Raw genomic sequence first — 56197 nt, forward strand, 5'->3', positions numbered from 1 at the left:
GGAGTGGTGGGCGGCGGGGTCGTCGGCGGGGGAGTGGTCGGTGGCGGGGTGGTCGACCCACCGCCGAAGTCGACGTCGCTGCACAGGTAGTACGACTGGTCCAGGTGGCTGGCCTGCCAGACGGTGTAGACGATGTGCCGCCCGGTGCGTCCCGACGCGTTGACCGGGATCTGGATGGAGACGCCACCGGTGTCCGGGTTCCACTGCGACGCCGGGGTGTTGCCGATCTGGCCGGCCAACTCCAGGTCGTCCCAGCCGAGCGGCTCGGTGAGCGCGTTGAAGCCCTGCTTGGTCACGTACACCCGGATGTAGTCGGCGCCGTGACTGGCCTGGTCGAAGAAGCGGAGCCGGAAGTTGTTCGACACCGAGGTGGTCTTCCAGGCGCCGATGGTGTCCAGCGAGTTGTAACGAGGGCTCTGGGTGCGCCCGCCGCTGCACAGCTGGCCGTTGGGAACGGCACCCTGGTGGTTGCCGCCCACGCCCTCACGGAACAGGCCGTTCCAGTTCCACATGGCGGCCGGATCGGCCTGCCAGGCCTGCCAGCACATCGGGTCCTCGGTGGCCATGCGAGGGTTCTGGAAGTCGTCACCCCAGCGCTGCCAGCAGCTGTAGTTGCGCGAGGCCGGGTCGACGACCGAGCCGTGCGCGGAGGCGGGCCTGGCCTGGATGGTGGTCAGCGCGGTGGTCAACAGGAGCGCGGCGGCTGTCGCGATGGCGAACAACCAGAACACGCGTCGTGATCGGATGAGAGTGGACATGGAGCCCCCGGGGGGATGAGGTCGGACGACGACACCCGGACCGACGGGAGTTGCCCACTCCCGCGCCTACTCGCTGGCTCCTGCGATGGCTCTACCCGGCACCATGCCAGCTCGATCGTCAGACGTCAATGGCATCGCGTCGCATCGGCGTGTGCGGGATGCCGTCCTCGACGTAATCCGGGCCGCTGACCGCGAAGCCGTGCCGGGTGTAGAAGGCGACCAGGTGCGACTGGGCGTCCAGCACGCAGGGCCGGTTGCCCACCACCTCCAGCGCCGCGGTCATCAGTCGGCCGGCCTGCCCGCCGCCTCGCGCCGCCGGTGCCACCACCACCCGACCGATCCGGGCGGTGCCGTCCGGGTCGGCCAGGATCCGCAGGTACGCCAGCGGCGCGCCGCCGTCGGTCAGCCAGAGATGCCGCGTGCCCGGCTCGACGTCTCGCCCGTCGAGTTCCGGGTACGGGCAGTTCTGCTCCACCACGAACACGTCGATGCGCAGCTTGAGCAGGTCGTGGAAGGTGCGGGTGTTCAGGTCGGCGAAGGAGGCCGTCCGGATCTCGGTGGTCTGCGAGGGCATCCGACGATGGTAGGCCGCCTCACCTGGTGCCCCGTCGAGGTGCCAGGTAGGTGGCGGCCACGGCGGTGAGCAGCAGGACGCCACCGGCGACGACCGGCAGCGGAAGCGGCTCGTGCAGCAGCGCCACCGCCAGCGCCGCGGCGGTGAGCGGTTCGAGCAGGGTCAGCACGGCGGCGACGCTGCCCGGGGTGGTGCGCAGCCCGGCGTAGAACAGCGCGTACGCCACCGCGGTGGTGATCACGCCGAGGTGCAGCAGCAGTGCCACCGTGTCGGGGCGTACCGGCACGCTCACCCCGGCGACCACGGCGAACGGCGCCAGAGTCAGCGCTCCGACAACTGTGGAGATGGTGGTCAGCGTCATCGGTGCGACGCGCTGCGACACCTGTCGGCTGATCAGGGTCGTCACCGCGTACCCGAGGCCGGAGCCGGCAGCCGCGAGCAGGCCGAGCAGCGGCGCGGGCGCCGCGGCGGTCGGGTCCGCCGTCGCCCCGGTGATCAGGGCGAGACCGACCACGGCCGCGACCAGCGTGGCGAGACGCAGCGGGCCGGGGATCCGTCGGGCGCGCGCCGACTCCCAGGCCGCGGCGAGCACCGGGGCCAGGCCCAGGCTGACGACGGTGGCCACGCTGACGCCGGCCCAGGCCACGGCCGCGAAGTAGAGCGCCTGGTAGAGGCCGAGGCCGACGCCGGTGAGCAGCAGGGGTACGGGTGCCGCGCGCAGGGTGGCCAGGATCGCGCCGAGCCGACCGGCGGTGCACGCCAGTAGGACGAGCGCGGCGATCGCGAGGCGGTGGAAGCCGATGCTCACCGGGCTGAGCCCGGTGCTGTCGTGCAGGAGTTGCACCGCCACACCGGTGGTGCCCCACAGCACGCCGGTGACGGTGATCTGGATCAGGCCGGTGCGGGCCTGGTCGACGGCCGGCGCCGAGGCAGCCGGTTGCACCGTACGGGAAACGGACACGGATGCGCTCCGAAGGATGAGCCGTTGACGGGGACGACGTCGACGGAGCGCGTACGGCGGCGAGCCGGGTCGGGTCAGGTCACCCGATCGGCGAGAGGCGCGGCGCTCCGCTCAGGAGCGCGGCGGGGGCAGGACGCCCAGCAGTGGCCGCATGGGGACGACCGTACCGCAGGCGCGGTCAGGCCGGGCGTGCGCCGACGGCGTCGCGGATCTCCGCGCCCACGTCGCCCTCGACGGCACGGGCGCAGTGCCCGCAGCAGAAGAAGCGGCCGTTGACCTCGACGCCGTGCCCGACGATCTTGATCTGACAGTGTTCGCAGATCGGCGCCAACCGGTGGATCGCGCACTCGAACGAGTCGAACGTGTGCACGTCACCGCTGACGGTGCGCACCTCGAACGCCATCCAGTAGTCGTTGCCGCAGACCTCACACGTTGCCACTGAAACCTCCCATATCATGACATGTATCTACAGACTGCTCTCGGCTAGGCGGCTCGCGAGGCGAAATGTCGAGGTGCAGGAGTTGTGGCGGCGTGTCGGCGTCGGCGTGTTGTCCGTTGTGTGGGGTGAACCGCCGCAACCCCGGAGGATCACAGTGATCAAGCGCAACAAGCTCTTCGGCAACCAGACCCGGGTCACCTTCTGCCTCCCCCGGGACGCCCCGCCCGGCCCGGTGAGCGTGGTCGGCTCCTTCAACGGGTGGGAGCCGGGCCGGCACGAGATGGTGACCCGCCGCGACGGCACCCGGACGGTGACCGTGAAGCTTCCCCCGGGTGAATACCGGTTCCGCTACCTCGCCACCGGCGGCGTCTGGCTGGACGACGAGTCAGCCGACCAGGTCGACGACCGGGGGAGCCTGCTCCGGATCTGAGGGAAAACTCGCCACCATCGATGGATTTATCGATGGGAGTCTTTACTGTTAACAAAGTTTAAATTACCTTGAGGGGCACCCACCGTACCTGGAGAAGGAGCTGCCCCGATGCGTCGAAGAATGACCATTCCGCTGGTGGCGGCGGGTGCTGTCGCCGCCACCCTCACCGTCGCCGCCCCCGCGCAGGCGCACGGCTACGTCTCCGCCCCGCCCAGCCGGCAGGCGCTCTGCGCGCAGGGCCGGGTGCCCGACTGCGGGCAGATCAAGTACGAGCCGCAGAGCGTCGAGGGCCCCAAGGGCCTGCGCAGCTGCAACGCCGGAATCGCCCAGTTCGCCGTCCTCAACGACGACAGCCGGGGCTGGCCGGCCACCTCGGTGGGCAGCTCGCTGACCTTCACCTGGGTGAACACCGCCCGGCACGCCACCAACAACTGGGAGTACTGGATCGGCAACACCCGTGTCGGCGTGGTCAACGGCAACAACCAGCAGCCGGGCGCCACCGTCTCGCACAACGTCAACCTCGGCGGCTTCTCCGGCCGGCAGAAGATCCTCGCGGTGTGGAACATCTCCGACACGGCGAACGCCTTCTACTCCTGCATCGACGTGCAGATCGGCGGCGGCGGGTCGAACCCGACCCCGACCCCCACCCCCACCCCTTCACCCACCCCACGGCCCACGCCGACCGCCACGCCGACCACTCCGCCCGCGCCGGGCGGCAGTTGGACGACGGGTCGGGCGTACCAGGTCGGCGACCAGGTCACCTACGGCGGAGCCACCTACCGCTGCCGGCAGGCGCACACCGCGATTCCCGGCTGGGAGCCGCCGAACGTACCGGCGCTCTGGCTCCAGGTCTGACCGCACGGGTGCGGCCCATGGCCGCACCCGTGTTCGCCGCCCTCGCGTGAACGGAGCACCCGGCATGCCTCGCCGTACCCGTCTGGCGTCAGTGATCGCCGCTCTGCTGCTCGCCGGCGGCTGCGCCGGGTCGCCCACGTCGAACCCGTCAGCCCGGCCGCAACCGGCGCCCGCGTCCCCGGCCGGGTCGGCGGCGGCCGGGTCCGCGGATGCCGGTTCCCCGGGCGCCGGAGCCTCAGGCGCCGGTGCCGCCCCGGCCGGGGACACGATCGACGCCGCCACGATGAGCGGGATCGACGTGGTGTTCCTCAGCACGATGGTCGGGCACAGCGAACGCACCCTGCAGATCGTCCGGTTGGCTTCCGACCGGCTGCGCGACGACGCGCTGCGCACCCTGGCCGCCGCCATCGAGGCGACCGAAGCCGACGAGCTGGCCGCGATGCGTGGCTGGTTGCCCACTACCGGGCCCGGCGCCAGCGCGGCCGCCCACCACCACGAAGGGCACGGCGACGACGCCGCGCTCGACCGGCTGCGGACCGCGCCGGGCGCGGACGTCGACCGGGTGCTGCGCGAGGTGCTCGCCGACCACCAGCGGTCGGCCGCCGACCTGGCCCGGGCCCAGGTCGACGTAGGCCGCAACGAGCGGGTCCGCGACCTGGCCCGGCGCATCGAGCAGTCCCGGACCGCCGAGGTCGAGCTGTTGAGGGGTACGCCCTGAGCGTGATCGCGCCCTGAGCGTGATCGCGCCCTGAGCATGGTCACGCCCCGGGCGTGGTTATGCCCGGGGTGCCCTGGTCAGCGGGGTTCCAGCTTGATGGAGACCGAGTTGACGCAGTGCCGGGTGTCCTTCGGGGTGAAGCCCTCGCCGTGGAAGACGTGCCCGAGGTGACTGTCGCAGCGGGCGCAGCGGATCTCCGTACGCGCCATGCCGAGGGTGCGGTCCTCGATTTCCTTCACCCGGCCCGGAATGGCGTCGTCGAAGCTCGGCCAGCCGCAGTGCGAGTCGAACTTCGTGTCACTGGAGAACAGCTCCAACCCGCAGGCGCGGCAGTGGTAGACGCCCTGGGTCTTTGTGTCCACGTACTCGCCGGTCCACGGTCGCTCGGTGCCGGCCTCCCGTAGGACGTGGAACTCCTCGGGGGTCAGTCGGACCCGCCACTCGTCGTCGGTGCGGGGCAGCTCATTGTCGTCAAGACTCACCCGTCAACGGTACGTCGAAGGTCGGGGTCGTGGCATAAGGTCGCGGGATGGCTGGCACCAAGGCAGCGGTCACCGAGGTCGAGGTGGCCGGGCACAGCGTACGGCTGAGCAGTCCGGACCGGGTGATCTTCCCCCAGCGGGGGTTCACCAAGGCGGACGTCTTCCACTACTACCTCGCCGTCGGCGACGGGATCATGCGCGCCCTGCGGGACCGGCCCACAACGCTGCAACGCTTCCCCGAGGGCGTCGAGGGTGAGGCGTTCTTCCAGAAGCGGGTGCCCACCCGAGGGGTGCCGCCCTGGGTGACGACCGCGCAGATCACCTTCCCCAGCGGTCGGAGCGCGGCGGAGCTGTGCCCGGTCGACCTCGCACACGTGGCCTGGGCGGCGCAGATGGGCACCATCGTGTTCCACCCCTGGCCCGTCCGCGCCGCCGACGCCGACCGGCCCGACGAGCTGCGCATCGACCTGGACCCACAGCCCGGCACCGACTTCGCCGACGCGGCCCGGGCCGCCGGGGAGGTTCGTGCGCTCCTCGACGAGCTGGGCGTGGCCGGTTGGCCGAAGACCTCCGGCGGCCGAGGTGTGCACGTCTACCTGCGAATCCAGCCCCGTTGGACGTTCACCGAGGTGCGCCGGGCCACCATCGCGCTCGCCCGGGAGGTGGAACGCCGCCACCCCGACCTGGTCACCACCGCGTGGTGGAAGGAGGAACGCGGCAGCCGCGTCTTCGTCGACTTCAACCAGATGGCGCGTGACCGCACGATCGCCTGCGCGTACTCGCTGCGGGCCAACGCCCGGGCCACCGTCTCGACCCCGGTCACCTGGGACGAGCTGCCCGACGTCGACCCGGACGACTTCGACCTGCGCACCGTCCCGGCCCGGCTCGCTGAGCGCGGCGACCCGCACGCCGGCATCGACGACGCACCGTGGGACATCACCCCGCTGCTGGAGTGGGCCGACCGGGACGCCGCCGCCGGTCAGGGCGACCTGCCGTACCCGCCGGACCACCCGAAGATGCCCGGCGAACCCAAGCGCGTGCAGCCCAGCCGCGCCAAGCGCACCCCCGACGACGACAACGCCTGACCGGCCGGGCCTCGCTTCTCGCGGGGCCGGAACTTGTCGTACACCTGTTCTAGAGTTTGGGTGTGATCGATGAGTTGGCGCGGGCGGAGAGTGCGGTGGCGACCTGCGCCGACGCGGCCGCCTGGCCTCTCACCGAGCACGAGCTGATCGCGGCGCTCGACGCCGCACATCGCCTGGAGCAGCGTCTCGCCGCCGTGAAGCTGGCGTTGGTGCGTGAGGTGGACGGTCGGGGCACTGCGGTCGCGCAGGGCGCGTCCAGCACCGCGGTCTGGTTGCGTGAGCGACTGCGGTTGACCATTCCGGCGGCCCGCCGGTTGGTCGATCTCGCGGCCTGCGTCGACGCAGCCCCGACCGCCGTGCGGGATGCGCTGGCGGCCGGGGCGGTCAGCGTGGAGCAGGTGCGGGTCATCGCCGACACCGTCGCCACCGTGCAGTCGGTCGCTGGGCCGGAGGTGGCCGACAAGGCCGTCGGTGTGCTGGTCGACTGGGCCGGGCAGTTCGATCCCATGCTGCTGCGCAAACTCGGCACCCGCATCCTCGACCACGTCGCACCCGGCATCGCCGACGCCGCCGCCCGCGCCGCACTCGACGCCGAGGCCGCCCGGGCAGCCCGCGACCGGCACCTCACCGTCTCCGAGCAAACCGACGGTCGGCTGCGCCTCACCGGCACCCTCGACGCGGAAGCCGCCGCGCTGCTGCGCGCCGCCATCGACCCCCTCAGCGCACCCGCCGGCCCCGACGACCAGCGCTGCGCCGGCCAGCGCCGCCACGACGCCCTCGCCGACGTGTGCCGCCTCGCCCTGCGCACCGGTGAGCTGCCCGACAGCGGCGGCGACCCCGCCCAGGTCGTCGTCACCACCAGCTACAACGGGCTGACCCGGCAACTGGGCGACGGGGCGCTCGACACCGGCCTGCACCTCACCCCGGAAACCGTGCGCCGGCTCGCCTGCGACGCCGCGATCCTGCCGGCCGTGCTCGGCGGCACCGGTCAGGTTCTCGACGTGGGCCGGCAGCGCCGACTCGTCACCGGCCCGCTGCGCCGCGCCCTCGTGCTGCGTGACGGCGGCTGCGCCTTCCCCGGCTGCGACCGACCACCCCGCTGGTGCGACGCCCACCACATCCACCACTGGGCCGACGGCGGCCCCACCAACCTCAACAACGCCGTCCTACTCTGCGGCCACCACCACCGACACCTCCACCACACCGACTGGACCGTGCGGCTCGGCGACGACAACCACCCCGAATTCATACCGCCGGCCTGGCTCGACCCCGACCAACTCCCCCGCCGCAACCGCTACCACCGACGGACGTAGGCAACCGGTACCGGTCACCGGTGATCTGCGAGAAGTGCGAGGTCGAAACCGAGGTGCGACGCAGCTTCTCTGCGTCGGTTCTCGTGGCTCATCCATGCATCCGAGCGCGTGCCTGCTCGATGTCGGAGGCGTGCGCGACTGCCCATTCGCCGACGGCGATGACCAGTGGCAGAAGTGAGCGGCCCAGGTCGGTGAGCGCATATTCGACACGCTCCGGTGTCTGTTGACGGCTGATCAGCCCGTCGCTCTCCAGGGTGCGCAGTGTGCGGGTGAGGATGCGTCGGCTCAGACCGTGGATGGTGCGGTCGAGTTCGTTGAAGCCGTGGGGGCGTTCGCGGAGCACCGCGAGAACGAGAACGCTCCACTTCTCGCCTACGCGACGCAGCACGTCGGTTGCCGGACACGCCGCGCGGTCGGCCGGGGTCACGGGTAGCTGCAATGCCGGTGACATCGATGTGCCTTCTTTCGAGTGGGCCGACAGAAGCCAACGATGAAGTATGCGCACAGTGGTGATTGCGGGTGGGACACGTGGCATCGGCGGTGCCCTTGCCGACAAACTGCGGCGAGCCGGAGATCGGGTGGTCGCGATCGGCAGTGCCGACGCCGACCTCACCTCGGTCCGGCAGACCTCCGCACTGGCAGACCGGTTACCGGACAAGATCGACGTGTTGGTACTGGCGGCAGGGCGTTTCGACCAGCGGCGGATCGTCACCGATGAGGGCTTCGAGCAGACCTTCGCGATCCACGTCCTCGGTCGCTATCTGCTCGCCGAACGGCTCCGCCCGGCATTGGAACGTGCTCAGACACCGGTCATCCTCAACCTCAGCGGCACCGGCGGAATCCGGGCCGGCCGAATCCACTGGGACGATCTGCAGCTGGCCAGCGGATACACCATGTTGAAGGCGACGATGCAGGGCGCACGCGCCAACGACCTCCTCGGCGCCGGCTTCGCCGCGCACAACCCGAACAGCCCAATCCGATACGTGCTGTACAACCCGCTGTTCGTCGACAGCGGTATGCACCGTCAACTCCGCCAACCGATGCGCGCCCTCGTAGGGGCGTCCGCCGCGCTCTTCGGATCCTCCACCGCTGACGCTGCCACCCTCCTGGCGGCCCTGCTGGCCGAGCCGCCGGCCGCTCGGCTGACGGCGCTGCGGCGCGGCGCGCCGGTCCCTCTCACGCGACCGGAGTTCGACCAGTCGGCGGCTGCCCGGCTCTACACGGTCCTTGCCGAGCTGACCGCTGCCGCGTGAGTCGCCCTCCAACGCCCCGACGGCGCCCCGGTTCGCCGATTGACTTTCGATAGGTAACGAGCGAAACTCGATGCATGGTTACGGAGCATCGAGCGGTAGCCGCTCTCAGAGTCTTTCTCGTGGTGCTGTTCGGGGTGCTGGTCGTGTTCCAGACCCTCTCGCTGCCAGGGCAGTTCGCGTACATGGCCCAGGAGTCGCCGGAGGACGCCTACCTGCGATGGCCGGCGACCATCGTGACGGTGTTCTGGGTGCTGTGCGTGCAGGTGGTCATCGTCGCGACGTGGCAGTTGCTCAGCCTCGTCAAGAACGACCGCATCTTCACCGAAGCGTCCCTGAAATGGGTGGACGCGATCGTGTGGGCCATCGGCGCCGGGTGGGCTGTGCTCGTGGGCGTCTTCCTCTACGTCGGCTTCAACGCGGATGACCCGGGCGTGCCGCTGCTGCTGTTCCTGCTGACGGTGGGCGTCACCGTGCTGGGGCTCCTGATGGTGGTGATGCGTGCGCTGCTGCGGCAGGCGACCACGCTGCGGACCGACATGGAAGCGGTGATCTGATGCCCATCGTCGTCCGCATCGACGTCGAGTTGGCCAAGCGCAAGATGAGCGTCGGCGAGTTCGCCGAACGCGTCGGGCTCACTCCGGCCAACGTGGCGGTGCTGAAGAACGGCCGAGCCAAGGCCGTCCGCTTCAGCACCCTGGAAGCGATGTGCCGGGTGCTCGACTGCCAGCCCGGAGACCTGCTCGAGTGGGTTGAGGAGGAAACCTCATGAGGTACGTCCTGACCGTCGTCGCCGTTCTCGGCGTCGCGCTCGGTGTCGCCGGCATCGTGCACGGGGAGGCTGACGACTCGCCCGGTCTGCAACTCCTCGGCGTCGTGCTCGTGATCGGCGCGTTGGCGTTCGGCATCCGCAACGTCAGGGGGCGGTAGCTGACCGTCCGAGGCGCACGGGCCGGGGTGAGCTGACCCTCTCGTAGTAACGATCATGTAACGGGCGCGAACCTTTCCCGGGGGGTGGCCTGTCTTGATGGTCGTCGGCCCACCGGGGCCAGGGGAGGCGTCGGATGAAGCTGGTGTGGAGGCGGGCCCGCGAGGCGCGAGGGCTGCTGGTTGCCGCGGTGATCGCCGCCCTCGTCGCCGTCGCGTTGGTTACCGGGCTGTCCGACTACAACCGCCGGGCGGTGGACGCCGGGCAGCGTGCCCTGGTCGCCGCCTCGCCGGCCGAGGAACGCGGCCTGTTGGTCAATGGCTCAGGTGGGCGTGACGCGGCCGAGTTCGCCACCCGGGACCAGGCGGTCCGAGCCGAGTTCGCCAACGGGCTCGCCGGTGCCCCGGTCAGCGTCGCCGCCGCCCGCTACGGCACCGGCCGGGAGCTGACCGGCGATCTCGGGCAGGTCACCCGTCCGGACGACGAACCGGTCTTCGCGAACCTGGCCACGCTCGACGACCTCGCCGCCCACGCGGAGCTGACCAGCGGAGCCTGGCCCAGCCCGGGTGCGAACCCCGTGCAGGTGAGCCTGCCGGAGCGGGTCGCCGGCACGCTGGGCCTCAGCGTCGGCGAACGCATCCCGGTGCGTGACCGGGCCACCGAACGACGCGGTGAGCTGGTCCTCGCCGGCACCTGGCGGCCCCGCGACCCGACCGACGCGTACTGGCTGCTGGCCCCAGGGGTGGGGGCGGGCAGTGCCGGTTCCGGCACCTCGTACGGGCCGTTCACCCTCGACCCGGTCGACTTCGTCGCCACCTCGCCGGGGTCGGTGTCGGCGTCGTGGCTGGCCGAACCGGACCTCGCGGGCGTCGACACCGCCGATCTGCCCGCCGTGCGGAAAGCCCTCACCGAGGCGACCTCGGCCGTGCCCGAGGCCGCTCAGCTCGGCAGTTCCGGGCAGACGGTGACCAAGATGGAGACACTGCTGGACCGGATCGCCCGCGCCGACCTGGTGGGTCGTTCCTCGCTGGCCACCCCGCTGTTGCTGATCCTGGTGCTCGGTGGGTACGCGCTGGTGCTGGTCGCCGCGCTCCTGCACGAGGACCGCCGCCCGCAGACCGCGCTGCTGCGAGCCCGCGGCGCCGCCCGTCGTCAACTGGCTGGACTGGCCGCTCGCGAGGCGACCCTGGTGGTCGCCCCGGCCGCCGTGCTCGGTCCGCTGATCGCCGGCGAGGCGCTGCGGTTCGTCCGACCCGGCGGGTCGGCCGACCTCTCCACCGCCGGTGGCAACACCACACTGATCTGGGCGGCCGCGGCGGCCACCGCGGCCGGTTGCCTCGTCGCCATGGTTCTCCCGACGCTGCGCAACGCCGGCACGTACGTGGCCGACATGGCCGCCCGGTCCCGGCCGGACCGGTCGGCGAGCATCCAACGTGCCAGCGTCGACCTGGTCCTCGTGGCGCTCGCCGTGCTCGCCTGGGTGCAGCTACGCCGGTACGCCTCCCCGCTGGCCGGCTCCGGCGGTCGACTCGGGATCGACCCACTGCTGGTCGCCGCCCCGACGCTCGGCGTGCTGGCCGGCGCCGTGCTGGCGCTGCGGGTGCTTCCGCCGCTCACCCGGTTCGCCGAGCGGTTCGTCGACCGGCGGCCCTGGACGGCCACCATGTTCGGTATGTGGCAGGCCGGTCGGCGTCCGCACGCCGGCCCGGTGCTCCTGCTGGCCCTCGCCGTCGGTGGCAGCACCCTGGCCTGGTCCCTGATCAGCACCGGGGAGCGGTCCCAGGTCGAGCAGGCCGGACACACGGTCGGCGCCGACCTGCGGGTCACCGAACGGACCGGCGCCGCTCCGCCGACCCGGGGCGACCAGCTCGCCGCTCTGCCGAGCGTCAAGCGGGTGCTCCCGGCGTGGCGGGACGAGATACGGGTCGGCCGGGAGGACCTCCAGGCGACCGTGATCGGTGTCGACGCGGCCAGCGCCGCCGGGGTCGTCCGTCTCGCCGACCGCCTGAGCGACGGAACCGCGTCGACACAGTTCGAGCGGATGGTCAAGGCACGGGGAGCCTTCGCAGGCGTCGAGCTGCCCGCCGACGCGCGCGCGATCACCGGCACGGTCCGTACCCCGGTGAGCAACGCGAGCCGGCCGGTTCAGGTCGCGGTGACGCTGCTGGTCACCAGCTCCGACGGTCTCGCCCTGCGGCTGCCCGCGGCCAACTCCGCCAGCGACGGCCGGACCACCCGGTTCACCGTGCAGCTGCCCGACGCCCGCGGGGCACGGCTGCGGCTGACCGGATTCGAAGCTGACGGTGGGTTGGCGGCCGGCAACGCCTACCGACTCCAGATCGACGGGCTGACGGTGGTCAACGCCGACGGCACCACAGCGCCCGCCGGTCTGAGCGGTAGGTGGACGATGACGGCCCCCCGCGAGCAGCAGCCCACGCCGGTGCGGACCACTCCCACCGGGTTCGCCGCGGTGCACCCGGTGGACGTGATTCCTGGCGGGCAGTTCCTGTACCAGCCGCCGACCCGGTTCACGATCGTGCCCGGCGGGGAGAGCGAGCCCATCGCGGTCCTGATGACCCCCGGGGTCCGTGAGGCGCTGAGCCTGCGCGTCGGCGACACCGTCGACCTGACGCTTTCCGGGACGACGCTGCCGGTCCAACTGGTGGGCGAGCTGAGTGCGGTGCCGACCACCACCGGGGAAGGCATGCTGCTGGACCTGCCCGCGGCCGTCGACGCGCTGGTCCGGGGCAATGGCACGATGCGACCCGTACCGGAGTGGTGGATCGGCGCCGACGACGCGACGGCCGCCGCCCAGGCGGCCGGCGAACTGTCGGGCGTCACAGTGCTCAACCGGGAAGCGGTGTACGAGTCGGCCGCCGACGACCCGTACTGGCAGGGCTCGCGTACCGGAATGCTCGCCGCCGCGCTCGGCGCGGTGCTGCTCGCCCTCGTCGGCCTGATGGTGGACGTGTGGGCCACCGCGCGACACCGGCTCGGCGAGTTCGCGGTGCTGCACACCCTCGGCGCCACGCCTGGGCTGCTGGCCCGGGCGTTGCTGGCCGAACAGACGTTCCTCGCCGGCATCGGCGTGGGGGTCGGGTTGTTACTCGGTGCCGGAGTCGGCGCCACCATGGCGCCACTGGTCATCCTCACCTCGGCCGCCGATCGGCCGATCCCTCCGGCGACGTTCGCGCTGCCCTGGGTGCCGATCGGCCTGACCGCGGTCGGCCTGCTGCTGGCGGCGCTCGCCTTCAGCGCGTTCATCGCCGCCGGCATCCGTCAGCGGGTGGCGGCGGTGCAGCTGCGAATCGGGGGAGAACGATGAGCGTCGGCGCGGCCGTCCGGCGGGTCCGGGCGTACGGCGGGCAGTTCCTGCTGCTGGCGGTGCTGACCCTGGTGGTCACACTGCTGATCAGTGGGGTGCCCCGGTTGGTCAACCGGCTCGCCGAACAGGGCCTGCGGGCGCAGCTGAGCAGTGAGCCAGCCGCCCGCCGGGACATCTCGTACACCACCGGGGTGGTGGCCGCGACCTCCAGGAACACGGCCATGGGCGGCGCTGCCGAGCGGTTCGACCGCCTGGCCGCGGAGATGCCGCCGCAGGTGCGGTCGGCGGTGACCGAGCGGTGGTACAACGTGGACTCCCCGGCGGCCCGCGTGGTCGGCCCGGATCTCGCGGCTCGCAACCTGCTGGTCGACCTGGGCCTACGCGCTGTGCCGGACATCCAGGACGCGGGCACCCTCGTCGAGGGGGCGTGGCCGAGCGAGACCTACATTCCCGAGCGGCCGATCGAGGTGGCGCTCGACGTCGACGTGGCCGGCAGGCTCAACCTGCGCGCCGGCAGCCAACTGCGCATCGGCAACGCCGATGACAAGGGCAAACTCTCGGACGCTGCCCCGATGGTGGTGTCCGGGCTGTTCCGCCCCGTCGACCCCGCAAACGGCATCTGGGATGGGCTGCCACAGCTGCTGCGGATCATCGAACCGCCCGGTGACGCCCAGGCGTTCGTCATCGTCGGCGTGGTCGCCCAGTCGGCCCTCAACAAGCGGGTCGCGGCGGGCTGGCCGGTCCAGTACAACTGGCGATACCGCCTGGGCGCCGACCGGATCGACGCACGCGAGCTGGACCAGATGATCGACGGTCTGCAGACGATGCAGCGCACCCGGCCCCAGGACCTCACGTTGACCCAGGGCGTCGACGTCCCGTTGCGCGCGTTCGCCGCCCAGGTCGATGCCGCCCGGACCCTGCTCGCGGTGATCGCCGCCGGGGTACTGGCCACTCTGGCCGGGCTCATCGTGCTCGCGGCCAGCCTCGCTACCCGACGGCGCCGCTCGGAGTTCGTGCTGCTGCGGGCCCGTGGAGGCGCGGCCACCGCCGGTGCTCGGCGCAGCCTCGCCGAATCGCTGCTGGTGGTGCCGGTCGCCGCCGCGCTGGGCTGGTGGCTCGGCACCCTGTTCCCGGGCGAGCCGGACCCGACCACGCCGTACGTCATCGCGGCGACCGTCCTGGTCACGCTCGCGCTGCCGTTGGCGACGCTGGCCGTACCGGGCGGTGCGGCAGCCCGCCGTGACCTGATCCGGGTGCGCCCCTCGGCCCGCCGGCTCACCGTCGAGGTCTCCCTGCTGCTGCTGGCCGGGCTCGCCGCGGTGCTGCTGCGCCGACGTGGCCTCACCCTCGGCGAGGTGGACCCGCTGCTCGTGTCGGTGCCGGTGCTGCTCGCGGTCGCGGCGGCGGTGCTCGCGCTGCGGGCGTACCCCTGGCCGTTGTTGCTGGTCAGCCGGCTTGCCGCACGGACCCGGGGCAGCGTGGCCTTCCTCGGCACGGCGCGGGCCGGCCGTTCCGCCGTCGCAACCCCGCTGGTCGTCGTGGTGCTGGCGATCGGCACCGCGGCGTTCTGCGCGGTCGTCGCCGCCGGCGTCGACGCGAGCCGGGAACGGGCCGCCGAGCAGATCGTGCCCGCCGACGCGGTGATCCGCGGGGAGCGGATCGCGCCCGACACCATCGACGAGTTGGGTCGTCTGCCGGGGGTTCGAGCCGTCACGCGGATGCTGTACCAGGCGGACGAGCGGCTGGCGGTCGACGAGATCGGCACCGACGCGTGGGTCGCGCCGACGGACGTGCTCCTGGTCGACGGCTCGGGGCTGGATGCGGTGGCCCGCGAATCCGAGGTCGACCTGTCGGTGCCGCCCGCGCTGCTCGCCGCCCGGCCGGGGGAGGGTCCGCTGCCGGCGATCGTCTCCCCGGCGGTCGCCGCCGACCTGGCCAAGGCCGGGCTGAACGACTCGGCCTTCATCTCGGTGCAGGGCCAGCGGTACGAGTTCCGGGTGGCCGACACCCGGGAGGGTTTCCCGCTGTTGTCGGCGAACACCAGCCGGTTCGTGATCCTGCCCTGGCAGGCGCTGCCGGAACGCACCACCACACCCGTGCCGACCAGCCTGCTGGTCGCCGGGGACCCGCTGGACGCCGAGGCGCTGCGCGTCGCCGGTGACCAGGGGCAGGCACGCTACCAACGCGACGGAGCGGTCACCGGTCGGGACCGCCCACTCGGGGTCACCGTCGACACCCGCGCCGACGTCCGCCGGGAACTCGGCGACGGCGGTGCGAACGGGGTGCTGGCCTTCGGGTTCGTGGCCGGCGCCGTCGGCGGCACCGTGCTCGGGCTGCTGGCCATCGCGTTCACCGTGCTGGCCGGGGCGCGTGCCCGGGGTCAGGTGCTGTCCCGGCTGCGTACCCTCGGCCTGTCCCGCCGGCAGTGGCGAGGGCTGCTGCTGGTCGAGTTGACCCCGCTGGTCGCGGTGTCGGTGCTGACCGGTGCGCTGGTCGGTGCGGTGCTGCCCCTGCTGCTCAACCCGGTGCTCGGCCTGTCCGCGTTCACCAGTGGTGTGCCGGTCCAGGTGGCTTTCGAGCCCAGCCTGGTCGCCGCGGTGCTCGCGCTCGGGGCGGTCGCCCTCGGCTTCGCGGTCGCCGTCGAGGCCCTGAACAACCGCCGGTTGCGCCTCGGTGAGGTGCTTCGGCTCGGAGAGGAGAGCTGAGATGACCGCTACCGCCCAGACTCCACTGGTGCCGGACCTGGCCGCCCTGCAACAGCGGGCAGCGCAACGCGCCGCCGAGCGGGCCGGCGGGCAGGACCGCCTGCGCGGGCACATCGTCTGCGACGGCCTGGTGCGCATCTTCAAGACCGAGGGGGTGGAGGTGGTCGCCCTACAGGGGCTCGACCTGGTCATCGACCGGGGTGAGCTGGTCGCGATCGTCGGCGCCTCCGGGTCGGGCAAGTCGACCCTGCTCAACATCCTCTCCGGCCTGGACACGCCGACCGCCGGCATCGCCCGGGTGGCCGACTACGACCTGCTGTCGCTCTCCGCGAAGCGTCGGCTGAGCTACCGGCGGGAGCTGGTCGGGTTCGTCTGGCAACAGACCGGCCGTAACCTGCTGCCGTATCTGAGCGCGCTGGAGAACGTCGAGTTGCCGATGCAGTTGGCCGGCAAACTCAGCGGCAAGGCCCGTCGGCAGCGAGCCCGGGAACTGCTCGACATGGTCGGCGTGGGCTACTGCGCCGACCGGCGGCCGGGGCAGCTCAGCGGCGGCGAGCAGCAGCGTTGCGCGGTCGCGGTGGCCGTGGCCAACGACCCGGAGGTGCTCTTCGCCGACGAGCCGACCGGCGAACTGGACGAGGCGACCGGCGCGGAGGTCTTCGCGGCGCTGCGCACCATCAACGCCGAGCTGGGCGTGACCATCGTGGTCGTCACCCACGACCACGCCGTGGCCACGCAGGTCCGCCGGACCGTCGCGATCCGCGACGGCCGGACCGCCTCCGAGGTACGCCGCACCGCTCGGGTCGGCGCGGACGGCAACACCGAGCTGGTCAGCGAGGAGTACGCGGTGCTGGACCGGAACGGCCGGATGCAGCTCCCGGCCGCGTTCGTCGACGCGCTCGCGCTGAAGGAGCGGGTCCGGCTCGACCTGGAGCCGGACCATGTGCAGGTACGGCCCGGTGACCGGGCCTCGGACGAGCGGGGGGCACGGGCATGAGCCAGCAGGACATGGTGGTGACCGGCGCGGCCGGGTTCGGCGGTGTGTCCTCGGCGCACCCCGCAGAGGTGGTCCGGGTCAGTGACGTCAGCCGGACCTTCGGCCGGGGCGAGCACGCCGTCCACGCCGTGCAGGGCGTCTCGTTCACGGCCAACCGGGGCGAACTGGTCGCCATCCGGGGCCGGTCCGGAGCCGGTAAGACCACCCTGCTGAACGTGATCGGCGGGCTGGACCGGCCGGACAGTGGTCAGGTGGTGGTGGCCGGGCACGAGGTCACCTCGGCGGGAGAGGCGGAGCTGTTGCGGCTGCGCCGGGGCACCGTCGGGTTCGTGTTCCAGACCTTCGGGCTGGTGCCGATCCTCTCCGCCGCCGAGAACGTCGGAGTGCCGTTGCGGCTGGCGCAGGTGCCGGCGGCGGAACGGGAGCAGCGGGTCGCGGTGCTGCTGGAGCTGGTCGGCCTGGGTGGGCACGCGGCGCAGCGTCCCTACGAGCTCTCCGGTGGGCAGCAGCAGCGGGTCGCGGTGGCGCGCGCGCTGGCCAACGAGCCGGACCTGCTCATCGCCGACGAACCCACCGGTCAGCTCGACTCGGAAACCGGACGCTCCATCATGGACCTGCTGCGCGCGGTGGTGCACGCCCGTGGCATGACGGCCCTGGTGGCGACGCACGATCCGGCCCTGATCGACCTCGCCGACCGGGTGCTCGTGCTGCGCGACGGTCGCCTGGTCGACAGCTGACCGCCGCCGAACGGCTGCCCCGCGACGGTAGGACCAAACCGTCCTCCTACTCCGCCTGGTCGGGCCGGTCGTGCTTGGGCCGGTCGGCGTCCTTGCGGCCGTCGGGCAGGGCACCGGCGAGCGGGATGAGCAGGTAGCCCAGCAGGGCCAGGACGAGACCGACGCCCGGCCCGGTCGACAGAAGTTCGTCCTCGACGTAGGGGTCCTCGGCCTCGAAATACCAGTACGCCCCGGTGAGGCTGCCGCAGGCGAGCACGTTGGAGATGAGCATTCCCAGGCTGGCTTGCCGCCAGACCCAGCGGGCCGGGCCGGTGTTGGCGAGCGACAGCACCGCGATCACGGCGGCTATCACCGCGAACGGTAGCGCCCAGACGAGCATCGTCGAACCCGGAGTGGTCTCCGTCCGAACCAGGTAGACGCTGTGCCACGCGGGCAGCCAGAACGCGACGACGACCAGGAGGACGCCGACCGCCAACAGCGCCGAGCCAGTCCGCCACCATGCCGGGCGCGATGCTGCGGCGCCGGGAATCGTCGGCCTGCTCATGGCAGCGAACGTAACCCGGTCGGGGCGACTCCCACTGCCCCGCCGGGTGAACGCGACGCCGGGTCAGAGCGCGAGCTTCATGCCCTCGTGGCTGGCCACGAAACCGAGGCTCAGATAGAACCGGTGCGCGTCCTCGCGGGTCTTGTCGGTGGTGAGCTGCACCAGCGCGCAACCCCGCTGCCGGGCCTGGCCGACCGCCCAGGTCATCAGCTCTCGGCCCAACCCCTGGCCGCGCCGGTCGGAGCGGACCCGGACCGACTCGATCAGCGACCGTTCGCTGCCGTGCCGCCCGAGACCCGGGATGTAGGTGATCTGCAGGCAGCCGACCAGCTCGGCGTCCTGCTCGGCCACGATTAGCTGGTTGCGCGGGTCCGCGCTGATGTCCGCGAACGCCCTCTCGTACGCCTCGTCGACCTCGGTGAAGTCGCGGGCCTTGCCCAGGACGTCGTCGGCGAGCAGGGCGATGACGGCGGGCAGGTCGGCCCGGACCGCCTCCCGGTAGGTCACGTCGGTCATGCCGATGAGCCTGGCACAGCGACGTCGACGGATGGGTCGGCGGCGGTTGCCACCACGGGGCAGCATGAGCGGCATGGAAGTCTTGCTGCTGCCGTTCCGGTGGATCTACCGGGCGTTGGTGTGGTTCGCGAACTCACCCCGCACGCTGATCACCTCGTACCTGCTGATGATCGTCGTGGCCGGGGTCATCTACGGCGAGGTCGAGCACCGCAGCCCGGCGGACGCCGTCTGGTGGGCGGTGGTCACCGCCTCGACCGTCGGGTACGGCGACATCTCGCCGACGACCTGGGCCGGTCGTACGCTCGCCGCGCTGCTCATCTCGACCATGGTGCTGCTGGTCATCCCGCTGATCACCGCGCACTTCGCGAGCCGGCTCATCGTCGACGACGACGCGTTCGTGCACGAGGAGCAGGAGCAGCTCAAGACCGACGTGCGCCGGATGCGGGCGCTGCTGGAGGAGTTGGCCGCCCGGCAGGGGATCGAGGTGCCACCGCTGCCGCCGGTCCAGCCGGTCAACGGGCAGGGCAGCGCAGGCCCTCGCGGGGGACGGTCAGGTCGATCAGGTACGCGTCGACCGCGTCGGTGATGCAGGACGTCTGCGGGTAGGCGGTGTGCCCCTCACCCTCCCAGGTGAGCACCCGGCCGACGCCCAGCATCGAGGCGAGCCGGGGGGTCTGCTCGTACGGCGTTGCGGGGTCGCCGGTGGTGCCGACCACCACGATCGGCGGGGCGCCGTTGGCTTTCCCGGTCGGGTAGGGGTCACGCCCGCCCGGCCACTCCACGCAGCTCAGCATGCCGACCGCCAGCGCCGGCCCGAACAGCGGGTATTTGCCGCGCCACTCCGACTGCAACTGCCGGATCTGCTCCCGGCTCGGCTTCTCTGTCTCGTCGGCGCAGTTGATGGCCAAGTTGGCGTCGAACAGGTTCGAGTAGTGCCCGTCGTCGGCCCGGCCGGCGTACGCGTCGGCGAGCCGGAACACGTCCTTCGGGTCACCCTCGCCCAACCGGTCGATCGCCTGGGCCAGCTCCTGCCAGCCGGATTCGGTGTAGAGCGACGAGATGACCGCGTAGAACACCCAGCCGGCGGTGGCCTCCCGGCCGTCGGCGCCGCGTACCGGGGAGACCTTGGCCTTGTCGATGGCCGAGGTGACAGCGGCGCGCGCGTCCGGGGCGATCGGGCAGCGGCCGGCGTTCGCCGCGCACCAGCGGGTGAAGTTGGTGAAGGCCCGCTCGAAGCCGCGGGCCTGGCTCTCCGAACCCTCCACCAGCCGCTGCTGCGGGTCGACAGCGCCGTCGAGCACCAGCGCCCGCACCCGCTGCGGGTAGAGCTGGGCGTACGTGGCGCCGAGCAGGGTGCCGTACGAGTAGCCGAGGTAGGTGAGCTTGTCGTCGCCCACCGCGGCGCGTACCGCGTCCATGTCGCGGGCGGCCTGCTCGGTGCCGTACAGCGGCAACTGGTCGCCGTAGCGGTCGCCGCAGCCGCGCCCGATCCGCTGGCTCAGGCCGACGAAGCCGTCGAACGCCGACTGGCTCGTCGGGTCGGGGTCGAAACCGAAGCTGGCGTCCAGGTCGGCGTCGGAGATGCACTTCACCGGGCTGGACCGGGAGACCCCACGCGGGTCGAAGCCGACGATGTCGAAGCGCTCGGTGATCGAGGCGGGCAGCCCGCCGAACTGGGTGCCGAAGGAGAGGTAGACGGCGGTGTCGACGCCGGAGCCGCCCGGACCGCCCGGGTTGACCACCAACGAGCCGACCCGGTCGCGCTGCTTGGTGGACCGGGCGCGCAGCAGGGCGATCTCGAACGTCTCCCCGGCGCCCGGGCCGGTGCTCGCTCCGGCCCCGGTGCCCCAGTCGCGGGGCACCGCGATGCGCGCGCACTCGTACCGCATGTCCGGTGCGCCACGCCCGACCAGCTCGTCGGGCACCTCCGGGCAGGGCCGCCACGTCGGGGCGCTCCCGGTCGGCGCGGCGGCACCCTCCACCTCGGTGCGCGGCGCGAACGCCGGCAGCGTGCAACCGGCGGTGAGCAGCGCGGCCGCCACGAAGGCGGCCAGGTGCCGACGGACCCGGCGAGTGGTCGCCATCCGGGGCTGACGGTCGGTGCGGGTCACGTGGTCCTCCGGGATCGGGTCGACGGCCAGGTTACGCCGGGCCGGTGGCGGCTCGGTCCACGGTGGCCGTCGGGTCGCCGCGCAGCACCTGGTCCACATCGAAGCGGATCGGGCGCTCGAGCTGGTCGTAGCGGCAGGAGCGGGGGTCGCGGTCCGGGCGCCAGCGGACGAACTGGGCGGTGTGCCGGAACCGCTCGCCCTCCATCGCGTCGTAGCCCACCTCGACCACCAGCTCCGGGCGCACCGGCTCCCACTCCAGGTTCTTCGTGCCCGTCCACCGGCTCACCCCGCCGGGGATGCGTTGGCCGCGTTCGTGGTCGCCGTGCACCCACGGGTGCTCGCCTCCGGTGTCCCGGTAGGGCGCCAGCTCGTCGAGCAGCTCGGCGCGGCGGGCCATGCTGAACGACGCGCTCACGCCAACGTGGTGCAGGACCCCGGAGTCGTCGTACAGGCCGAGCAGCAGCGAGCCCACCACCGGGCCGGACTTGTGCCAGCGGAACCCGGCCACCACGGCGTCCGCGGTGCGGGTGTGCTTGACCTTGAACATCAGCCGTTTGCCCGGCTCGTACGGAAGGTCGGAAGGCTTGACGATCAGCCCGTCCAACCCGGCGCCCTCGAACACGTCGAACCAGCGACGGGCAGTGTCCGGATCGGTGGTGACCTGGGTGACGTGCACCGGCGGACGCACCCCGGCCAGCGCCTCGACCAACCGCTCCCGGCGGCGCGGGTAGGGCTGGTCGAGCAGCGCCTCGTCGTCGATCGCCAACAGGTCGAACGCGACGAAGTCGGCCGGAGTGGTCTCGGCCAGCATCTTCACCCGGGACGCGGCCGGGTGGACGCGCTGGGCCAGCAGCTCGAAATCCAGCCGCGGCTGGCCGCTCGGCCCGTCACGCCGGATCACGATCAGCTCGCCGTCGACCGCGCACCGCTCCGGTAGCTGTCGACGGGCCTGCTCGACCACCTCGGGGAAGTAGCGGGTCATCGACTTGCCGCCCCGGCTGGACAGCTCGACCTCGTCGCCGTCGCGGAACACGATGCACCGGAACCCGTCCCACTTGGGCTCGTAGGTGACGCCCGGGGTGGTGGGCAGCTTGGGCACGCTCTTGGCCAGCATCGGCTCGACCGGCGGGTTGATCGGCAGGTCCACGGCGCCAGTCAATCAGACGGTGCCGACAGTCGTGAGGCAGATCACCGTCGGTGCCGGGGCGGCGTGTCCGCCGCTGCGCTGCTCGTCCCGACCGACCGGATCGGATAACCGCAGGTCAGAGCTACTTTCGCGGGATGTCCGAGTGGGTCTGTGACTGCTGTGGGCGGTGGCGGGTCAGCGTCGAGCTGATCCGGGGCCGCTACCGCTACCGGCTGACCCGGCGATACCCGGAGCGGTTCGGTGGCGGTCGCAACGTGCTCGGCGAGGTCGGTTCGGTGCCGGAGCTGGAGGAGCTGTTGCGCCGGCGTACCCCGCTGAGCCTGGCCGACCTGCGCGAAGCGGCCTGATCCCACCGAGCTTGCGCCCGGGTGTCACGATCCACCCGGAGGCCTCGTCTGCACCCTGGCGGTGCCGACCGGCGTCGCCGGGAGGAGACACGATGCGGTTCGAAGCGGATACGGAAATCGCCGCCGACGTCGAGCAGGTCTGGGCGGTGCTTGTCGACGTGCCGCGCTGGCCGGAGTGGACGGCCTCGGTGTCGCGGGCCGAGCGGGGGGAGCCGGGGCCGCTCGCCGTCGGCGCGACGGCCCGGTTGACCCAGCCGAAGCTGCGGCCGGCCGTGTGGCGGGTCACCGACCTGACCGAGGGCCGAGAGTTCACCTGGGCCTCCCAGACCCCCGGTGTACGCACCCGGGGCGAGCATCGTCTGCTGCCGCTGCCCGACGGGCGCACCCGGGTCGAGCTGGCCATCGCCCAGTCCGGGCCGCTGGCCGGCGTGATCGGTTGGCTCTACGGCGACCTGCTCCGGCGCTACCTGCGTCTGGAGGCCGACGGGCTCAAACGTCGGAGTGAGCGGGGCTGACCACCGGCTTCTCCAGCACGGCCAACCGGATGCCGTTCGGGTCCGGCCGGTGCGCCACGATCCGGTAGCCGTGCCGCTCGTACAGCCGCAGGTTGCGCGCGCTGTCCGCTCCGGTGAACAGGGTGAACAGGGCCACCCGGCCGGCGCAGGCCACCTCGATCGCGGTGAGCAGCCGCCCACCGACTCCCCGACCCTGCTGGTCCGGGGCCACCGAGAGTCGCCCGACGTGCGCGGTGTCCCCGGCCAGGTGGGCCCGCACCGAGCCGACCAGTCGGTGCCCCGACCGGGCCGCGAGGACGACGCCCGGGCCGGTCAACACCGCCCGGACCTCGTCCAGCGTCTCGGTCAACGGCGGCAGGAACGGGTCGCCGTAGTGCTGTGCCTCGGTCAGGTACGCGGCCCGTTGCACGGTGAGGATCTCGCCGGCGTCCGCGACACCGGCCGGGACGATGCTCGCCTCGACGCTCATCGGGGCAGCACACCACGACCGCCGATGTCCTCGGCGGGCGGCCCCGCCCGCGCCGGCCGTACGCTGGCCCGTGTCCAGCCGAGAACGAGGGGGAGCGGTGGCCGAGCTGACGTACCCGGAGGTGGGGCGGACCCGGCACGGGGCGCTGCCCGGCGGCTACCACCACCTGCGCCACCGGTATCCGTTGCCGGCGGGCAGCTTCGACACCGCAGCCGAGGCGGTGCTGAGCTGGCGGCTGCACCGCGCCGCCGGGGTCCGGATGCGGACGACCGCCGCACGCGCCACCGAGGGGGTGCTGGTCACCGCCGGCCTGGGCGTCGGCCCGGCCCGCATCTGGGGGCCGTGTCAGGTGATCTGGAGCGAGGAGTCACCCACCCGCGCGGGCTTCGGCTACGGAAGCCTGACCGGGCATCCGGAGCGGGGCGAGGAGGCGTTCGTGGTCGGCCGCAAGGACGACGGCGCGGTCTGGTTCGAGGTACGCGCGTTCAGCCTCCCGGCCCGCTGGTTCACCCGTGCCGGCGGCCCGGCTGTCCGGGCGGTGCAGCACACGTACGCCTGGTGGCTCGGCCGTACCCTGCGGCGGCTCTGTGTGAGCCGCTGAGCGCCGGGCACGATCGCTCCGACGAGGCTCAGTAACCGGCGAACGAGCGGATCGGGGCGCGCGGGCCGTACTTCGGCGCGCGGATGCCGGCGGCCTCCAGGAGCAGGCAGACCCGGCCCCGGTGACCCCGGAACGGCTCCAGCAGGGCCAACATCCGGGCATCGTCGCCCCTCGGCTCGCCGGCGAGCGCCCAGGCGACAGTGTTCGGGATGTGGAAGTCGCCGACGCTGACCGCGTCCGGGTCCCCGTACGCGATCCGGACCACCTCCGCGGCCGTCCACGGCCCGATGCCGGGAATTGCGGTCAGCCGTCGGGTGGCGTCGGCGGCGTCGGTGCTGCGCTCCAGGCGGTCGGCGAGCGCCGCGGCGCGACGGAGTGTGTCGGCCCTGCGCTGTTCCACCCCGAACGGGTGGAACACCCAGTACGGGGCCGCGGCCACGGTGGCTGCCTCGGGCGGCAGGAGCAGCGGCTGCAACGGGCCGGGAGCCGGCTCCCGGAAGTGCCGCACCATCGCCGAGTACGCCCGGTAGGCCTCCTTGCCGGTGACCTTCTGCTCGAAGACCGCGCGCAGGAGTCGGGGGAAGACCTCCCCGGTGGCGGGCATCCGGAGGCCCCGGTGCTCCCGGGCCAGCCGGGCGACCAGCGGGTGCGCCGCTGCCAGTTCGGTGAAGCCGGTCAGGTCGTCGCGCAGCCCGGCGATCGCGTCGGCGCGGGCGAGGACGTGCTCCGCGCCGGGCCCGTACCCCTCGGCGAGCAACTCGCCGCCAGCCGGTCGTAGCGCGAGCGTGGCCGGACCGTCCGGGGTGCGGGTGGCCCACCAGAAGGTGCCGGCAGCCACCCGGGCGCACGGATCGTACGGGCTGAAGGTGAGTGCACGGACCGAGGCGGTCAGCCGGTAGTCGACCGGTGGGTGCAGCACCCTGGTCGCGGCGGGTTCGGTGTCGGTCACGCCGCCAACTCTGCCACGTACGGGCGGGACGTCGGCACCACCGGTGTGCCGACGTCCCGCGTACAACCGGTAGCCGGCCGCGCCCTCCCCGGCGACGACCGACCACCGCGTCCTGGTGGTGTGCCTGGCTCAGTACGAGTAGCCCGAGCCGCCGGCGTCGTTCGAGCCGCTGTCCGCGGGAGGCGCGACCGCCTTCGGCGTGGAGGTGGGCAGGCAGCTGAGGTTCTTCTTGCCGTCCGGCTGGACCACGAACCAGGTGCCACCAACGGCCTGGCCCTTCCACTGGCCGGGCTTCTTGTCGCCGATGTAGCGGTACACGGGCCAGCCGCCGACGGTGAGCTGACGGGTGCCGTCCTGGCGGGTCACGCTGCTGACCTTGTCGTCGGAGACGCCGGTGAGCTGCGGGTTGCCGTCGGTCAGCGCCGGGGGCCACACCTCGGCGCACTTGTCGACGCAGTTCGACGACGGCGGGTCGGCGGTGTCCTTGTCGAAGCGGTACAGGATCCAACCGTCCTGGTCGGTGACCACCTTGCCCATCCGGGCGACGCTCTTGCCGACCAACTTCTCGGTCAGGTCCACGTTCGCGGGCGGCGCGTCGGCGGCGGGCGCCTCCGCGGACGCCGAAGCCTCGGGTACAACCGACGCGGTGGGCTCGGCCGCGGCGACGGCGACCGGCTCGGCCGCGCTCGAGTTCGCCCCGTCGTAACCTGCGGGAGCGCAGGCCGTTAGTGCGACCATCGCGCTCGCGACGATGACGGTCCGCTTCATCTGTGCCACGTGCCCTCCTCATTCTTGGCAGTTCACCCATAGGTACGGGAAGTGGGCTGTCAAGGTTGAAGTAGTAACAGTGGTCAATTTCACGTTCTTTGATTGAACCGATGGGGGCAGCGATACGTACGCCCCCGCAAGGGAAACTCCCCACAACGACAGATCGGCGCCGGCCATTGTGACAATGACCGGCGCCGAAGCGTACGCGAGACTACAGGGGGACCGTCACCAGCGGACTCGCCACACCATTGGCATCGATCGACTGCACCTGGAGCTGTTTGATGTCACTCACCAGCGCGGACGTCGAGGCACTCAACTCAAGACCCTGCGGGCGGGTGTTGGTGCCGTAACCACCCTCCGGCACCGACCAGGTCGAAATCACCTCGGGGTCGGCGTTCTTGCGCACCACCACCAGCCGGCAGACGCGCGGGCCGGGCAGCTTCCGCAGGCTGAAATTGATCCGGGTGCCGTACTCCCGCTTGACCAGGAACACCGTCGTCTGCACGCCCGTGGTCGGGTCGGTCGCGTCGACCTGGTCGCCCTCCTCCTCCGTGCCGCCCACACCAGGGCCGCTCGGCGGAGCAGTCGGCCCGCTGGTCTGCGGGTCGATCGGTGCGTTCGACGTCGGACCGGCCACCGGAGTCGAGCCGCTGTCGGTCACGCTGACGAACCCGTACCCGCTCAGCCCGCCGAAGACCACCACTGCGGCGGCCGTCGCCAACATCTGCCGGAACCGGGTACGCCGACGATCGGCCCGAACCGCGCCCAGCGTCCGGTTCAGCAACGCCGGATCGGTCGCCGTCTGCTCCAGCGCCATCATCGTCTCGCCGTCGATGTCGGAGAGGAGCCCGACCACCGGCACCATCGTCTCCAACTCCGCCGCACACGCCCAGCAGGTCGCGAGATGCTCCTCGAACCGCTCGGTATCCTGCTCGTCGAGCACACCGAGCGCGTACGCCGCGACGTCCATGTGGTCCGGCCGGCTCATTCTGTCACCCCCCGCTCCTGCAGAGCCGTGCGCAGCGCGCGCAGCGCGTAGTAGACCCTCGACTTGGCGGTGCCGAGCGGCAGCCCCAACTCCTCGGCGGCCTCCGGGACCGTCCGCCCCCGGAAGTACGTCGAGATCAGAATTTCCCGGTGCGACTGACTGAGCGTACGCAGCGCGTCCGCCACCGTCATCGTGCGCAACACCCGGTCGGTGCTGTCCGCCTCGGCGAACGCGGTGAGGTCCCGGTCGTACGTCTCCGGTGGCCGGGCCTCCTGGCTGCGGTGCTCGTCGATGGCGATCCGACGGGCCACCGTGACGAGCCACGGCCGCAGCGAGCCCTGCCCCTGCGTGCCGAGGCGGTGCGCGTTGCGCCAGGCCCGCAGCAGCGTCTCCTGGACGATGTCCTCCGCACGCTGCCGATCCCCCCCGGTGAGACGCATCACGAACATCAGCAGCGGACCGGCGTGCTCGGCGTAGAGCTGACGGATCAACTGGTCGGAATGGCTGGCCTCGGTTGTCGTCGCCTGATGGCGCCCGGGCGCCGGTCGCGGCGTCACCGGACCATTCTGGCGAGACGTCGCGTGCGCGTCGACCCCCCGAGCAGGGGGCGTCGGCCGCGACGAGGACCGCGCCGACAACCAGTCCGCGCGTACCGCGTCACCATGCCAACCGGCCGCCACCGCATGCATGCAGACCTCCGGGATGTCCGTCACCAACGCCGGCCCACGAGGTGGGCCGCCCGGTGGTACGCGCCAGCGCCCCGAACGGATCAACAAACCGCGAAAAAAAGTTCTGCGTCGCTGCCGGGTGGGCGGTCAGCGGCGGACCGAGAACAGCCCCGGAGGCGGGGGATCGGAGCCGGTCGCGTCGGCGTCCCGGACGACCTGGGACCCACCGGCGAAGCGGTCCAGGTCGTCGCCGGCCACCACCCGACCCGGAAACCAGTCACCGGCCGCGCGCCGGGTCAGCTCCGGCACCGGCGGTGTGACCCGCCCGGCGACCAGCACCAGATTGCCGTACCGGCGGCCACGCAACACCGCCGCGTCGCCCACCACACAGGCCTGCGGCAGCACCGAGCGGACCGTGGCGACCTGGGCGCGGGCGTGCCGCAGGGGCGGGCCGTCGGCCAGGTTCGCCAGATACCAACCCGCGGGGCGCAGCACCCGGGCCACCTCCGCCGCGTACTCCACGGACGTGAGATGAGCCGGGGTACGGGCACCGGCGAACACGTCGGCGACCACCACGTCGTAGCTGGCGTCGCGGGTGGATGTCAACACCGCCCGCGCGTCCTCCACCCGCACCCGCAGCCGGGTGTCGGACGGCCACGGCAACGCCCGACGGACCAGCTCCACCAACGCGCCGTCCACCTCGGACACCCGCTGGGTAGACCCGGGACGGGTTGCGGAGACGTACCGGGGAAGGGTCAGGGCCCCTCCGCCCAGATGCAGCACCCGCAGCGGCTCACCGGCGGGCGCGATCAGGTCCAGCGCGGCAGCCAGCCGTCGCACGTACTCGAATTCCAGGTGGGTGGGGTCGGTCAGGTCGACATGCGACTGCGGCGCGCCGTCCAGCAGCAGGGTCCACGAGCCCGCCCGGTCCGGATCCGGAACGAGCTCGGCCTGCCCGGTGTCGACCTGCTCGACCACCCGGTCAGCCGCCCGTTTACGTCCCATCGTGATCAGCGCCCGTCTATCGCGCGGCGCGAGCCGCGGCGGTCAACGCGCGGTGCAGCAGTCGGGAGTCGCCGAGCAGGGCACGCAGTCGGCGTTCCAGACCGGCGATCGGGATCAGGTTCTGCGGAGCGCGGGGATCCTTGTACGGGGTGGAGGCGAAACGCGGCAGGGTGACCAGCGACAGGTCGGCCAGCTCGATCGCCGCCTCGACGGGCAGATCAGCCGAGCACTCCACCCGGACGATGCCCGCCCACGGCGCACCGACCGCCACCGGCAACCGCAGATACCACGACCAGCCACCCCAGGCGGTGCCGAGCCGGAACACCGGTGAGCGCTCACCCGACGCCATACCGGTCACCACCGCGGTCAGTCGGGCATCCAGGTACTGGCTGTGCTGCGTCTTGATGTAACCCAGGGTGCGCGGCAACTGCCGGCGGCTCCGCAACGGGCCGTCCACCACCAGCAGGTCACCGTCGACCCGGGCGGCGTCGGACACCGCCACCTCCAGCGCGGTCAGCGGGCCCTGCACCGCGGCCGGCAACTTCGCCAGCTCACCGGTGCCACCCACCCGGTGCACCGGATAGCGGATCGCACCCGCCACCACGTCCTGCGCCGACGGGCTCGCGGTGAACAGACCCCGGCCAACCCGGGTGCCGGCCAACTGCGCCGCACCCCGGCCCAGGTCGCACCGGACCACCCCGGCAGCGTACGAGGCGGCCAACCCGGGAAACGACACGCCGTCGGTCTCGGCCGTCCAGATGCTCGCGTCGATCCGGCGAACCCCGTCGACCAGCAGCACCACGTCGGGCGCCCGCACCCCCGCCCGCACCCCGATCGCCCGCCAGTCGACAGCGGGCACCTCGGCGTCCGCGTCGACCTGCGCGCTGCTCGGCGAGGCCGGCCCGGCAGCGGACGCCTCGAACGACGCCCCGTACGCCGGATCCCACGAGTCGACGAAGAACGCGGCGTCGCTCACCGAGCTGGCCCTTCGTTCGCGACTGCGGGGCTCCGCCGCGCTGCACTCCTCGCGCTCACCGGCCCGTCCGCTCTATGCGCGCCGAACGCGCGTCCTTGCGCACCTCGAACCGGACCGGGATCCGCTCGGCCAGCGCCGGCACGTGGGTGACCACGCCGACCATCCGGTCACCCCGGGCGGCCAGGTTTTCCAGGGTGGCGGCCACCGTGTCCAGGGTGGCCGCGTCGAGCGTGCCGAAGCCCTCGTCCAAGACGATCGACTCCAGGCTGGCCGCCGTGGTCGACATCCCGGCAAGCTGCTCGGAGAGCGCCAGGGCCAGCGCCAACGACGCCTGGAACGTCTCACCCCCGGAGAGGGTGCGAACGCCCCGGCGCAGCCCCGCGTCGTGGTGGTCGACCACCACGAACTCGCCCTTGTCGTGCACCAGCTCGTACTGGCCGGAAGACAGCTCCCGCAGGATCCCCGACGCGCCGTCGACCAGCAGGTCCAACGCCTCCGCTAGCAACCACCGCTCGAAGTTGTTGGCCCGCAGGTGCCCGGCGAGCGCCCGCGCCACCTGCGCCTCCCGCTCGTGCCCGGCACGCTGCTCGCGCAGCGTCCCGGCCTGCTCCCGGCGCTCCCGCAGCCGGCGGAGGTCGGCGTCGGCCCGCTCCACCGCGACGGTCGCGGCGTGCACCGGGTCGTCGCCGACCGGCACGTCGGCGTCAGCGAAGATGCCGGCGATGCGCCGCCGCACCGCGTCAGCCACCGACTCGGCCTCGGCGACGGCGACCGCCCGGCTCGCCCGATCTTCGCGGCGGCGGTCGGCCTCGGTCGTCGCCCAACCGGTCAACGCGGCCCACGCGGCGGCCACATCGTCCCGATCGGTCGCCGGCGGGCCGAACCGCGCCAACCCGTCGCGGGACGTGTCGAAGGCCCGCCATGCCGCCCGCAGCCGCTCCTCGGCGGCATCCACCCCGGCCCGGGCCTGACGTGCGGCCTCGCGGCCCGCCCGCACCGCTGTCGCCGCCTCCTCCAGGGCGCGCCGCAATCGGGCGTGCTCGGCCAACTCCCGGCGCAACACGGCCGGCTCCGCAGCCCCGGTGAGCTGCCCGTCCAGCTCGGCCAGCCGGGAGTCCACCTGCTCCTGGCGGGCCCGCGCCTGCACCAGCAGGCGCTCCAGGTCACGCGCCGCCTCGTCCCGCTGCCGCACCGCGGTCTGCGCGGCCTTGGTCGCGGCCCGCGCCGCCTTGCCCGCCGCCGTCGCGGCCGCCACCGCCGAATCGGCCGGCACCGCCGGCACCTGCGCCACCGGCTGCTCGCAGACCGGGCAGGGCGCGCCGGCATGCAGGTGCACCCGCAGACTGACCGCCAGGTCGGTGGCCTTCGCCTCCTCGTGCGCCCGGAAGGCCGCCTCCAGGTCGACCTCGGCCTGCTCGGCCGCCGCGCGGGCCACCGCCAGCGCGGCCACCGCCGTGGCGTGCTCGTCGTTCGCCGCGCGCACCGCCGCCCGGACCGTGTCGGCCTCAGCGGACAGCCGGTCCCGATCGTCGTACGCCCGCAGCAGCAGCCGCGCCGCGCTCTCATCGCCGGCGCCGGCCAGCTCCCCGCGCAGCTTCTCCTCGCGCTCCTCGGCCAACGACACGCCCGTCGCCGCGGCCTCGGCGTCGGCCCGCGCCGCAGTGACCGCGCGTGCCACCTCGGCCACCCCGCGCGGCGCGCGGATCCCGGTCAGCACGGACAACTCGTCGTCGAGAGCGGTCAGCGCCGCCGCCGCCTCGCGCGCGGTGGTCCGGGCCGCCGCCAGCTCCGGCACCGCGGCCGTCACCGCCGCCGCCAGCTCGGCCATCCGCTCGACCCGGGCCTCGGCCTCAGCCAACGCCTCGTCGTCCACGCCGGTGAGCCCGGCGAGCACCTGGTCGACCGCGTCGAGTCGGGCGTCCGCCTGCGCGGCACGCGCCGTCGCCTTCTTCTGCACGTCCTCATAGACGCCGAGGCCCAGCAGGTTGACCAGGATCTGCTGCCGCGTCGCCGGCTTGGCGTGCAGGAAATCGGCGAACTGCCCCTGCGGCAGCACCACACAGCTGGTGAACTGCTCGTACGGCAGCCCCACCGCCTCCAGCACCGCCTGCTCCATCTCGGCGGGAGTGCCGGCCACCACCTCACCGAGGTCGTCCGGGCTCAACCCGGTGTCCAGTTTGGTCACGTCGAAGCCGGCCGGCATCAGCTGCAACCCGGCGTTCGCGGTCTTCACGTTGCCCCGGCCGTCCCGCCGGACCACCCGGGTCGCCACGTAGCGGGCCCCGCCGGACTCGAAGACCAGCCGCACCCGGGCCTCGGTCGCCGACGGCGCGAGCGCGTTCGCCAGCCCCCGGGCGCCACCCCAGCGGGGGACCATGCCGTAGAGCGCGAAGCAGATGGCGTCCAGCACTGTGGACTTGCCCGAACCGGTCGGACCGATCAGGGCGAAGAAGTCGGCGTCGGTGAAGTCGACTGTGGTGTCGTCCCGGAAGACCGTGAACCCGGCCATGTCCAAGCGCATCGGACGCATCAGTGCTCGACCTCCTCGAAGAGCTCGTCGAAGAGTTCCTGCACGCCCTCGTCGGCGTGGCCCCGGCTGTCCAGGTAGTCGGCGAACAACTCCCGCGGCGAACGCCCCGAGCGCTGCGCGATGCGGGCACCGCTGCCCGGCGCGGCCAGCAGCTCCGGGTCGATGCGGATCTCCAGCGCCCGGGGGAGCAGCTCCTGCACCTCCTCGCGCAGGCCGGCGCGGGGTTGCTCCCGCACGTACACCCGCAGCCAGGCGTCCGGTGCCTCGATCTCGGCGAGCTGGGCCAGGGTGCCCCGCACCGTCCGCAGCGCGCTCGCCGCGGTCACCGGCACCTCCCGCACCCGGGCGGCGGTGCTGGCCGTCACCTCGACAATCGTCACCGAGGGGACGTTCTCCTGCTCGCCGAAGTCGACAGCGAGCGGGCTGCCGCTGTAGCGCACCGGGCAGGGGCCGATGACCCGCTGCGCCCGGTGCAGGTGGCCCAGCGCCACATAGTGCGCGGTAGCCGGAAAGACGGTGGCCGGGACGGCGTAGCCCAGCACCGTGTGCGCGTCGCGTTCGCCGCCACCGGTGGTCGCGCCGGTCACCGTCACGTGCGCGGTGACCAGGTGCACCCGGTCCGGTTCGGTGAACCCCTCGGTCAGTCGCCCGAGCACCCGGCCCAGGTGGTCGGCGTACGTCTGGTTGGTCTCCGCCGCGGTCAGCTCGTACATCTCCAGCGCGCGCACCGCGTACCGCTGGGACAGGAACGGCAGCGCGGCCAGCTGCCACCGCTCGCCGCCGGCGGTGGTGCCGTCGATGACGTGCTCGTCCGGATTTTCCCGCACCCCGCCGCGCAGCGTGATGCCGGCGGCATCGGCCCACGGCCGCAGCGCGTCCAGCGCCGGGCCGTTGTCGTGGTTGCCGCCGATCGCCACCACGTCCGCGCCGGTGCGACGCAGCGCGGTCAGCGCCCGGGTGACCAGACGCGTCGCCTCCGAGGTGGGCGCGGCGGTGTCGTAGAGGTCACCGGCGACGATCACCAGATCCGGCTGCTCGGCACGGGCGATGTCGATCACCCCGGCCAGCACGGCCTTGTGTTCCTCGGCCCGGGACTGCCCCTTGAGCACCTTTCCCACGTGCCAGTCGGAGGTGTGCAGGATCTTCATTGCTGTAGCCGGCCCCTACCTAGAACGGGATGTCGTCGTCGGTGCTGCCGCCGCCGGAGCCCACCACGGCGAACGGGTCGGCGGACTGGGTGATCGAGCGCAGCGTCTCCGATGGTGCCCGGCCCGCCTCGGAGACCCGGGTGGCCCAGGCCGGGAAGGGGAACTCCAGACAGAGCGGCACCGGGATGTCCGGCTGGTTGACGAACATGGTGCCCGGCTTGGCCAGCAGCGCCCGCTGGCGCTGTGCGGGCGGGAGGAAGCCGTATTCCGGGCGGGACGCCTCGGCCGGGTCGAGCCGGCCGACGACCCGGATCGCCGAGTTGGTGACGATGCGCCGTTCCACCTCGCTCGCCGTCTGCTGCGCGCCGATCAGGATCACCCCGAGCGAGCGGCCCCGCTCGGCGATGTCGAGCAGCACCTCCTTGATCGGCGAGGAGCCCTCCCGGGGGGCGTACTTGTTGAGCTCGTCGAGCACGACGAAGAGCAACGGCTTGGCGGTGCCGGACTTCTCCTTGCGCTCGAACTCGCTCTTCAGCGTCACACCCACCACGAACCGCTGGGCGCGGTCCGGAAGGTTGTGCAGGTCGACGACGGTGACCTGCGCGGACTCGCTGGTGTTGATCGAGTGCGGGCGACGGGTGGCGAGGTCGCCACGGATCAGCCGGGCCAGGTCCTTCTTGCTGCCGATCAACCGCCGGGCGAACGCGTTGACGGTGCCCAGACCGACCGCGCTGCCCGCCCAGTCGGAGCGGGTCTCGTCGTCGTTGAGCTGGTCGACGATGTGGTCGACCAGGTCGCCGTAGGAACCGAGCCGGACCCCGTCGATGCTCACCCCGCCGTCGGCCGGCTGGGCGTAGCGGGCCAGGTGCGCGGTCACCGAGTGGACCACCATCGTGTACTGCTGGCGCTCGTCGTCGGCGTCGGCGAAGACGTACGGCAGGAGACGGTCGGCGCAGAACTCGTCCAACGTCCAGTAGAACGAGTCCACCCCGGTGAGCCGGCTGCTCACATCCGGCGTGCCGGCCGCGTCACCGACCCGGGGCGGGGCGTAGACCCGCACGTCGGGGAAGGCGCCGGCACTGAGGCCGAGCTTCGCGTAGGCCGCGCGGGTGGGATCGTCGAGGCGGGTGTTGGGATGGTCCAGGAAGAGCAGGTCCTCACCCTTGACGTTGAAGATCAGCGCCTTGGCGTTGACCGCGTCGCCGCCCAGCACCCCGGAGCGGAACACCGAGTAGAGCAGGAAGGTGGCGAAGCTGGTCTTGGTGGCCACCCCGGAGATGCCGGAGATCGAGACGTGTGCGCCGCGGCTGCCGTCGAGGAAGTCGGCGTTGAGATAGACCGGGACGCCGTCCCGACCCATCCCCATCGGGATGCGCCGTTCCATCCGGTCGAAGTGCAGCGCGCGCGCCCGGGCGTCGCCCTCGGCCCGGTGCACCACCGCGCCGGGGGTCGGCGGCACGTACAGCTCCGGATCGACCCGGGTGGTGGTGACCTCGGCGGCCTCCTGCACCTGCGCGGGCAGTGTGCCGTCGGCGATGGCGAACACGTCGGACTCGAACTGGGCGCCCTCGTGTCGAGCGCGGACCTGGGTGACCACGCCAGCGATCGTCACCGGCTCCCGGTCCGGCAGCTCCCGTCGGGTGACCACGACGTCGTCGAGCTGGAGATAGCTGCCGGGTGCCACGGCCGTCCAGAACTGCAACGGGGTGGCGTCAGCGGTGCCCAGCACCCGCCCGACCACCTCGCCCGGGCTGTCGAGCTCGGCGTCGGTCATCGGGCGACTCGGGTCGGTCGGGCAGCACGGTCGGGAACCATGAGGTGCATCCTGCCCGAGGAGTACGACAGGTCGCCACGCGACGCGGCGGACGACACCATGCGCCGTCACACCCGCGACGGTGGGTGTGTGGCCGGACGACGGCCCGTTACGGGCGGGCGTGGCGGAGCATGAGGACGCCGTCCTCGGCGGCCAGCACGTGCCGCAGTGGCAGGTGCCGGGGCGGCGCGGCGTCGCCGGCGGTGATCCGGCCCGGGCCGGGCCCGGCGAGCAGCGGCGCGACGGTGAGGCACAGCTCGTCCACCAGGTCGGCGGCGGTGAGCGCGCCGAGCAGGTGCGGGCCGCCCTCGCAGAGCAGTTGGGTCAGCCCGCGTCGGTGCAGTTCGGTGAGGCCGGCGGCCAGGTCGGCCCGCCCGGTGCCGCAGCGCAGCAGGTCGGCGACGTCCGTAAGCCCGGGCGGTGGCTCGGCGTCGGCGTGGGTGAGCACGATCGGACGGGTCGGCGCGTCGGCGAAGGCGGCCTGCTCCGGATCGAGGTCGAGTGAACCGGAGACGACCACCAGCGTCGGATACTCGGCCAGCCCGTGCTCGCGTCGCCAGGCGCGGCGGCGCTCGTCGAGGCGGACCGCCCGGTATCCCTCGTGGCGCAGCGTGCCGGCGGCCACCACCAGCGCGTCGCAGACCATCCGCAGCACGCCGAACACGCGCTTGTCCGGCTGGCCGGACAGCCCTGCGGAATAGCCGTCCAGGGTGACCGCGCCGTCCAGGCTGGCGACGAAGTTGACCCGCAGTCGGGGCTCGTCGGCGCGGCCGTAGAGCGTGGTCAGCGCGGCGTCGTCGAGTTGTTGCGTCGAAGGCTCGGGCCAGAGCCGTCGGATCGGAATTCCGACGCTCATTCGCCGGCCGGACCAGTGACGGGAGGGGTCGGTTCGGCGGTACGGTGCTGGCAGTCGCACCAGTTCCGGCCCGGGCAGTCGTCGTGTCGCCGGGCCCGGCACGCTCGGCAGATCATGCTCGCAGCCTAAGCCGCGGGAGGACAGGACAGCATGCCCCGTCAGATCTTCCAGCTGAAGATGTCCCTCGCCGGCGTCCGCCCGCCGGTGTGGCGCCGGGTGCTCGTGCCAGCCGGCTACACGCTGGACCGGCTGCACCGGGTGGTGCAGCACGCGATGGGTTGGCGGGACTGCCACCTGCACTCGTTCGAGATCGAAGCGATGCAGTACGGCGACCCCGACCCGGACGGCGAGTTGGCGCTGCACGACGAGCTGGACGTGCGGCTGGACGCGGTGCTCGGCAAGGGCAGCCGGTTCTCCTACACGTACGACTTCGGTGACTGGTGGGAGCACGACCTGGTCGTGGAGGACGCGCTGACCGCCGACCCCGACGAGCGGTACCCGGTCTGCCTGGACGGTGAGCGGGCCTGCCCACCGGAGGGCGTCGGCGGGCCGCTGGGCTACGGGGCGCTCCTGGTCGCGTTGGCCGACGAGGACGATCCGGTCGGGCCGGTCGATCCACGGCACGCGACGCTGCGCGACTGGGCGGGCTCCACCTTCGACCCGTCCCGCTTCGATCCGGACCAGACCACCACCCTGCTCCGCCGCTTCTGCTGAAGCTCCGCCGGTCCGAGGCGGAGTTTGCGAGGCGGAGTTGCCAGGTGAGCTGAGCGGTAACGATCTGGGAACGCTCCCATCGCCCTATTGACACTCCCGTTACCTGTCGGCAATCTCATGGGAGCGCTCCCGAGGGTGGCATGGGTCACTGACGCATCCCCGGCCAGGCGTGATGAGCACCCCACCACGACACATCCAGCCTCACCACCGGAAAGAGGGGTCAGCGAATGAGTGTCACCACGCGGCGTACCCGCCTGGCGGCCGCTGCCCTGGCCGCGATCACCGCTATCGGCGGTCTCGCAGCCTGCGGCAACGACGACGACAAGCCGGCGGCCGGCGAGAAGCCAGCCAAGCTGGTCGTCGACACCTTCGGCGAGATGGGCTACGACGAGCTCGTCAAGCAGTACGAGAAGGACACCGGCATCAAGGTCGAGTTGCGCAAGACCGCGCAGCTCGCCGAGTACCGGCCGAAGCTGGTCCGCTACCTGGCCACCGGCAAGGGTGCGGCGGACGTCACCGCCCTGGAAGAGGGCATCCTCAACGAGTTCAAGCCCAACGCGCGCAACTGGGCCGACCTCGCGCCGCTGGTCTCGGACCACTCCAAGGAGTACCTGCCCTGGAAGTGGGAGCTGGGCAAGGCGCCCGACGGCCGGCTGATCGGCCTGCCGACCGACGTCGGCAGTCTCGCCGTCTGCTACCGCAAGGACCTGTTCCAGGCTGCCGGCCTGCCCACCGAGCGCGACCAGGTGTCGGCGCTCTGGTCGGACTGGAACGGCTTCCACGAGGCCGGCCGGAAGTACAAGCAGGGCAGCGGCGGCAAGGCGTTCATCGACTCGATCACCGCCGTCTCCAACGGCGTGATGTTCCAGGGTAACGGTGACCTGTTCTACGACAAGGAAGACAACATCATCGCGGACACCAGCCCCGCGGTGAAGAACGCCTGGGACACCGCCACCTCGATGGCGGACATCTCCGCCAAGGCGCAGACCTGGTCGCCGGAGTGGTCCGGTGGCTTCAAGCAGGGCACCTTCGCGGCCACCTTCTGCCCGTCCTGGATGCTCGGCATCGTCACGGAGAACTCCGGTCCGGCCAACAAGGGCAAGTGGGACGTGGCGTCCGTGCCGGGCGGCGGCGGTAACTGGGGCGGCTCGTGGCTCGCGGTTCCGGCGCAGAGCAAGTACCCGAAGGAGGCGGCGAAGCTCGCCGAGTACCTGACCAACGCGAAGAGCCAGGTGGAGGCCTTCAAGGCCAAGGGCCCGCTGCCCACCAACCTGGAGGCGCTGAAGAACGACGCGTTCATCAGCTACACCAACGAGTACTTCAGCAACGCGCCGACCGGCAAGATCTTCGGGGAGAGCGTCGCCAAGATCCAGCCGACCCACCTGGGCCCGAAGCACCAGGCGATCAAGGAGAACGCACTCGAGCCGGCCCTGCGGGCGTTCGAGAGCGGGCAGGCCGACAAGGCGAAGGCCTGGGAGCAGTTCACGAAGGACGCCAAGACTCAGGGTGCCTTCTGAGTGATTCCCTGCCGGTGGCGTTCGGGGCTTCCCGGACGCCACCGGCCGGTCCCCTCCGCGTAGCGCCCTGCGCGAGGGCCCCCGGGCCTCGCCGGAAAAGGAAATTCGCATGAGCCTGTCGGCCACGACGGCACCGCCGTCGCCAGCAGCACCGCCTTCTCCCGATCTCCCTTCCCGGCAGCGCCGGGGAAGGCTACTCAACCGCCTCGATGTCAAGTACTCGCCGTACCTCTACATCGCCCCGTTCTTCCTGATCTTCGGTGCGTTCGGGCTGTACCCGATGGTGCGTACCGCCTGGATGTCTCTGCACGACTGGGACATGATCGGCGATCACTCGTTCATCGGCTTCGACAACTACACCCGGCTGTTCTCCGACGAGTACTTCTGGAACGCGCTGGTCAACACGTTCGGCATCTTCGCCATGTCGACCATCCCGCAGCTGTTGCTCGCCCTCTTCCTGGCGAACCTGCTCAACCGGACCTTCCTGCGCGCCAAGACCTTCTTCCGGATGGCCATCTTCATGCCGAACGTGGTGTCGGTGGCCGCGGTCGCGATCGTCTTCGGGATGCTGTTCCAGCGAGAGTTCGGCCTGTTCAACTGGCTGCTCAGTTTCGTCGGTGTCGACCCGGTCGACTGGGACGGGCAGCGGTGGAGCTCGTGGTTCGCCATCTCATCGATGGTCAACTGGCGGTGGACCGGTTACAACACCCTGATCCTGCTCGCCGGCATGCAGGCGATCCCGAAGGACCTCTACGAGGCTGCGGAGATCGACGGCGCCGGCCCGTGGCGGCAGTTCTGGCAGATCACCCTGCCCATGCTCAAGCCCACCTTCACCTTCGTGGTCATCCTGTCCACGATCGGCGGCATGCAGCTCTTCACCGAGCCGCTGCTCTTCGCCAACGGCAACATTCTCGGCGGCAGCCAGCGGGAGTTCCAGACGCTGGCCATGTACATGTACGAGATGGGCATCGCGAACCTGAACACCGCCGGCTACGGAGCCGCGGTCGCCTGGGCCATCTTCATGATCATCGTCGTGGTGTCGCTGGTCAACTTCCTACTCGTCCGCCGCTCGGCGAAGTGAGGAGAGATCGATGATCTCGGCTTCCCAGCGCCTGTGGCGCACCAGCCCGCTGACCTACGTGGCGCTCATCCTGGCGGCACTGCTGTCGATCTACCCGTTCTACTACATGCTGGTGATCGGCAGTCGCAGCCTGGACAACATCAACGACGTGCCGCCGCCGCTCACCCCGGGCGGGGCGTTCGGTGACAACTTCGGGCGAGTGCTCGACAACGACGCCGCCAACTTCCTCACCGGCATGATGAACTCGATCATCGTCTCCTCGGTGGTCACCCTGTCGGTGGTGCTCACCGGTTCGCTGGCCGGGTTCGCCTTCGCCAAGCTGAAGTTCCGGGGCAGCAACGCTCTCCTGCTGGCGATCATCGTCACCATGATGATCCCGACCCAGATGGGCCTCATCCCGCTCTGGTCCATGATGCAGGACCTGGGGTGGTACGACACCCTCTACGCGGTCACCGTGCCGTTCCTGGTCAGCGCCTTCGGCGTGTTCATGATGCGGCAGTACGCCAGCCAGGCCATCTCCGACGAGCTGATCGAGGCCGGCCGCGTCGACGGGGCGAGCACGTTCCGGATCTACTGGAGCATCGTGCTGCCCGCGCTACGTCCCGCCGCCGGCGTGCTCGGTCTGCTGACCTTCATGGAGACCTGGAACTCGTTCATCTGGCCGTACGCCATCCTCACCCCGGAGAACCCGACCCTCCAGGTCTCGCTCTCCTTCCTCTCGTACGCCTACTACACCGACTACTCCCAGGTGTTCGCCGCCACCGCGATCGGCACCATCCCGCTCGTGCTCGTCTTTCTCGTGTTCGGCCGCCAGATCATCGGCGGGATCATGGAAGGTGCCGTCAAGTCGTGAGCAACCCCGCCAGCCCACCCGCCGTCGACGTCCTCGACGAGCGCCCCGGGCTGACCTTTCCACCCGGATTCCTCTGGGGGGCCGCGACTGCGGCGTACCAGATCGAGGGGGCGGCGGCCGTGGACGGCCGCACCCCGTCGATCTGGGACATCTTCAGCCACACCGAGGGTCGGGTCGTCGCCGGGCACACCGGGGACGTCGCGTGCGACCACTACCACCGGCTCGGCGACGACGTCGCGCTGATGGCGGAGCTCGGCCTCAAGTCGTACCGTTTCTCGGTCTCCTGGCCCCGGGTGCAGCCCGGCGGCACGGGCGCGGCCAACCCGCAGGGCCTGGACTTCTACCGGCGGCTGGTCGACGAACTGTTGGCCAACGGCATCGAGCCGTGGCTCACCCTGTACCACTGGGACCTGCCGCAGCCGCTGGAAGATGCCGGCGGCTGGCCGGCCCGGGACACCGCGGCCCGCTTCGCCGACTACACGACGCTGCTGGCCGACGCGCTCGGTGACCGGGTGCGTTACTGGACCACGCTGAACGAGCCGTGGTGCTCCGCGTTCCTCGGCTACGGCTCCGGTGTGCACGCCCCCGGCCGCACCAACGGGGCGGACGCGGTTCGCGCCGGGCACCACCTGATGCTCGGTCACGGCCTGTCCGTGCAGGCGTTGCGGGCTGCCCGGCCGACCGCCGAGGTGGGCGTGACCGTCAACCTCTACCCGGTCGACCCGGCCAGCGACACCCCTGCCGACCGGGACGCCGCCCGGCGGATCGACGGGCTGGCCAACCGGTTCTTCCTGGACCCGCTGCTGCGCGGGTCGTACCCGGAGGACCTGGTGGCCGACCTGCGCACGGTGACCGACTTCGGCCACGTGCGCGACGGCGACCTGGCGACCATCTCCACGCCGTTGGACCTGGTCGGGGTCAACTACTACAGCCGGCACGTGGTCGCCGCACCGACCGAGGGTGTCGCGACCGACAGTGCTCCCTCGTGCTGGCCGGGCAGCGAGGACGTACGGTTCGTCACCCGGGGCGTCCCGGTCACCGACATGGGCTGGGAGATCGACGCCCCGGGCCTGACCGAGACGCTGCGGCGGGTGCACGACTACACCGACCTGCCGCTCTACGTCACCGAGAACGGGTCCGCGTTCGTCGACTCGGTGGTCGACGGGCAGGTCGACGACGTCGACCGGCTGGCCTACTTCGACGCGCATCTGCGCGCCGCGCACGAGGCGATCAACGACGGAGTTCCCCTGCGGGGATACTTTGCCTGGTCGTTGATGGATAATTTCGAATGGGCCTGGGGTTACACCAAGCGGTTCGGCATGATCCACGTCGACTACGACAGCCAGGTCCGCACCCCCAAGTCCAGCGCCAAGTGGTACGCCTCGGTGATCCGGCGCAACGGTCTGGCCGCACAATAGGCTCGGGCCAGCCATCAGGACGGTCCTGGCGTCCACCTCCCGCAGGTGGCGCCGGGTCCGTCCGCCGTCGGAGGAGCAGACGATGACAACGCAGCGCACCCGGTCGCTCGGGCGCCCGACCCTCGACGCGGTCGCGGCGCGTGCCGGCGTCGGCCGGGGCACGGTCTCCCGCGTGGTCAACGGCTCGCCCCAGGTCAGCCCGGAGGCCCGGGCCGCGGTCCAACAGGCCATCGCCGAGCTGGGGTACGTGCCGAACCGGGCTGCCCGTGCGCTCGTCACCCAGCGCACCGACTCCGTCGCCCTGGTGGTGTCCGAGTCCGGCGAGCGGGTCTTCACCGAGCCGTTCTTCGCCTCGATCGTGCGGGGCATCAGCTCCGCGCTGCTGGAGACGCCGATGCAGCTCTGGCTGGCCATGGCGCAGTCGCCGGTCGAGCGGGAGCGGGTCGAGCACCACCTGACCAACCAGCACGTCGACGGGGTGCTGCTGCTGTCGTTGCACGACTCCGACCCGCTGCCGACGCTGCTGGAGGAGCGCGGCCTGCCCGCCGTGCTCGGCGGTCGGCCCGCCCGGATGCTGCAACCCGGCGCCCAGCCGGCCTGGTTCGTCGACGTGGACAACGTTGGCGGGGCTCGGCAGGCGGTGGAATACCTGACCGGGTTGGGGCGCCGACGCATCGGCACCATCGCCGGGCCACAGGACATGGGCGCCGGCCTGGCCCGCCTGGCCGGCTACACCGAGGCGGTGAAGGCCACCGGGGGCGGCGTCAACCCCGACCTGATCGCGTACGGCGACTTCAGCGAGGGCAGCGGCGCGGCCGCCATGCGCCGGCTACTGGACTCCTGCCCGGACCTGGACGCGGTCTTCGTGGCGTCCGACCTCATGGCGTTCGGCGCGCTGCGTACCCTGCGCGAGGCCGGCCGGCGCGTGCCCGAGGACGTCGCGGTGATCGGCTTCGACGACGCGACGATCGCCAAACAGGCCGAGCCGCCGCTGACCACCGTCTTCCAGCCGGTGGAGGAGATGGGTCGACAGATGGCCCGCCTGCTGGTCGCCCGCATCCGAGGCGACGACCTGCCGGCCCCGCACATCCTCCTGGACACCCAGCTGATCCACCGCGCCAGCGCCTGACCCCCACCTTGGGGGCGGCGCTGTGCGGGTTACGGGGCCCAGCGGCGGAGTTCCCGCTTGGCGAGGGAGTTGCGGTGGACCTCGTCGGGGCCGTCGGCCAGGCGCAGGGTACGGGTCTGCGCCCACAGGGCGGCCAGTGGCGTGTCCTGGCTGACGCCGGCGCCGCCGTACCCCTGGATGGCCTTGTCGATCACCCACTCCGCCATCGCCGGGGTGCCGATCTTGATGGCCTGGATCTCGGTGTGCGCGCCCTTGTTGCCGACGGTGTCCATCAGCCAGGCCGTCTTGAGCACCAGCAACCGGGCCTGCTCGATGCGCACCCGTGACTCGGCGATCCACTCCCGGACCACGCCCTGCTCGGCCAGCGGTCGGCCGAACGCGACCCGCTCGAGCGCCCGCTTGCAGAGCAGTTCCAATGCCCGCTCAGCCATTCCGATCAATCGCATGCAGTGGTGGATCCGGCCGGGACCCAGCCGGGCCTGGGCGATGGCGAAGCCGGTGCCCTCGGCGCCGATCAGGTTCTCCGCGGGCACCCGGACATCGGTGAAGTCGATCTCGGCGTGCCCACCGTGTGAGCCGTCGGTGTAGCCGAAGACGCTCATGCCCCGACGGACGTTCACCCCGGGGGTGTCCCGGGGGACCAGCACCATGCTCTGCTGGCGGTGCCGGTCGGCGTCCGGGTCGGTCTTGCCCATCACGATGAAGATCTCGCAGCGCGGGTCCATCGCGCCGGACGACCACCACTTGCGCCCGTTGATCACGTACTCGGCGCCGTCGCGGGTGATCCGGGTGGCGATGTTGGTGGCGTCGGAGGATGCCACGTCCGGCTCGGTCATGCAGAACGCGGAACGGATCTCGCCCTCCAGCAGCGGCATCAGCCAGCGCTTCTGCTGCGCTTCCGAGCCGAACTCGGCCAGCAGCTCCATGTTGCCGGTGTCCGGTGCCGCGCAGTTGACCGCCTCCGGCGCCAGGTGCGGGCTGCGCCCGGTCAACTCGGCCAGCGGCGCGTACTGGAGGTTGGTCAGGCCGGCGCCGTAGCGCGGGTCGGGGAGGAACAGGTTCCACAGGCCGCGTTTGCGGGCCTCCGCCTTCAGCTCGGCCAACACCGGGGTACGCGACCACGGGTCACCGGTGGCGACCTGCTCGGCGTGCACGGCCTCGGCCGGGTAGACGTGCTCGGTCAGGAATCGGGTCAGCTCGCCGCGTAGTTCCTCGGTCCGGCTGTCGTATGAGAAGTCCATCACCGCTCCCTGGCGGCGGTCAGCCCGTGTGCGACCAGCGGTGCCACCATCTCGCCGATCCGGTCGAAGCCCTCGCCGAGCGTCTGCCCGAGCGTGTGGCGGTAGTGGATGCCCTCGCAGATGACCGCGAGCTTGAAACAGCCGAGTGCCACGTGCCAATGCAGCGGCCCGACGTCCACGTCGCTGCGCCCCGCGTACCGGTCGATCAGCTCGGCGCCGGTGGGGAAGCCGGCGCGCGGCCCGAGCCCGTCGGCGACCGGGTTGCCGTCGGCCGTGTCGCTGCCGCCGAGCACCTCCCAGTACGTCAGGAGCAGCCCCAGATCGGCGAGGGGGTCGCCGAGGGTGGCCATCTCCCAGTCGAGGACGGCGTGCACGGCCACCGGGTCGGCCGAGGCGAGAAGATTGTCCAGTCGGTAGTCGCCGTGCACGATCCGGCCGGCGTTCGCGCCCTCCGGGGCGGTGGCCGCCAGCAGGTCACGCAGCTCGTCGATGCCGGGCAGATCACGGCTGCGCGAGCGGTCGAGCTGCCCGCCCCAGCGCCGGACCTGCCGGGCCAGGTAGCCCTCCGGGCGGCCGAAGTCGCTCAGCCCCACCGAGGACGGCTCGACGCTGTGCAGCGCGGCGAGAGTGTCCATCATCGCCATGGCGAGGGCGCGGCGTCGCTCGTCGCCCAGCGGGTCGGTCTGTGCGCGGGTGCGGAACACCTCACCGGGCATCCGCTCCATGAGGTAGAACGGCGCGCCGATCACCTCCGGGTCGGTGCAGAGCAGCAGCGTGCCGGGCACCGGCACCTCGGTCGGCGCCAGCGCCGAGATGACCCGGAACTCCCGGGCCATGTCGTGCGCGGTCGCCAGCACGTGCCCCAGCGGCGGGCGGCGCAGCACGACCTCACGGTCGCCTAGGCGCAGCAGGTAGGTGAGGTTGGACTTGCCGCCCGCGATCAGGTTGGCGCGCAGTGGCCCGACGGCCAACTCGGGTCGGTGCTGGGCCAGATAGTCGGCGAGTCGGTCCAGGGCGAGCCCGGTGGGGGAGCCTGGGACGGCCTCCGGCCGCAACGCATCGATGGCCGGATCACTCATCCGACTAGTTGATGGCAGCCGGTTCACGTTGTCAATATGAGATTTTCCGCTCGGGACATGCCTTTGCAACAGGGACGAAATGGTCAACGACCAGGCTGGGGCCAGCCTGCCGGTCGCACTCTGCCGGCCCGCCGAGCGGAGGGACAGACATGTTGCTGCGAGTTCGGGTCACCCTGCCGGACCGTCCAGGCACGCTCGGCCAGGTCGCCCGCACGCTGGGCGTCTCCGGCGCGGACATCGTCCAGGTGGTGGTCCTCGAACGCCTCGGCGGGCGCGCGGTGGACGACTTCACAGTGGTCTGGCCGGGCGCGGCGCGGGTGGAGCGGCTGCTGGCCGGTCTCGCGGCGATCCCCGGCGTGCGGGTGGACGGCGTGTGGCGGGCGATCGGCGCGCCCACCACCACCGGGCAGGACGCGGAGCTGCTGGCGCAGGTCGCGGCCAACCCGGCCGACGGCCTCGCCACCCTGGTCGACGCGGTTCCCGGGCTGCTGGCAGCCGACTGGGCCGTCGCCGCCGTGGTGCCTGTCGACTGGGCCTCGCGGACCGGGGGCGGCGGGGCGACCGTGGGGCACGCGAGCTGGCGTGCACCCGTACCCCTGCGGTTGCCGGAGGTGACCCCGCTGCGCGGTCGGTCGATGACCACGCCCGACGGCACGCACCACGCGGTCGCGCCGTTCGGACGGGCGGGCCTGGTGCTGGTGGTGGCCCGCGAGCACAGCGAGACCCTCTCCGCCGCCGCGTTCCACAGCACCGAGGTGGATCGCCTCACCCAGCTCGTCCGGGCCTGCGCGGTGATCCTCGGTGACCGGCTCGACCTGGTCGGCGCGCCCCCGGTGGTCGCCAGCCCCTGATCGGCCCGAGGAGTTCCCGGGCCGACACCGCTGAGCAACCGGGCGGCAACAGGCGAGGGCGAGGCTCTGAGGTGGGGAAGGGAGCCAACCATGACGTTGTGGCGGATCAGGGCCACCGTGGACGACCGGCCGGGTTACCTGTCGGTGCTCACGGCGAGCCTCGCGTTGCGCGGGGTCAACATCCTCACGGTGCAGGTGCAGCCCACCGAGCAGGGCGCGGTGGACGACTTCCTGGTCGACGCGCCGGACGCGCTGGACGAGGCCGGGCTGATCGCCGCCGTCGAGCGGGGTCGGGGCCGGGACTGCTGGGTGGCGCGCAGCGAGGCGCGCGGCCTGGCCGACCAGCCGACCCGGGTGCTCGGGCTGGCCAACCGGCTGGTGCGTGACCCGGACGCGACGGGCGCGGCGCTGCGCACCCTGCTCGGTGCCGACTCGGTCAGCTGGCGACCCGCGTCGACCGGCGTCGAACGGGGGATCACCGGCGCCACCATGCTGCTGGCCGACCCGGCAGGCGGTTCGTTCTCGCTGCGTCGGGTCGCGCCCGCCTTCACCCCGGCGGAGTACGCCCGGGCGCAGGCCCTGGTCGAGCTGGCCGCCACGGTGGTCCGTCGGGCCGCCGAGCAGATCACCCTGGTGCTGCCCGACGGCGCCGAGGTTGCCGTGCGGCCCGCCTGCGCTGACGATCTGTCCGGCGTCGTGGAGCTGCACGAGGCGTGCTCGCCGCGCAGCCGGCACCGGCGTTACCTGGGCGGGGCGGGGTTGCCGCAGCCGGCCCGGCTGCGTCGGCTGCTGGAGCCGAGCCGAGGGCTGACCCTGGTGGCCACGGCCACCGGCGCCGACGGCGAGGCGGAGTCGGTGGTCGCCCTGGCGAACCTGCTCGGCGAGGGTGACGAGGCCGAGGTGGCGCTGCTGGTGCGCGACGACTGGCAGCGGCGGGGGCTCGGCTCAGCGCTGCTGCGCCGGCTGGCCCAGCATGCCGACCGATCCGGGTACGCGGCGCTGGTGCTGCACGTCCAGGCCGACAACGCCCCGATGCTGCGGACGCTGCGCCGGCTGAACCGGTCCAGTTCGGTGGAGCGCGACGGCACCCTGCTCACCCTCACCGTCCCGCTCGCCGCGGACCGGAAGGGCACCCTCTCGACGCCTGGTTCGTAGGACGGGCCCTGTCACCGCGCGGGGCGTTCCCGGCGGCCGGACACGCAGAACCGGTTGCCCTCCGGGTCGGCGAGCACGACGTACGGGGGTTCGGTCGGGTGCGGGTCGGTGGGGTAGTGCCGCCAGTCCACCCGTTGGGCGCCGAGCGCGAGCAACCTGTCGAGTTCCTCGTCGAGGCTGCGCTCGCCGGCGTCCAGGTCCAGGTGGAGGCGGGGAAAATCCTGCACCGGGCTTTCGCTCAGGTCCATCGCGATCGCCATGCCCGGCATGCCTGGCTGGGGCTCCAGCACGATCCACTCGTCGCCGTCGAATCGAGGTGCCCGGCGGCGGTAGTCGAGGGCCGCAGCCCAGAACCTCGCCGCCCGTTCGGCGTCGGACACACCCAGGGAGAGCTGCTCGATCATCGCCATCTCGCGACGGTACGCCGCCGGCCCCCTGTCACACGCGCTGGGCGTCGACAGGGGGCCGGCGCCGACCTCAGGTGGCGGGGTAGCTGTTGTAGTCGGGGAAGTTGCCGTAGAGACGGCTGTCGCCGCCCACTGTGACCGCCTGCACCAGCAGGTCGCCGCCGACGAACGCGCCCTTCCAGGAGGCACCCCGGCCGCCGAACGGCTCGTCCCGGTCACCCCGTGAGCGCGGCTTGTTGATGCCCACCTTGAACGCCTGGAGGTCGACCGCGAGCTTGCTGGCCTCGTCGGTGTCGTCGCAGGCCAGGGAGGCGACCAGTGCCCCGTTGGAGGCGTTCATCGCGGCCAGCAGCTCGTCGGTGGTGTCCACCACGACGATCGTGTCGACCGGCCCGAACGGCTCGGCGTGCATCAGCCGGGACCGGCCGGGCGGGGCGAGCAGCACCGACGGCGCCACGTACGCCGAGGTGTCCTGCCCGGGCAGGAACGGCGCGCCGGTGAGCTTGCCCCTGTGCAGCGGCACCGCTCCACCGCGGACCGCCTCGTCGACCTTGCGGTGCAGCTCGTCGGCCTTGGCCGCGCTGATCAGCGGCCCGAAGTCCAGCTCGGGCAGCGGGTCTCCCGCGGTCCAGTCGTCGCCGACGGCGAGCGGGTGACCGAAGCGCACAGAGCGGACGACGGGCAGGTACATGTCGAGGAACTCGTCGACCAGGTCGCGTTGCACCACGAACCGGGGGTACGCCGTGCAGCGCTGCTTGCCGTACTCGAAGCCCTTCTTCAGGTGGGCGGCGAGCAGGTCCCACTGGGAGAAGTTCCAGATGCCCCAGGCGTTGAGGCCCTCCTGCTCGATGAAGTGCCGCTTGTCGGTGTCGAGCAGTGCGGCCGCGACCTTGCCGCCGTTGGAGCGTCCGCCGACGAACGCGACGGCACCGATCTCGGGTGCGCGAACCAGCACCTCGGACAACTCCTCGCCACCGCCGCTGACGAGGGTCGCGGGCAGGCCGGCGCGGCGCATCAGCGCGTGTGCGACGGTCAGGCAGACGGCGCCGCCCTGGGACGGGGTCTTGGCGATGACCGCGTTGCCGGCCAGCAGCTGCACCAGCTCGGCGTGCACGAGGACGCTCATCGGGTAGTTCCACGAGGCGATGTTGCTGACCGGGCCGGGCAGCGGCTCGCGACCGCCGGCGAGCATCCGGTCGATCTCGTCCGCGTACCAGCGGACGCCGTCGAGCGCGCGGTCCACGTCGGCGCAGGCCAGCCGCCAGGGCTTGCCGATCTCCCAGACCAGCAGCATGGCGAGCAGGTCGCGGTGGGCGGTGAGCGAGTCCAGTGCGTCGGCGACGCGGGCCTTGCGGTCGGCGAGCGGGGTCCGGGCCCAGGTGCGGTGCTCGGCGGCGGCGTGCAGGACCGCGGCGCGGGCGGTGTCGGCGTCGAGCCGGCGCAGGTTGATGACGACGGTGTTGTCCACCGGGGTGCGGACGGGGGCGGGCTGACCGGTGGCCCGCCATTCGCCCTCGACCAGGTTGTGCAGGGTGGTGACGCCGTCCACCTCGGCGCCGAATGCTTCTCCGGTGGCGGCCACCGCGCGGGCCAGGACGTCGGACCAGGCGGTGCCGTCGGCGAGTCGTAGTGCCATCGCTTCTCCTCAGGGTCGACCGGGGAGCGGCGGCGTCGATGACACCGCTGATGAGCCGTACTGTCTCGCGGCGGGTAGCGGGTCGGCAACAGTACGTTTGTCTGACAGGGGTCGCGACGCTCGAACGGCCCCGTTGCCGGCCCGGCGACGACTGGCCTGAACAGCGGCAATGCGACCCTTCTCATCGAATATCATCGATGATGTGAGATGGTTTTAGGGGTCTTCTGGCGCGGGTCTTGACGCAGGTCGCGGTCGCGGCGACGGGGTGGGCCCGGGCGCCTCTTCACAAAGCAGTGACGAGCGCATTACATTGTCGCTTATCCATGGGAGCGCTCCCGCGCTTCCGGTTCCACCACCACAGCCGCCGGCAGCCCGCACCACCCGACACCGTCCCGCGTCCAGGTCGGTGCTGACCGGCGGCGCCACCGACAGGAGCCCGCCATGCACCGACCGCAGCGGTTCCGCTTCCGATCTCGGCGACCGGTCGTCGACCAGCCCTGGCCGCGGCGGTTGCTGGCCGCTGGCGTCGCCCTGCTCACGGGTCTCGCCCTCGCGGTCGCCGGGCCGACGTCGTCGCCCGCCTCCGCCGCGCCAGCGGCCTACAACTACGCCGAGGTGCTGCAGAAGTCGCTGCTCTTCTACGAGGCGCAGCAGTCCGGGCGGCTGCCCGACTGGAACCGGGTCTCCTGGCGCGGCGACAGCGCGCTCACCGACGGCGCTGACGCGGGGCTGGACCTCACCGGCGGCTGGTACGACGCGGGTGACCACGTGAAGTTCGGCTTCCCGATGGCGTTCAGCGCCACCATGCTCGCCTGGGGCGCTGTGGAGTACCGCAGCGGCTACACCGCGTCCGGCCAACTGCCGCACCTGCTCAACAACCTGCGCTTCGTCAACGACTACTTCATCAAGGCGCACCCGTCCGCCAACGTCCTCTATGGACAGGTCGGCAAGGGCGACGACGACCACAAGTGGTGGGGTCCGGCCGAGGTGATGGCGATGGCGCGGCCCGCGTACAAGATCGATGCGAGCTGTGGCGGCGCGGACCTGGCGGGGGAGACGGCGGCCGCGATGGCCGCGTCCTCGATGGTCTTCCGTCCCACCGACGCGGCCTACGCCGACCGGCTGCTCGGGCACGCCCGGCAGCTCTACACCTTCGCCGACACGGTGCGGAAGTCCTACCACGAGTGCATCACCGACGCGACCAGCTTCTACCGCTCGTGGAGCGGCTGGCAGGACGAGCTGGTCTGGGCGGCGATCTGGCTGCACCGGGCCACCGGCGAGGCCAGCTACCTGGCCAAGGCCGAGAGTGAGTACGACAAGCTCGGCACCGAGAACCAATCCACCACCCGCTCCTACAAGTGGACGATCGCCTGGGACAACAAGCAGTTCGGGGCGTACGTGCTGCTGGCCAACCTGACCGGCAAGCAGAAGTACGTCGACGACGCCAACCGCTGGTTGGACTACTGGACCGTCGGGGTGGACGGGCAGCGGGTGCCGTATTCACCCGGTGGGATGGCGGTGCTCGACTCCTGGGGTGCGTTGCGCTACGCGGCCAACACCTCCTTCGCCGCGCTGGTCTACAGCGACAAGACCACCGACACCACCCGTAAGGCGCGCTACCACGACTTCGCCGTCCGGCAGATCAACTACGCGCTGGGCGACAACCCGCGCAACTCCAGTTACGTCATCGGGTTCGGCGCCAACTCGCCGCGCAACCCGCACCACCGCACCGCCCACGGCTCCTGGTGGGACAGCCAGACGGTGCCCGTCGAGACCCGGCACACCCTCTACGGCGCGCTGGTCGGCGGCCCGTCCTCGGCCAACGACGCGTACAGCGACAGCCGGTCGGACTACGTGATGAACGAGGTGGCCACCGACTACAACGCCGGCTTCACCTCCGCGCTGGTCCGGCTGGTCTCCGAGTACGGCGGCACGCCGCTCGCCAACTTCCCGGTCGCCGAGACGCCGGACATCGACGAGCTGACAGTGGAGACCACTGTGACGCAGGCCGAACCGCGGGCCACCGGGCTCAAGGTGATGGTCTACAACAAGTCGGCGTTCCCGGCCCGGGCCCTGACCGACGGCCGGTTCCGGTACTACTTCCGGCCCGACGGCACCGGCCCGGTGCAGGTCACCGCCGGCTACACCCAGGGCTGCCCGTCCCCGACCACCGCGAAGCAGTTCAGCGGTGACATCTGGTACGTCGAGGTGGACTGCACCGGGCACACCATCGCCCCGGCCGGGCAGTCGCAGCACCGGATGGAGGTCCAGTTCAAGATCGGTGTGCCGGAGGGTGGCACCTGGGACCCGACCAACGACCCGTCGTGCCAGGCCACCGCCGGGCCCAACCGGAAGGTGCCGCTCTATTCCGGCGCCACCCGCGTCTGGGGCGAGGAGCCGGGCCCGGTCGTGCCGGACACCACCGCGCCCACAGTGCCCGGCACGCCCGTCGCGTCCGCCGTCACGTCCAGCGGGCTCACGCTGACCTGGACCACGTCCACCGACACGGGCGGCAGCGGGTTGGCCGGCTACGAGGTGACCCGCACCTCGGCCGGCGCCGACCCGGTCGTCACCGCCTCGACGGGGGCCTCCCTGGCCGTGACCGGCCTGGCACCCGAGCGGACGTACCAGTTCACCGTGCGGGCGCTCGACGGCGCCGGCAACCGTTCGGCGGCATCGGCCGCCCTCAGCGTCACCACGCCGGCCGGTCCGGCGCCGGACACCACCCCGCCGACCGCACCCGGTACGCCCACCGCCGCAGCGGTCGGCCCGACCGGCCTGACCCTGACCTGGGGCCCGTCCACCGACGCGGCGGGCGTCACGGCCTACCGCGTCTACCGGGGCGGGAACGTCCTGGTCGGCTCGGCCACCGGCACCACGCTGGCCGTGACCGGGCTGACCGCCTCCACCACGTACACGTTCACGGTGGTGGCGGTGGACGCGGCCGGAAACGTCTCGGCCGCGTCGCCCGGCGTCACGGTCACCACCACGGCCCCGCCCGCCGGCGGCGGCTGCGCGGTGACCTGGACAGCGAACAACTGGGACACCGGGTTCACCGCGAACATCACGATCGCCAACACCGGAACGACGCCGATAAACGGCTGGACGCTCGCGTTCACGTTCCCGAGCAGCGGGCAGAAGATCGGGCAGGCCTGGTCGGCGAACGTGACCCAGACCGGCACCGCGGTGACCGCGTCGAACCTGTCCTACAACGGGACACTGGCACCGGGTGCGTCGACGAGCTTCGGCTTCAACGGCACCCACACCGGCAGCACCACCAGGCCGGCCGCCTTCACCCTGAACGGCACCGCCTGCACCGTCTCCTGACTCATCGACGCGGCGTGGCGTGGTCGGTACCGCGCCCGGGCGACCGGCCACGCTACGCCGCGCGCGGCACAGCATTTCCGAAACTTTTCCGTAACACATTGTCCGGACCGACACGTGGTGTAAGCATCGACTGGATTAGATGTCCCAATCGAGACGTCCGGTCGTCCCCGCCTCGGCGGTCCGGGTGTTGGCCAGTAAGGAGGCTGAGATGGCAATGAGCCCATCCGTTCATCGCGGCGCGACTGGGCGACGGCGATCGCCCGCCGTCCGAGCGCTGCTCGCCGGCGCGTTCAGCGTCGTGACCGTGGCCGCCGTCGCGGTGATGATGCCCTCGGCGAACGCCGCCGCGAGCACGCTCGGCGCGGCCGCCGCACAGTCGGGCCGGTACTTCGGCACCGCCATCGCGGCGGGCCGGCTCGGCGACTCGACATACAGCACGATCGCCGCGCGCGAGTTCAATATGATCACGGCTGAGAACGAGATGAAGCCGGACGCGACGCAGCCCCAGCGGGGCCAGTTCAACTTCAACTCCGGCGACCAGATCTACAACTGGGCGACCCAGCGCGGCCTGAAGGTCCGTGGGCACACCCTGGCCTGGCACGCGCAACAGCCGGGGTGGATGCAGAGCCTGAGCGGCAGCAACCTCCGTCAGGCGATGATCGACCACATCAACGGCGTGATGGGCCACTACCGGGGCAAGCTCGCCGCCTGGGACGTGGTCAACGAGGCGTTCAACGAGGACGGCAGCCGTCGCCAGTCCAACCTCCAGGGCACCGGCAACGACTGGATCGAGGTCGCGTTCCGCACCGCGCGGGCGGCCGACCCTTCGGTCAAGCTGTGCTACAACGACTACAACATCGAGAACTGGTCGTACGGCAAGACGCAGGGCGTCTACCGCATGATCCAGGACTTCAAGTCCCGTGGCGTGCCGATCGACTGCGTCGGGTTGCAGACCCACTTCACCGGCGGCAGCTCGCTGCCGAGCAACTTCCAGACCACGCTGTCCAGCTTCGCCGCGCTCGGCGTGGACGTGGCGCTGACCGAGGTCGACGTCACCAACTCCTCCACCACCCAGTACGCCGGGCTGACCCAGGCGTGCCTGAACGTGCCGCGCTGCATCGGCATCACCGTCTGGGGCGTACGCGACAGCGACTCCTGGCGCTCCAACGAGAGCCCGCTGCTCTTCGACGGCGGCGGCAACAAGAAAGCCGCCTACAACTCGGTCCTCAACGCGCTCAACGCGGCCCCCCCGACCGCGACCCCGACCGCGACCCCGACGGTGAGCCCGACCACGAGCCCGCCGCCGAGCGGCGGCGCCGGCCGGATCGTCGGCGTGCAGTCGGGCCGGTGCATCGACGTGCCCAACGCCACGCAGACCAACGGCACCCGCGTCCAGCTCTACGACTGCAACAGTCAGTCGAACCAGCAGTGGACGTACACCAGCGGCAAGCAGTTGAGGGTCTACGGCAGCAAGTGCCTCGACGCGAACGGCGCGGGCACCGCGAACGGCACCGGAATCATCATCTGGGAGTGCAACGGCCAGCCGAACCAGCAGTGGAACATCAACTCCAACGGCACCATCAGCGGCGTGCAGTCCGGCCGGTGCCTGGACGTCTGGGGTACCGGCAACGGCCAGCAGGTCCAGCTGTACGACTGCCACGGACAGACCAACCAGCAGTGGCGGACCGACTTCGGCGGCGACACGCCGCCGACGTCGACCCCGCCGACCACCACGCCGCCGCCGACGGGTGGCTGCGCGCTCCCGTCGACCTACCGGTGGTCGTCGACCGGCGCGCTGGCGAACCCGCAGAACGGCTGGGTCTCGGTCAAGGACTTCACCAACGTGGTCTACAACGGCAAGCATCTGGTCTACGCGTCCAACGTCAACAGCAGCGGCCAGTACGGATCGATGAACTTCAGCCTGTTCACGAACTGGTCCGACATGGCCTCGGCCGGCCAGACCGGAATGAGTCAGGGCACCGTGGCACCCACGCTGCTGTACTTCGCCCCGAAGAACATCTGGGTGCTGGCGTACCAGTGGGGACCGACCTCGTTCAGCTACAAGACATCGAGCGACCCGACGAACGCAAACGGCTGGTCCTCGGCGCAGACGCTCTCCACCGCCACCCTCTCCGACGCCCCGTACGGGGTGATCGACCAGACCCTCATCGGCGACGACCAGAACATGTACCTGTTTTTCGCCGGGGACAACGGCAAGATCTACCGGTCGAGCATGCCGCTGGGGAACTTCCCGGGCAGCTTCGGCTCGACCTACACGACGGTCATGACCGACTCGACGAACAACCTGTTCGAGGGCGTCGAGGTCTACAAGGTGCAGGGCCAGAACCAGTACCTCATGATCGTCGAGGCGATCGGGAGTCAGGGACGCTACTTCCGGTCGTTCACGTCCACCAGTCTGAACGGCTCGTGGACCCCGCAGGCCGCCACCGAGAGCAACCCCTTCGCCGGCAAGGCCAACAGCGGCGCGACGTGGACCAACGACATCAGCCACGGTGACCTGGTCCGCACCAACCCCGACCAGACCAAGACCGTCGACGCCTGCAACCTGCAGTTCCTGTACCAGGGCAAGAACCCCAGTGCGGGCGGCGACTACAACCTGCTGCCGTGGCGGCCGGGTGTGCTGACCCTCCAGCGTTAGGCGTCACTCCGTTCGCGGAGAACCGGGGCGTGCCCGGCACCGTGCGGTGCCGGGCACGCCCGTCCGAGATCTGCGTCCGGGTACCCACACCGTCGTACCCGGGATGATCATCCTGCTGGCCGGCGCCCTCTCCGTCGCGCTCGCCACGAGCGCCGCCCGGCGGGTGCCCCCAGCGGCACTGACCCCCGGCATGCCATTGGGTGGCATCGCTCGCCTGTACCCAAGATCCCGCCAAGGCCGGGGGATAAGCAGGCGGGATTCGGGGCAAGGCAGCAGTGTGATTGAGCTGCTGACCGTTGGACACGGCACAGCCGACCGGGTGCGGCTGGGAGAGCTGCTGACCGGGGCCGGGGTGGCGCTGCTGGTGGACGTGCGACGCTACCCGGCCAGCCGCACCAACCCCGACGTGCACCGCGAGGAGCTTGAGCGGTGGTTGCCCGAGTACGGCATCGACTACCGCTGGGAGCCGCACCTGGGCGGCCGCCGGCACGTCCCGGCCGGGGAGCCCGAGCCGGACACCTGGTGGAAGGTCGAGGCGTTCCGGGCGTACGCCGCCTACACCCGCACCCAGGACTTCGACACGGCGCTGACCGGGGTGCTGGCCGACGCGGCCGAACGCACCACCGCTGTCATGTGCAGCGAGAGCCTCTGGTGGCGCTGCCACCGCCGGCTGATCGCCGACGTCGCGGCGCTCGGTCGCGGGACGCCGGTGGCCCACCTCATGCCGGAGGGGCGGCTCAGCCCGCACCAGCCCGCCGAGGGTGCCCGGCGACTCCCCAACGGGCACCTCTGCTGGGACGGTTGAGGTGCCCGCTCACTCCACCAGGTCGTCGGCGAGCAGGTCCATCAGCAGACCGTCGTGCCAGCGCCCGTCCTCGCCACGCTCGTAACGGCGCAGCACCCCCACCGGGCGGAAACCCACCTTCGCGTACGCGCGGATCGCGGCGCTGTTCGCCGCCGCCGGGTCGATCGTGAAGCGGTGGTGGCCGTACTCGTCGATGAGGTGCCGGGCCAGGGTGCGGATCGCGTCCCCGCCCAGGCCGGCACCGCGGGCCGCCGGTTCGAGGAAGACGTCCAGGCTGGCGTGGCGGTAGTCCGGGTCCGCCTCGGCGTACCACTGGATGGCGCCGACCACCCGGCCGTCGTGCTCGATCGCGTACACGTGCAGGTCGTCGTCGCCGAGGTCGGCGCGGACCGAACCGGTCAGGTCGTCGCCGCCCCGCCACCACCGGCGGACCTCCGGGTCGGCCCGGATCGCGACGAGGGCCTCCACGTCCGCGGCCGTCGCCGGTCGCAGGACCACCGCCCGCCCGCGCAGCACCGGCTCAGCCCCGAACTTCGCCGTGCTCGACGCAGACCGCCGACCAACCCACCGGCAGCACCTGCACCTTCATCCGGCGCCGGCACCGGGGACAGAACCGGGGCGGCTCCAACTCGCGAGCCGACGCGCAGGCCGCGTGGGCGGTGGCCGTCGCCGACTCACCGCACCGGTCGCACCACAGCTCCGTCGTCGTCACGGTCGTCACAGCGTGTCGGAGAGCGCCTTGACCGGCATCTTCAGCTCGGCCAGCAGATCCAGGTCGGCGGTCGCCGGTCGACCCAGCGTGGTCAGGTAGTTGCCG

Annotated in this window: 56 protein-coding genes (1 of these 56 cut by a window edge); 28 read left to right on the forward strand and 28 right to left on the reverse strand. The window is 71.8% G+C overall.

Translation table 11 applies throughout. The features are described 5' to 3' along the window. The 4 genes from KBX46_RS24460 to KBX46_RS24475 form a co-directional block, all read right to left on the reverse strand. A partial coding sequence (locus KBX46_RS24460) for a lytic polysaccharide monooxygenase (RefSeq protein ID WP_210794221.1) occupies positions 1–758 on the reverse strand: 758 nt, incomplete at its 3' end. 118 nt (positions 759–876) lie between these two features. Beyond that, the gene (locus tag KBX46_RS24465; RefSeq protein WP_210794222.1) at positions 877–1332 is read right to left on the reverse strand and encodes a GNAT family N-acetyltransferase; all 456 of its coding nucleotides are present in this window, start codon (positions 1330–1332) and stop codon (positions 877–879) included. Positions 1333–1351: 19 nt separating this feature from the next. Then, the gene (locus tag KBX46_RS24470; protein WP_308159681.1) at positions 1352–2293 is read right to left on the reverse strand and encodes a DMT family transporter; all 942 of its coding nucleotides are present in this window, start codon (positions 2291–2293) and stop codon (positions 1352–1354) included. A gap of 178 nt (positions 2294–2471) precedes the next feature. After that, positions 2472–2732 carry a Prokaryotic metallothionein gene (locus KBX46_RS24475; RefSeq protein ID WP_099851461.1) on the reverse strand — a complete coding sequence of 87 codons (261 nt, stop codon included), beginning with the start codon at positions 2730–2732 and terminating at the stop codon, positions 2472–2474. A gap of 154 nt (positions 2733–2886) precedes the next feature. Here KBX46_RS24475 and KBX46_RS24480 point away from each other — a divergent pair, with 154 nt between their 5' ends. The 3 genes from KBX46_RS24480 (at position 2887) to KBX46_RS24490 (ending at position 4735) form a co-directional block, all read left to right on the forward strand. Further along, positions 2887–3162, forward strand: a complete 276-nt coding sequence (locus KBX46_RS24480; RefSeq protein ID WP_088946839.1) for an isoamylase early set domain-containing protein — start codon at positions 2887–2889, stop codon at positions 3160–3162. Between the two features lie 108 nt (positions 3163–3270). Continuing rightward, positions 3271–4017 carry a lytic polysaccharide monooxygenase gene (locus tag KBX46_RS24485; RefSeq protein ID WP_210794223.1) on the forward strand — a complete coding sequence of 249 codons (747 nt, stop codon included), beginning with the start codon at positions 3271–3273 and terminating at the stop codon, positions 4015–4017. Positions 4018–4081: 64 nt separating this feature from the next. Continuing rightward, complete coding sequence (locus KBX46_RS24490) at positions 4082–4735, forward strand: DUF305 domain-containing protein (protein WP_210794224.1); 654 nt, start codon at positions 4082–4084, stop codon at positions 4733–4735. Between the two features lie 77 nt (positions 4736–4812). Here the strand turns inward: KBX46_RS24490 and msrB are convergent, their stop codons facing one another. Beyond that, positions 4813–5217, reverse strand: coding sequence for a peptide-methionine (R)-S-oxide reductase MsrB (gene msrB, locus KBX46_RS24495; protein ID WP_088946842.1), 405 nt, complete (start codon positions 5215–5217; stop codon positions 4813–4815). Positions 5218–5264: 47 nt separating this feature from the next. Here msrB and ligD point away from each other — a divergent pair, with 47 nt between their 5' ends. Continuing rightward, a complete protein-coding gene (gene ligD, locus KBX46_RS24500; RefSeq protein ID WP_210794225.1) occupies positions 5265–6302 on the forward strand; it encodes a non-homologous end-joining DNA ligase in 1038 nt (345 codons plus the stop codon). A 62-nt stretch (positions 6303–6364) separates the two neighbouring features. Then, positions 6365–7615 (forward strand): HNH endonuclease signature motif containing protein, encoded by a 1251-nt coding sequence (locus KBX46_RS24505; protein ID WP_210794226.1) that lies wholly within the window; start codon positions 6365–6367, stop codon positions 7613–7615. An 88-nt stretch (positions 7616–7703) separates the two neighbouring features. On the opposite strand, the gene KBX46_RS24510 is transcribed toward KBX46_RS24505, so the two are convergent. Then, complete coding sequence (locus tag KBX46_RS24510) at positions 7704–8042, reverse strand: helix-turn-helix domain-containing protein (protein ID WP_307871521.1); 339 nt, start codon at positions 8040–8042, stop codon at positions 7704–7706. A gap of 70 nt (positions 8043–8112) precedes the next feature. Between KBX46_RS24510 and KBX46_RS24515 the strand changes: the two genes are divergently transcribed. From KBX46_RS24515 to KBX46_RS24550, 8 genes are all read left to right on the forward strand, one after another. Next, entirely contained in the window at positions 8113–8868 is a 756-nt protein-coding gene (locus KBX46_RS24515) for a hypothetical protein (RefSeq protein ID WP_210794227.1), read from the forward strand. 119 nt (positions 8869–8987) lie between these two features. Then, positions 8988–9422, forward strand: a complete 435-nt coding sequence (locus tag KBX46_RS24520) for a DUF2975 domain-containing protein (protein ID WP_231927257.1) — start codon at positions 8988–8990, stop codon at positions 9420–9422. Then, positions 9422–9637, forward strand: coding sequence for a helix-turn-helix transcriptional regulator (locus KBX46_RS24525; protein ID WP_088946848.1), 216 nt, complete (start codon positions 9422–9424; stop codon positions 9635–9637). The genes KBX46_RS24520 and KBX46_RS24525 overlap by 1 nt, the downstream gene beginning before the upstream one ends. Beyond that, the gene (locus KBX46_RS24530) at positions 9634–9795 is read left to right on the forward strand and encodes a hypothetical protein (RefSeq protein WP_210794228.1); all 162 of its coding nucleotides are present in this window, start codon (positions 9634–9636) and stop codon (positions 9793–9795) included. Before KBX46_RS24525 ends, KBX46_RS24530 begins: the two co-directional genes overlap by 4 nt. 134 nt (positions 9796–9929) lie before the next feature. After that, positions 9930–13118 (forward strand): ABC transporter permease, encoded by a 3189-nt coding sequence (locus tag KBX46_RS24535; RefSeq protein ID WP_210794229.1) that lies wholly within the window; start codon positions 9930–9932, stop codon positions 13116–13118. After that, complete coding sequence (locus KBX46_RS24540; protein ID WP_210794230.1) at positions 13115–15823, forward strand: FtsX-like permease family protein; 2709 nt, start codon at positions 13115–13117, stop codon at positions 15821–15823. The genes KBX46_RS24535 and KBX46_RS24540 overlap by 4 nt, the downstream gene beginning before the upstream one ends. Before the next feature lies 1 nt (position 15824). After that, positions 15825–16820: an ABC transporter ATP-binding protein gene (locus tag KBX46_RS24545; RefSeq protein WP_088946851.1), complete on the forward strand. Its 996-nt coding sequence runs from the start codon at positions 15825–15827 to the stop codon at positions 16818–16820. A gap of 11 nt (positions 16821–16831) precedes the next feature. Further along, complete coding sequence (locus KBX46_RS24550; RefSeq protein WP_210794301.1) at positions 16832–17557, forward strand: ABC transporter ATP-binding protein; 726 nt, start codon at positions 16832–16834, stop codon at positions 17555–17557. Between the two features lie 46 nt (positions 17558–17603). Here the strand turns inward: KBX46_RS24550 and KBX46_RS24555 are convergent, their stop codons facing one another. Further along, positions 17604–18101 carry a hypothetical protein gene (locus KBX46_RS24555; protein WP_210794231.1) on the reverse strand — a complete coding sequence of 166 codons (498 nt, stop codon included), beginning with the start codon at positions 18099–18101 and terminating at the stop codon, positions 17604–17606. 63 nt (positions 18102–18164) lie between these two features. Further along, positions 18165–18617, reverse strand: a complete 453-nt coding sequence (locus KBX46_RS24560; protein WP_210794232.1) for a GNAT family N-acetyltransferase — start codon at positions 18615–18617, stop codon at positions 18165–18167. A gap of 73 nt (positions 18618–18690) precedes the next feature. On the opposite strand from KBX46_RS24560, the gene KBX46_RS24565 reads away from it, so the two are divergent. Continuing rightward, positions 18691–19203 carry a potassium channel family protein gene (locus tag KBX46_RS24565; RefSeq protein ID WP_210794233.1) on the forward strand — a complete coding sequence of 171 codons (513 nt, stop codon included), beginning with the start codon at positions 18691–18693 and terminating at the stop codon, positions 19201–19203. Here the strand turns inward: KBX46_RS24565 and KBX46_RS24570 are convergent. Further along, positions 19130–20701, reverse strand: a complete 1572-nt coding sequence (locus tag KBX46_RS24570; RefSeq protein ID WP_210794302.1) for an alpha/beta hydrolase — start codon at positions 20699–20701, stop codon at positions 19130–19132. The two genes, KBX46_RS24565 and KBX46_RS24570, sit on opposite strands and share 74 nt — an antisense overlap. A gap of 58 nt (positions 20702–20759) precedes the next feature. Continuing rightward, positions 20760–21875, reverse strand: coding sequence for an ATP-dependent DNA ligase (locus KBX46_RS24575; RefSeq protein ID WP_210794234.1), 1116 nt, complete (start codon positions 21873–21875; stop codon positions 20760–20762). A 134-nt stretch (positions 21876–22009) separates the two neighbouring features. Between KBX46_RS24575 and KBX46_RS24580 the strand changes: the two genes are divergently transcribed. Together KBX46_RS24580 and KBX46_RS24585 are read left to right on the forward strand one after the other, a co-directional pair. Then, positions 22010–22222 carry a hypothetical protein gene (locus tag KBX46_RS24580; RefSeq protein WP_099851492.1) on the forward strand — a complete coding sequence of 71 codons (213 nt, stop codon included), beginning with the start codon at positions 22010–22012 and terminating at the stop codon, positions 22220–22222. 92 nt (positions 22223–22314) lie between these two features. Beyond that, a complete protein-coding gene (locus KBX46_RS24585) occupies positions 22315–22737 on the forward strand; it encodes an SRPBCC family protein (protein ID WP_099851494.1) in 423 nt (140 codons plus the stop codon). On the opposite strand, the gene KBX46_RS24590 is transcribed toward KBX46_RS24585, so the two are convergent. Beyond that, entirely contained in the window at positions 22712–23206 is a 495-nt protein-coding gene (locus tag KBX46_RS24590) for a GNAT family N-acetyltransferase (RefSeq protein ID WP_210794235.1), read from the reverse strand. The two genes, KBX46_RS24585 and KBX46_RS24590, sit on opposite strands and share 26 nt — an antisense overlap. A 97-nt stretch (positions 23207–23303) precedes the next feature. Here KBX46_RS24590 and KBX46_RS24595 point away from each other — a divergent pair, with 97 nt between their 5' ends. Then, entirely contained in the window at positions 23304–23807 is a 504-nt protein-coding gene (locus KBX46_RS24595; protein ID WP_308159682.1) for a DUF1990 domain-containing protein, read from the forward strand. 28 nt (positions 23808–23835) lie between these two features. On the opposite strand, the gene KBX46_RS24600 is transcribed toward KBX46_RS24595, so the two are convergent. From KBX46_RS24600 to KBX46_RS24645, 10 genes are all read right to left on the reverse strand, one after another. After that, complete coding sequence (locus KBX46_RS24600) at positions 23836–24756, reverse strand: DNA-3-methyladenine glycosylase (protein WP_210794237.1); 921 nt, start codon at positions 24754–24756, stop codon at positions 23836–23838. A gap of 129 nt (positions 24757–24885) precedes the next feature. Further along, a complete protein-coding gene (locus KBX46_RS24605; protein WP_088946860.1) occupies positions 24886–25533 on the reverse strand; it encodes a hypothetical protein in 648 nt (215 codons plus the stop codon). Between the two features lie 202 nt (positions 25534–25735). Then, positions 25736–26512 (reverse strand): anti-sigma factor, encoded by a 777-nt coding sequence (locus KBX46_RS24610; RefSeq protein ID WP_088946861.1) that lies wholly within the window; start codon positions 26510–26512, stop codon positions 25736–25738. Next, on the reverse strand, positions 26509–27201 hold the full coding sequence (locus KBX46_RS24615; RefSeq protein ID WP_088951545.1) for a sigma-70 family RNA polymerase sigma factor: 693 nt from the start codon (positions 27199–27201) through the stop codon (positions 26509–26511). The genes KBX46_RS24610 and KBX46_RS24615 overlap by 4 nt, the downstream gene beginning before the upstream one ends. Before the next feature lie 126 nt (positions 27202–27327). Next, positions 27328–28185, reverse strand: coding sequence for a spermidine synthase (locus KBX46_RS24620; protein WP_210794238.1), 858 nt, complete (start codon positions 28183–28185; stop codon positions 27328–27330). 16 nt (positions 28186–28201) lie between these two features. Then, positions 28202–29161, reverse strand: coding sequence for a hypothetical protein (locus KBX46_RS24625; RefSeq protein ID WP_210794239.1), 960 nt, complete (start codon positions 29159–29161; stop codon positions 28202–28204). 55 nt (positions 29162–29216) lie between these two features. Next, positions 29217–31691, reverse strand: a complete 2475-nt coding sequence (locus KBX46_RS24630) for an AAA family ATPase (protein ID WP_210794240.1) — start codon at positions 31689–31691, stop codon at positions 29217–29219. Further along, the gene (locus KBX46_RS24635; protein ID WP_099851514.1) at positions 31691–32839 is read right to left on the reverse strand and encodes an exonuclease SbcCD subunit D; all 1149 of its coding nucleotides are present in this window, start codon (positions 32837–32839) and stop codon (positions 31691–31693) included. Before KBX46_RS24635 ends, KBX46_RS24630 begins: the two co-directional genes overlap by 1 nt. Positions 32840–32858: 19 nt before the next feature. After that, complete coding sequence (locus tag KBX46_RS24640) at positions 32859–34613, reverse strand: ATP-binding protein (protein ID WP_099851515.1); 1755 nt, start codon at positions 34611–34613, stop codon at positions 32859–32861. 148 nt (positions 34614–34761) lie between these two features. Further along, positions 34762–35508, reverse strand: a complete 747-nt coding sequence (locus KBX46_RS24645) for a pyrimidine reductase family protein (protein WP_210794241.1) — start codon at positions 35506–35508, stop codon at positions 34762–34764. A gap of 150 nt (positions 35509–35658) precedes the next feature. Between KBX46_RS24645 and KBX46_RS24650 the strand changes: the two genes are divergently transcribed. The 6 genes from KBX46_RS24650 to KBX46_RS24675 all read left to right on the forward strand — a co-directional run bounded on the left by KBX46_RS24650 (position 35659) and on the right by KBX46_RS24675 (position 42220). Then, the gene (locus tag KBX46_RS24650; protein WP_210794242.1) at positions 35659–36222 is read left to right on the forward strand and encodes a plasmid pRiA4b ORF-3 family protein; all 564 of its coding nucleotides are present in this window, start codon (positions 35659–35661) and stop codon (positions 36220–36222) included. Between the two features lie 227 nt (positions 36223–36449). Continuing rightward, a complete protein-coding gene (locus KBX46_RS24655) occupies positions 36450–37739 on the forward strand; it encodes an ABC transporter substrate-binding protein (RefSeq protein ID WP_210794243.1) in 1290 nt (429 codons plus the stop codon). A gap of 109 nt (positions 37740–37848) precedes the next feature. Then, positions 37849–38820 carry a carbohydrate ABC transporter permease gene (locus KBX46_RS24660; RefSeq protein ID WP_088946870.1) on the forward strand — a complete coding sequence of 324 codons (972 nt, stop codon included), beginning with the start codon at positions 37849–37851 and terminating at the stop codon, positions 38818–38820. Positions 38821–38830: 10 nt separating this feature from the next. Continuing rightward, positions 38831–39673 carry a carbohydrate ABC transporter permease gene (locus tag KBX46_RS24665; protein WP_088946871.1) on the forward strand — a complete coding sequence of 281 codons (843 nt, stop codon included), beginning with the start codon at positions 38831–38833 and terminating at the stop codon, positions 39671–39673. Next, positions 39670–41091: a GH1 family beta-glucosidase gene (locus KBX46_RS24670; protein WP_210794244.1), complete on the forward strand. Its 1422-nt coding sequence runs from the start codon at positions 39670–39672 to the stop codon at positions 41089–41091. The genes KBX46_RS24665 and KBX46_RS24670 overlap by 4 nt, the downstream gene beginning before the upstream one ends. 82 nt (positions 41092–41173) lie before the next feature. Further along, positions 41174–42220, forward strand: coding sequence for a LacI family DNA-binding transcriptional regulator (locus KBX46_RS24675; protein ID WP_088946873.1), 1047 nt, complete (start codon positions 41174–41176; stop codon positions 42218–42220). 29 nt (positions 42221–42249) lie between these two features. Here the strand turns inward: KBX46_RS24675 and KBX46_RS24680 are convergent, their stop codons facing one another. Both KBX46_RS24680 and KBX46_RS24685 read right to left on the reverse strand, forming a co-directional pair. Continuing rightward, complete coding sequence (locus tag KBX46_RS24680; RefSeq protein WP_210794245.1) at positions 42250–43461, reverse strand: acyl-CoA dehydrogenase family protein; 1212 nt, start codon at positions 43459–43461, stop codon at positions 42250–42252. Further along, complete coding sequence (locus KBX46_RS24685) at positions 43461–44540, reverse strand: phosphotransferase family protein (RefSeq protein ID WP_210794246.1); 1080 nt, start codon at positions 44538–44540, stop codon at positions 43461–43463. Before KBX46_RS24685 ends, KBX46_RS24680 begins: the two co-directional genes overlap by 1 nt. Before the next feature lie 149 nt (positions 44541–44689). On the opposite strand from KBX46_RS24685, the gene KBX46_RS24690 reads away from it, so the two are divergent. Next, positions 44690–45391: an amino acid-binding protein gene (locus KBX46_RS24690; protein ID WP_088946876.1), complete on the forward strand. Its 702-nt coding sequence runs from the start codon at positions 44690–44692 to the stop codon at positions 45389–45391. A 90-nt stretch (positions 45392–45481) separates the two neighbouring features. After that, entirely contained in the window at positions 45482–46546 is a 1065-nt protein-coding gene (locus tag KBX46_RS24695; protein ID WP_210794247.1) for a GNAT family N-acetyltransferase, read from the forward strand. A gap of 11 nt (positions 46547–46557) precedes the next feature. On the opposite strand, the gene KBX46_RS24700 is transcribed toward KBX46_RS24695, so the two are convergent. Further along, entirely contained in the window at positions 46558–46956 is a 399-nt protein-coding gene (locus tag KBX46_RS24700) for a VOC family protein (RefSeq protein ID WP_247668113.1), read from the reverse strand. A gap of 67 nt (positions 46957–47023) precedes the next feature. Beyond that, positions 47024–48589, reverse strand: a complete 1566-nt coding sequence (locus KBX46_RS24705) for an aldehyde dehydrogenase family protein (RefSeq protein WP_210794248.1) — start codon at positions 48587–48589, stop codon at positions 47024–47026. A gap of 441 nt (positions 48590–49030) precedes the next feature. Here KBX46_RS24705 and KBX46_RS24710 point away from each other — a divergent pair, with 441 nt between their 5' ends. The 3 genes from KBX46_RS24710 to KBX46_RS24720 all read left to right on the forward strand — a co-directional run bounded on the left by KBX46_RS24710 (position 49031) and on the right by KBX46_RS24720 (position 55380). Next, on the forward strand, positions 49031–51916 hold the full coding sequence (locus KBX46_RS24710) for a glycoside hydrolase family 9 protein (protein WP_210794249.1): 2886 nt from the start codon (positions 49031–49033) through the stop codon (positions 51914–51916). A gap of 208 nt (positions 51917–52124) precedes the next feature. Next, on the forward strand, positions 52125–54575 hold the full coding sequence (locus KBX46_RS24715) for a non-reducing end alpha-L-arabinofuranosidase family hydrolase (protein WP_210794250.1): 2451 nt from the start codon (positions 52125–52127) through the stop codon (positions 54573–54575). A gap of 277 nt (positions 54576–54852) precedes the next feature. Then, a complete protein-coding gene (locus tag KBX46_RS24720; protein ID WP_308159683.1) occupies positions 54853–55380 on the forward strand; it encodes a DUF488 domain-containing protein in 528 nt (175 codons plus the stop codon). 9 nt (positions 55381–55389) lie between these two features. On the opposite strand, the gene KBX46_RS24725 is transcribed toward KBX46_RS24720, so the two are convergent. The 3 genes in view from KBX46_RS24725 to bioB are tightly spaced (at most 4 nt apart) and all read right to left on the reverse strand, a layout consistent with a single transcriptional unit that may run on beyond the window. Next, positions 55390–55896, reverse strand: a complete 507-nt coding sequence (locus KBX46_RS24725; protein ID WP_179782772.1) for a GNAT family N-acetyltransferase — start codon at positions 55894–55896, stop codon at positions 55390–55392. A 4-nt stretch (positions 55897–55900) separates the two neighbouring features. Next, a complete protein-coding gene (locus tag KBX46_RS24730) occupies positions 55901–56101 on the reverse strand; it encodes a hypothetical protein (protein WP_099851538.1) in 201 nt (66 codons plus the stop codon). Beyond that, positions 56098–56197: the end of a biotin synthase BioB gene (gene bioB / locus KBX46_RS24735; RefSeq protein WP_099851540.1), read on the reverse strand. 896 nt of this gene lie beyond the right edge of the window; the window shows 100 of its 996 coding nt (coding positions 897–996); its start codon lies beyond the right edge, outside the window; it ends in the stop codon at positions 56098–56100. The genes KBX46_RS24730 and bioB overlap by 4 nt, the downstream gene beginning before the upstream one ends.

The organism is Micromonospora sp. C81 (assembly GCF_018070425.1).
Taxonomy (GTDB): domain Bacteria; phylum Actinomycetota; class Actinomycetes; order Mycobacteriales; family Micromonosporaceae; genus Micromonospora; species Micromonospora zamorensis.

Excerpts from the sequence above, each read along its gene's own strand:
- KBX46_RS24465 (WP_210794222.1), bottom strand. The coding sequence starts at position 1,332 with ATGCCCTCGCAGACCACCGAGATCCGGACGGCCTCCTTCGCCGACCTG.
- KBX46_RS24485 (WP_210794223.1), top strand. The coding sequence starts at position 3,271 with ATGCGTCGAAGAATGACCATTCCGCTGGTGGCGGCGGGTGCTGTCGCC.
- KBX46_RS24490 (WP_210794224.1), top strand. The coding sequence starts at position 4,082 with ATGCCTCGCCGTACCCGTCTGGCGTCAGTGATCGCCGCTCTGCTGCTC.
- ligD (WP_210794225.1), top strand. The coding sequence starts at position 5,265 with ATGGCTGGCACCAAGGCAGCGGTCACCGAGGTCGAGGTGGCCGGGCAC.
- KBX46_RS24515 (WP_210794227.1), top strand. The coding sequence starts at position 8,113 with ATGCGCACAGTGGTGATTGCGGGTGGGACACGTGGCATCGGCGGTGCC.
- KBX46_RS24525 (WP_088946848.1), top strand. The coding sequence starts at position 9,422 with ATGCCCATCGTCGTCCGCATCGACGTCGAGTTGGCCAAGCGCAAGATG.
- KBX46_RS24530 (WP_210794228.1), top strand. The coding sequence starts at position 9,634 with ATGAGGTACGTCCTGACCGTCGTCGCCGTTCTCGGCGTCGCGCTCGGT.
- KBX46_RS24535 (WP_210794229.1), top strand. The coding sequence starts at position 9,930 with ATGAAGCTGGTGTGGAGGCGGGCCCGCGAGGCGCGAGGGCTGCTGGTT.
- KBX46_RS24540 (WP_210794230.1), top strand. The coding sequence starts at position 13,115 with ATGAGCGTCGGCGCGGCCGTCCGGCGGGTCCGGGCGTACGGCGGGCAG.
- KBX46_RS24545 (WP_088946851.1), top strand. The coding sequence starts at position 15,825 with ATGACCGCTACCGCCCAGACTCCACTGGTGCCGGACCTGGCCGCCCTG.
- KBX46_RS24550 (WP_210794301.1), top strand. The coding sequence starts at position 16,832 with ATGGTGGTGACCGGCGCGGCCGGGTTCGGCGGTGTGTCCTCGGCGCAC.
- KBX46_RS24555 (WP_210794231.1), bottom strand. The coding sequence starts at position 18,101 with ATGAGCAGGCCGACGATTCCCGGCGCCGCAGCATCGCGCCCGGCATGG.
- KBX46_RS24560 (WP_210794232.1), bottom strand. The coding sequence starts at position 18,617 with ATGACCGACGTGACCTACCGGGAGGCGGTCCGGGCCGACCTGCCCGCC.
- KBX46_RS24565 (WP_210794233.1), top strand. The coding sequence starts at position 18,691 with ATGGAAGTCTTGCTGCTGCCGTTCCGGTGGATCTACCGGGCGTTGGTG.
- KBX46_RS24570 (WP_210794302.1), bottom strand. The coding sequence starts at position 20,701 with ATGGCGACCACTCGCCGGGTCCGTCGGCACCTGGCCGCCTTCGTGGCG.
- KBX46_RS24580 (WP_099851492.1), top strand. The coding sequence starts at position 22,010 with ATGTCCGAGTGGGTCTGTGACTGCTGTGGGCGGTGGCGGGTCAGCGTC.
- KBX46_RS24585 (WP_099851494.1), top strand. The coding sequence starts at position 22,315 with ATGCGGTTCGAAGCGGATACGGAAATCGCCGCCGACGTCGAGCAGGTC.
- KBX46_RS24590 (WP_210794235.1), bottom strand. The coding sequence starts at position 23,206 with ATGAGCGTCGAGGCGAGCATCGTCCCGGCCGGTGTCGCGGACGCCGGC.
- KBX46_RS24610 (WP_088946861.1), bottom strand. The coding sequence starts at position 26,512 with ATGAGCCGGCCGGACCACATGGACGTCGCGGCGTACGCGCTCGGTGTG.
- KBX46_RS24615 (WP_088951545.1), bottom strand. The coding sequence starts at position 27,201 with ATGCATGCGGTGGCGGCCGGTTGGCATGGTGACGCGGTACGCGCGGAC.
- KBX46_RS24620 (WP_210794238.1), bottom strand. The coding sequence starts at position 28,185 with ATGGGACGTAAACGGGCGGCTGACCGGGTGGTCGAGCAGGTCGACACC.
- KBX46_RS24630 (WP_210794240.1), bottom strand. The coding sequence starts at position 31,691 with ATGCGTCCGATGCGCTTGGACATGGCCGGGTTCACGGTCTTCCGGGAC.
- KBX46_RS24635 (WP_099851514.1), bottom strand. The coding sequence starts at position 32,839 with ATGAAGATCCTGCACACCTCCGACTGGCACGTGGGAAAGGTGCTCAAG.
- KBX46_RS24640 (WP_099851515.1), bottom strand. The coding sequence starts at position 34,613 with ATGACCGACGCCGAGCTCGACAGCCCGGGCGAGGTGGTCGGGCGGGTG.
- KBX46_RS24645 (WP_210794241.1), bottom strand. The coding sequence starts at position 35,508 with ATGAGCGTCGGAATTCCGATCCGACGGCTCTGGCCCGAGCCTTCGACG.
- KBX46_RS24650 (WP_210794242.1), top strand. The coding sequence starts at position 35,659 with ATGCCCCGTCAGATCTTCCAGCTGAAGATGTCCCTCGCCGGCGTCCGC.
- KBX46_RS24655 (WP_210794243.1), top strand. The coding sequence starts at position 36,450 with ATGAGTGTCACCACGCGGCGTACCCGCCTGGCGGCCGCTGCCCTGGCC.
- KBX46_RS24660 (WP_088946870.1), top strand. The coding sequence starts at position 37,849 with ATGAGCCTGTCGGCCACGACGGCACCGCCGTCGCCAGCAGCACCGCCT.
- KBX46_RS24665 (WP_088946871.1), top strand. The coding sequence starts at position 38,831 with ATGATCTCGGCTTCCCAGCGCCTGTGGCGCACCAGCCCGCTGACCTAC.
- KBX46_RS24675 (WP_088946873.1), top strand. The coding sequence starts at position 41,174 with ATGACAACGCAGCGCACCCGGTCGCTCGGGCGCCCGACCCTCGACGCG.
- KBX46_RS24680 (WP_210794245.1), bottom strand. The coding sequence starts at position 43,461 with ATGGACTTCTCATACGACAGCCGGACCGAGGAACTACGCGGCGAGCTG.
- KBX46_RS24685 (WP_210794246.1), bottom strand. The coding sequence starts at position 44,540 with ATGAGTGATCCGGCCATCGATGCGTTGCGGCCGGAGGCCGTCCCAGGC.
- KBX46_RS24690 (WP_088946876.1), top strand. The coding sequence starts at position 44,690 with ATGTTGCTGCGAGTTCGGGTCACCCTGCCGGACCGTCCAGGCACGCTC.
- KBX46_RS24695 (WP_210794247.1), top strand. The coding sequence starts at position 45,482 with ATGACGTTGTGGCGGATCAGGGCCACCGTGGACGACCGGCCGGGTTAC.
- KBX46_RS24700 (WP_247668113.1), bottom strand. The coding sequence starts at position 46,956 with ATGGCGATGATCGAGCAGCTCTCCCTGGGTGTGTCCGACGCCGAACGG.
- KBX46_RS24705 (WP_210794248.1), bottom strand. The coding sequence starts at position 48,589 with ATGGCACTACGACTCGCCGACGGCACCGCCTGGTCCGACGTCCTGGCC.
- KBX46_RS24710 (WP_210794249.1), top strand. The coding sequence starts at position 49,031 with ATGCACCGACCGCAGCGGTTCCGCTTCCGATCTCGGCGACCGGTCGTC.
- KBX46_RS24715 (WP_210794250.1), top strand. The coding sequence starts at position 52,125 with ATGGCAATGAGCCCATCCGTTCATCGCGGCGCGACTGGGCGACGGCGA.